Source organism: Desulfobacterales bacterium (assembly GCA_034003325.1).
Classification (GTDB): Bacteria; Desulfobacterota; Desulfobacteria; order Desulfobacterales; family JAFDDL01; genus JAVEYW01.
In genome coordinates, this window is sequence record JAVEYW010000004.1 from 173015 (window position 1) to 230685 (window position 57671).

General features: G+C 50.4%; 42 protein-coding genes (2 of these 42 running past the window's edge). 13 read left to right on the forward strand and 29 right to left on the reverse strand.

Annotated elements, in window-relative coordinates:
* The 3 genes from RBT11_05740 to RBT11_05750 form a co-directional block, all read left to right on the forward strand.
* A protein-coding gene (locus RBT11_05740) for a sigma 54-interacting transcriptional regulator (GenBank protein ID MDX9786252.1) crosses the window boundary here: on the forward strand, nt 1-1282 show its 3' portion. 128 nt of this gene lie to the left of the window's left edge; 1282 of the gene's 1410 nt are visible here — the last part of the coding sequence; its start codon lies off the left edge, out of view; it ends in the stop codon at nt 1280-1282.
* 23 nt (nt 1283-1305) lie between these two features.
* Nucleotides 1306-1521 (forward strand): hypothetical protein, encoded by a 216-nt coding sequence (locus RBT11_05745; protein MDX9786253.1) that lies wholly within the window; start codon nt 1306-1308, stop codon nt 1519-1521.
* A gap of 164 nt (nt 1522-1685) precedes the next feature.
* Entirely contained in the window at nt 1686-1844 is a 159-nt protein-coding gene (locus RBT11_05750) for a hypothetical protein (protein MDX9786254.1), read from the forward strand.
* 97 nt (nt 1845-1941) lie between these two features.
* Here the strand turns inward: RBT11_05750 and RBT11_05755 are convergent, their stop codons facing one another.
* The 7 genes from RBT11_05755 to RBT11_05785 all read right to left on the reverse strand — a co-directional run bounded on the left by RBT11_05755 (nt 1942) and on the right by RBT11_05785 (nt 10812).
* Nucleotides 1942-3024: a 4Fe-4S binding protein gene (locus RBT11_05755; protein MDX9786255.1), complete on the reverse strand. Its 1083-nt coding sequence runs from the start codon at nt 3022-3024 to the stop codon at nt 1942-1944.
* Between the two features lie 212 nt (nt 3025-3236).
* Nucleotides 3237-4643, reverse strand: a complete 1407-nt coding sequence (locus RBT11_05760) for an FAD-dependent oxidoreductase (GenBank protein MDX9786256.1) — start codon at nt 4641-4643, stop codon at nt 3237-3239.
* Between the two features lie 220 nt (nt 4644-4863).
* A complete protein-coding gene (locus RBT11_05765; GenBank protein MDX9786257.1) occupies nt 4864-5208 on the reverse strand; it encodes a benzylsuccinate synthase beta subunit family protein in 345 nt (114 codons plus the stop codon).
* Entirely contained in the window at nt 5177-7756 is a 2580-nt protein-coding gene (locus RBT11_05770) for a pyruvate formate lyase family protein (protein MDX9786258.1), read from the reverse strand. Before RBT11_05770 ends, RBT11_05765 begins: the two co-directional genes overlap by 32 nt.
* Before the next feature lie 35 nt (nt 7757-7791).
* Nucleotides 7792-7968, reverse strand: coding sequence for a benzylsuccinate synthase gamma subunit family protein (locus RBT11_05775; GenBank protein ID MDX9786259.1), 177 nt, complete (start codon nt 7966-7968; stop codon nt 7792-7794).
* A 529-nt stretch (nt 7969-8497) separates the two neighbouring features.
* Nucleotides 8498-9493 carry a glycyl-radical enzyme activating protein gene (locus tag RBT11_05780; GenBank protein ID MDX9786260.1) on the reverse strand — a complete coding sequence of 332 codons (996 nt, stop codon included), beginning with the start codon at nt 9491-9493 and terminating at the stop codon, nt 8498-8500.
* A gap of 398 nt (nt 9494-9891) precedes the next feature.
* Nucleotides 9892-10812 carry an SDR family NAD(P)-dependent oxidoreductase gene (locus tag RBT11_05785; protein ID MDX9786261.1) on the reverse strand — a complete coding sequence of 307 codons (921 nt, stop codon included), beginning with the start codon at nt 10810-10812 and terminating at the stop codon, nt 9892-9894.
* Nucleotides 10813-11505: 693 nt separating this feature from the next.
* Between RBT11_05785 and RBT11_05790 the strand changes: the two genes are divergently transcribed.
* The gene (locus tag RBT11_05790) at nt 11506-14649 is read left to right on the forward strand and encodes a sigma 54-interacting transcriptional regulator (protein MDX9786262.1); all 3144 of its coding nucleotides are present in this window, start codon (nt 11506-11508) and stop codon (nt 14647-14649) included.
* A gap of 151 nt (nt 14650-14800) precedes the next feature.
* Here the strand turns inward: RBT11_05790 and RBT11_05795 are convergent, their stop codons facing one another.
* Entirely contained in the window at nt 14801-15589 is a 789-nt protein-coding gene (locus RBT11_05795; protein ID MDX9786263.1) for an enoyl-CoA hydratase-related protein, read from the reverse strand.
* Between the two features lie 659 nt (nt 15590-16248).
* Between RBT11_05795 and RBT11_05800 the strand changes: the two genes are divergently transcribed.
* Both RBT11_05800 and RBT11_05805 read left to right on the forward strand, forming a co-directional pair.
* A complete protein-coding gene (locus RBT11_05800) occupies nt 16249-17091 on the forward strand; it encodes an amidohydrolase family protein (protein ID MDX9786264.1) in 843 nt (280 codons plus the stop codon).
* A gap of 29 nt (nt 17092-17120) precedes the next feature.
* A complete protein-coding gene (locus RBT11_05805) occupies nt 17121-20267 on the forward strand; it encodes a sigma 54-interacting transcriptional regulator (protein MDX9786265.1) in 3147 nt (1048 codons plus the stop codon).
* Between the two features lie 79 nt (nt 20268-20346).
* On the opposite strand, the gene RBT11_05810 is transcribed toward RBT11_05805, so the two are convergent.
* The 9 genes from RBT11_05810 to RBT11_05850 form a co-directional block, all read right to left on the reverse strand.
* A complete protein-coding gene (locus tag RBT11_05810) occupies nt 20347-20859 on the reverse strand; it encodes a YbhB/YbcL family Raf kinase inhibitor-like protein (GenBank protein MDX9786266.1) in 513 nt (170 codons plus the stop codon).
* Nucleotides 20860-20994: 135 nt separating this feature from the next.
* Complete coding sequence (locus tag RBT11_05815) at nt 20995-21525, reverse strand: hypothetical protein (GenBank protein MDX9786267.1); 531 nt, start codon at nt 21523-21525, stop codon at nt 20995-20997.
* 8 nt (nt 21526-21533) lie between these two features.
* A complete protein-coding gene (locus tag RBT11_05820) occupies nt 21534-21890 on the reverse strand; it encodes a MoaD/ThiS family protein (protein ID MDX9786268.1) in 357 nt (118 codons plus the stop codon).
* A gap of 161 nt (nt 21891-22051) precedes the next feature.
* Nucleotides 22052-23341 (reverse strand): MaoC family dehydratase N-terminal domain-containing protein, encoded by a 1290-nt coding sequence (locus tag RBT11_05825; protein ID MDX9786269.1) that lies wholly within the window; start codon nt 23339-23341, stop codon nt 22052-22054.
* A gap of 581 nt (nt 23342-23922) precedes the next feature.
* A complete protein-coding gene (locus RBT11_05830; protein ID MDX9786270.1) occupies nt 23923-25029 on the reverse strand; it encodes a 2Fe-2S iron-sulfur cluster-binding protein in 1107 nt (368 codons plus the stop codon).
* 17 nt (nt 25030-25046) lie between these two features.
* Complete coding sequence (gene bzdQ / locus RBT11_05835; protein ID MDX9786271.1) at nt 25047-25937, reverse strand: benzoyl-CoA reductase, bzd-type, subunit Q; 891 nt, start codon at nt 25935-25937, stop codon at nt 25047-25049.
* A 99-nt stretch (nt 25938-26036) separates the two neighbouring features.
* Nucleotides 26037-26816, reverse strand: coding sequence for an acyl-CoA dehydratase activase (locus RBT11_05840; GenBank protein ID MDX9786272.1), 780 nt, complete (start codon nt 26814-26816; stop codon nt 26037-26039).
* Between the two features lie 234 nt (nt 26817-27050).
* Entirely contained in the window at nt 27051-28394 is a 1344-nt protein-coding gene (gene bzdO, locus RBT11_05845) for a benzoyl-CoA reductase, bzd-type, subunit O (protein MDX9786273.1), read from the reverse strand.
* A 48-nt stretch (nt 28395-28442) separates the two neighbouring features.
* Entirely contained in the window at nt 28443-29570 is a 1128-nt protein-coding gene (locus RBT11_05850) for a 2-hydroxyacyl-CoA dehydratase (GenBank protein MDX9786274.1), read from the reverse strand.
* 519 nt (nt 29571-30089) lie between these two features.
* Between RBT11_05850 and RBT11_05855 the strand changes: the two genes are divergently transcribed.
* Nucleotides 30090-30611 carry an SDR family NAD(P)-dependent oxidoreductase gene (locus RBT11_05855; GenBank protein MDX9786275.1) on the forward strand — a complete coding sequence of 174 codons (522 nt, stop codon included), beginning with the start codon at nt 30090-30092 and terminating at the stop codon, nt 30609-30611.
* 979 nt (nt 30612-31590) lie between these two features.
* The gene (locus RBT11_05860) at nt 31591-32100 is read left to right on the forward strand and encodes a type 1 glutamine amidotransferase domain-containing protein (protein ID MDX9786276.1); all 510 of its coding nucleotides are present in this window, start codon (nt 31591-31593) and stop codon (nt 32098-32100) included.
* An 82-nt stretch (nt 32101-32182) separates the two neighbouring features.
* On the opposite strand, the gene RBT11_05865 is transcribed toward RBT11_05860, so the two are convergent.
* Entirely contained in the window at nt 32183-33901 is a 1719-nt protein-coding gene (locus RBT11_05865; GenBank protein MDX9786277.1) for a cytochrome c3 family protein, read from the reverse strand.
* 339 nt (nt 33902-34240) lie between these two features.
* Here RBT11_05865 and RBT11_05870 point away from each other — a divergent pair, with 339 nt between their 5' ends.
* Complete coding sequence (locus RBT11_05870) at nt 34241-34759, forward strand: MerR family transcriptional regulator (GenBank protein ID MDX9786278.1); 519 nt, start codon at nt 34241-34243, stop codon at nt 34757-34759.
* Nucleotides 34760-35033: 274 nt separating this feature from the next.
* Here the strand turns inward: RBT11_05870 and RBT11_05875 are convergent, their stop codons facing one another.
* The 3 genes from RBT11_05875 to RBT11_05885 form a co-directional block, all read right to left on the reverse strand.
* A complete protein-coding gene (locus tag RBT11_05875; GenBank protein ID MDX9786279.1) occupies nt 35034-36797 on the reverse strand; it encodes a PAS domain-containing protein in 1764 nt (587 codons plus the stop codon).
* A gap of 6 nt (nt 36798-36803) precedes the next feature.
* Nucleotides 36804-37808 carry an ABC transporter substrate-binding protein gene (locus tag RBT11_05880; GenBank protein MDX9786280.1) on the reverse strand — a complete coding sequence of 335 codons (1005 nt, stop codon included), beginning with the start codon at nt 37806-37808 and terminating at the stop codon, nt 36804-36806.
* 112 nt (nt 37809-37920) lie between these two features.
* Nucleotides 37921-40746 (reverse strand): MASE3 domain-containing protein, encoded by a 2826-nt coding sequence (locus RBT11_05885; protein MDX9786281.1) that lies wholly within the window; start codon nt 40744-40746, stop codon nt 37921-37923.
* Nucleotides 40747-41066: 320 nt separating this feature from the next.
* Between RBT11_05885 and RBT11_05890 the strand changes: the two genes are divergently transcribed.
* Entirely contained in the window at nt 41067-41438 is a 372-nt protein-coding gene (locus RBT11_05890; protein MDX9786282.1) for a response regulator, read from the forward strand.
* On the opposite strand, the gene RBT11_05895 is transcribed toward RBT11_05890, so the two are convergent.
* Nucleotides 41435-43078 (reverse strand): PAS domain S-box protein, encoded by a 1644-nt coding sequence (locus RBT11_05895; GenBank protein MDX9786283.1) that lies wholly within the window; start codon nt 43076-43078, stop codon nt 41435-41437. The genes RBT11_05890 and RBT11_05895 overlap by 4 nt on opposite strands.
* Nucleotides 43079-43180: 102 nt before the next feature.
* The gene (locus tag RBT11_05900) at nt 43181-43642 is read right to left on the reverse strand and encodes a superoxide dismutase [Ni] (protein ID MDX9786284.1); all 462 of its coding nucleotides are present in this window, start codon (nt 43640-43642) and stop codon (nt 43181-43183) included.
* Nucleotides 43643-43973: 331 nt separating this feature from the next.
* On the opposite strand from RBT11_05900, the gene RBT11_05905 reads away from it, so the two are divergent.
* A complete protein-coding gene (locus tag RBT11_05905) occupies nt 43974-44927 on the forward strand; it encodes an exopolyphosphatase (GenBank protein MDX9786285.1) in 954 nt (317 codons plus the stop codon).
* 60 nt (nt 44928-44987) lie between these two features.
* On the opposite strand, the gene RBT11_05910 is transcribed toward RBT11_05905, so the two are convergent.
* From RBT11_05910 to RBT11_05930, 5 genes are all read right to left on the reverse strand, one after another.
* Nucleotides 44988-46298, reverse strand: a complete 1311-nt coding sequence (locus RBT11_05910; GenBank protein MDX9786286.1) for a PAS domain S-box protein — start codon at nt 46296-46298, stop codon at nt 44988-44990.
* Nucleotides 46298-49261, reverse strand: a complete 2964-nt coding sequence (locus RBT11_05915; protein ID MDX9786287.1) for a chemotaxis protein CheB — start codon at nt 49259-49261, stop codon at nt 46298-46300. The genes RBT11_05910 and RBT11_05915 overlap by 1 nt, the downstream gene beginning before the upstream one ends.
* A gap of 136 nt (nt 49262-49397) precedes the next feature.
* On the reverse strand, nt 49398-50696 hold the full coding sequence (locus tag RBT11_05920) for a 2-oxo acid dehydrogenase subunit E2 (GenBank protein MDX9786288.1): 1299 nt from the start codon (nt 50694-50696) through the stop codon (nt 49398-49400).
* Nucleotides 50697-50711: 15 nt separating this feature from the next.
* The gene (aceE, locus tag RBT11_05925) at nt 50712-53390 is read right to left on the reverse strand and encodes a pyruvate dehydrogenase (acetyl-transferring), homodimeric type (GenBank protein MDX9786289.1); all 2679 of its coding nucleotides are present in this window, start codon (nt 53388-53390) and stop codon (nt 50712-50714) included.
* Between the two features lie 93 nt (nt 53391-53483).
* A complete protein-coding gene (locus tag RBT11_05930) occupies nt 53484-54062 on the reverse strand; it encodes an OsmC family protein (GenBank protein ID MDX9786290.1) in 579 nt (192 codons plus the stop codon).
* 503 nt (nt 54063-54565) lie between these two features.
* Here RBT11_05930 and RBT11_05935 point away from each other — a divergent pair.
* A complete protein-coding gene (locus RBT11_05935; protein MDX9786291.1) occupies nt 54566-55228 on the forward strand; it encodes a response regulator transcription factor in 663 nt (220 codons plus the stop codon).
* Between the two features lie 272 nt (nt 55229-55500).
* Nucleotides 55501-55944 carry a response regulator gene (locus tag RBT11_05940; protein ID MDX9786292.1) on the forward strand — a complete coding sequence of 148 codons (444 nt, stop codon included), beginning with the start codon at nt 55501-55503 and terminating at the stop codon, nt 55942-55944.
* Between the two features lie 679 nt (nt 55945-56623).
* On the opposite strand, the gene RBT11_05945 is transcribed toward RBT11_05940, so the two are convergent.
* Nucleotides 56624-57671, reverse strand: the 3' portion of a protein-coding gene (locus RBT11_05945) for a cytochrome c peroxidase (GenBank protein MDX9786293.1). Its footprint extends 410 nt past the window's final position; the window shows 1048 of its 1458 coding nt (coding positions 411-1458); its start codon lies beyond the right edge, outside the window; the stop codon is at nt 56624-56626.

The following is a 57671-nucleotide window of genomic DNA, read 5'->3' on the forward strand; positions in this document are numbered from 1 at the left end:
GGGGGAATATAATCTTCTTTTGCTGGACCTCGATATTTTCACAATAAATGAAATAGAAAATATTAAACGGGATCGCCCCGACCTTACCTATAGTTTCATACTTTCCACGTCAAACATAAAGAAATTGACTGAATATGAAGACACTTTTAATGAAAAAATATTGTATACATTCAAACCAATCAAGGCCGATCCTCTCGCCAAAAAAATAAAATGCGCCTTCCCTACGAACATTGCCACCGACCGGGACGGTAGTTATTTTTCCGATGTTTATATTGGAGAACATCCGTCAATCGTAGCGTTTAACCGTAGGATAGATTTTCTTGAGAAGACAACGCTGCCCATCGATTCTATACTTATCTTGGGAGAGACGGGCGTTGGAAAGGAAATCTATGCCAGATACATACACCAAAAATTACGGCCGGATAAGCGGTTTTTTGCTGTTAATTGCGGTGCTATCACGCCGAACTTATTAGAAGAAGAACTTTTTGGACATGAAAAAGGCGTGTTCACGAGTGCACACGAGGTGAGAAAAGGTATTCTTGAAGAGTACAGCGATGGGACTGTTTTTTTTGACGAATTTGCGGAACTCGATATGCAGCTTCAAAGCAAGTTCCTGCGAATTCTTGAAGATAGACTCATTCGGCGAATCGGAAGCAACAAATTTATCAAGTGTAATTCCTTATTCGTTTTTGCCACCAACAGGGACCTTGAAGAAGATATTTCCCAAAAAAAATTCCGGCTTGATTTGTTCCACAGAATAAATAGAATTACCTTCAGAATACCTGCGCTGCGAGAAAGGAAAATGGATATTGCGTCATTGGCAAACTTCTTAATCGCCAACGCAAATAAAAAATACAATCGCCATCTTCAACTGGATGATCATGTGATTGAATTTTTTGAGTCTTGCATCTGGAAGGGCAATATTCGAGAGATGAAAAATATTCTGGAAAATCTAGTTTGCTTTGCCGATTCGGACGCGACCATCATTCAAATGGACGATTTGCCAACCTCCTTCTTTCGACAGCAGGAAATAAAGAATAGCGATGATAATTCTGAATCTGAAAGAGTTTTTATGCTCGATAATATGGAAGGGCGGACCCTTGATGATCTAACCGTAGATTTTCAACGAATCGTTATTGAAAGAGTGATGCGGGGGGCAGAAAATCGAAAAGGTTTGGCTGCTAAAAAGTTGGGGCTTTCCAGGTTTCAGTTATACAGATATCTGAAACAACTTAACCTGGAGAGTGGCACCCAGGAGCTTATGGATACCGGTCATTCGTGAGCAATTGGCGTGATTCTCCCTGAATGGCGGATATTCCGAACGATACCGACATTCAACCCGTGATTCAAATCAGTGAAGCCAAAAAAAATAGAAAAATCACTGGAAATAACGGCAAAACAAACAGGCTCTTTTATCTTTTTTCCCACTATGGGAAGCTTTTGATAAAAGAGCCTGTTTTTATGTTACCGAAACAGCAATGCGGTATTAAAACTATTCCAGGTCGATCAACTTGGTTTTGAGGATCTTCTGGGTGCAAAGGATTGCCGACGATACTGCGGTATCCATGGCGATGCCCCAGCCGCGTACGGTATCGCCAACGTTGTAGAGGCCAGGCCACATTCAGCGCCCTGACGTCCAGCCGTTGCTTCCAGGCGTTGCCCGGAAAGGCGATAATACCATCGATTTGGAAGATGCAGCCAGCGGCTACAAAGTCTTGATGGTCATCGAGCGATGCTTCCGGTCTCTTAAACGGACCCAGATCAAGATGATGCCGATGTATCATCGGGCCTCGCGGCGCATTGAGGCGCATGTGAAAATTTGCGTGCTGGCAGCTGATGATTGAAAGGGTGGCCGAACTGGAATGCGGCACAAAATCAATCGCAGATTTTGGGTATGGTGTCCGCGGAATTCCTTTTTCGGTGATGCCGCCGGGATCAAGATTATGACTTTTTCACTTGCGCTTCGAGTTCCCGGGAAGATCGGACAAAAGCGGAGACTTCCGCTGGCACCTGAATCTTGTCATCTGCTTTTCGCACCAGACGCAATGCCTCAACCGGGCATTCCCTCACGCAAAGCCCGCAACCGATGCAGCGGTCAACGTGGATTTCTGCAACATCATCTCCTGACAGGGCAATGGCATCCATAGGGCATCGTTCAACGCAGTTTCCGCAGCCGCTGCAAAGCTCGGTATCAACCATTGAAAAATAATTGGAGGATACCACCAAACCGGGAGAGGGCATTTTTTTTAAAGCGATTAAGGCGTCGCAACAATTTGGGCAGCAGTTGCAGATAAATTCCGGGTCCTCAGTATTGGAAGCCTGGGGAACCAGACCCGCTTCCTCGACCATATCAAGCAAGCGCATTGCCTCTTCTTTGCTGATAAACCTTCCCATGCCTGTTTCCACATAATAATCGGCATAAAAGTCAAACATCAGACAGACCTCTTTCGGCTGGTCGCATTTGCCTCCGTTTGTTGTCCTTAATTTGTTGCATATACAATCGGCAACCGATATGCGATCCTTGCGTTGGATAACCTTCCGGATATCGTCATAAGGAGCCACTGCAACGGTGGATTTTAAGGCGGAGTGTATCGGTATGTTTCTTATGGGAAACGGAAGATCAACCTTGGTGATATACAAATTCGGACGGCTATGGTACTCTTCCACCAATTCCGCCCACTCCTTGTCTACACGCAGGAGTTGATTTTCCTCGATACCCAAACACCAGGGAGCCGCGAGATAATAAGGTGGCTCTCCTTCCTTTTTGGGGAATCTGGCATAAATTTGACCTTTTTTAAGCATGTGTTGTAAGGTTTCTTCAACTTCCGCCGAATCCCGGTTTATTTTTAAAGCGACCTCTTCCGCTGTTTGTAGGTCTCGGGAGAGATGAAGGAACATGGCTGCTTCTTCTTCGGTGAACAGCTTTTTGAGCAACTTGATCTCAACGCCGGATTCAGTACGGGCAAAACCATAGGAATACTCGTTCAGCTTGTCTGCCACTTTGTCATAAATAGTGCTTGTCATTTTTTTTATCTCCTTTAAAAGATTACTCTTGTCCAAAAACGGTATTAAACTGGAGTATTCCATTAAGATCTTGAAAAAAAGCCTCCTTGTAAAGCATGGTTTAGCTGCTAAGATAAACCGTAAAACAAACAGGCCCTTTTATCTTTTTTCCGTTACGGGAAGCTTTTGATAAAAGAGCCTGTTTTATGTGTTATCGAAACCGCAATGCGGTTTTAAAACTCTTCCAGGTCGATCAACTTGGTTTTGAGGATCTTCTGCGCGCAAAGGACTGCCGACGATACCGCGGTATCCATGGCGACGCCCCAGCCGCGTACGGTGTCGCCCACGTTGTAGAGTCCGGCCACATTCGGCGCCCTGACGTCCAGCCGTTGCTTCCAGGCGTTGCCCGGAAAGGCCATGCTCGTGTCCGTCGCCAGAATCACGCCGTCCCCTTTCCAGATGATGTCCTCATCCTTGAAATCGGGGAACATGGTCTTGATCTCCCGCCAGAAGCTTCGAATCTCCTTATCGTAGATGGATTTTCGCTCTCGAAGCAAATCCACGTACCAGCGCGGCCATACCGGGCCGTACTGAAAGAGGTGCTGCCCCTGGGGTGCAATGCTCGGCACCCAGTTGGTGGGTTCGCTGAGCCATCTCACGTAGCTGGCGCCCGTGCTGTTGACCTCTTCCATGCAGGGGACCAGCACCGCTGTCTTATAGGACATCAGCGGTTTCTTGCTGATGCAGGTGATGCCGGCGCTGGCGCGTGCCGCCAACTGGCTGTGCTCTTCCAGAAAACGCGCCTTGTCTACAAACCATCTGGGGAAAAAATCCCGTGGAATCAGCCGGAAAATATCCCACACCGGCATGTTGCTGATGACGATGGGCGCTTCAAGCTTCAAGACGCCGTCTTTGCTCTCTGCGATCACACCGGTCACGGCTTCGCTGCGCACCGTTATTTCACGGGCCACGGTGTTCAGCAACACCTCGCCGCCACCGGCGGTAACCGCCTTGGCAAAGGCCTCGTTGATCAGGTTCAAGGGACCGTCCTTCGGATACACGGACCATGCCTTTTCCTTCAGGGCCAGCTTTAAGCACCGGAGCACCTCGCCGGCGGAGAGGTTGGAGTTAAATTCTTCGGTGATATAAATATTGCCCATCTGCGCGATGAAGTCCTGCACATCCAGGCTGCTGGTATGATCTTTCAGCCAGTCGCCAAAACCGATATAATCCCACTCCTCCATCTCGTCAAAGCTCATCTTTTCCACCAGATGCAAGGTGTCGATCAGCTCCGGCCGATCCCCCGCCGGAATGTAGTCCCAGGTGGCAAAATCATCGATCTCTCCTGGCACTTCATGGAACTTCTTGTTCCGAAAGAGAACGAAATTGGGGTCGAGCGTCTGCAAGGGAATACTCTGTCCGACCAGGTCCAGCAATTTCACCGCATGGCCGCCCGCGGACAGGCCGTGAAATCCGTATTCGGTTAAAATCCCTTTCAGCGGAAAAGAAGTAGCCCTGCCGCCGACAATCGGCGCCTTTTCAAGAACCGTTACGTTTTTCCCCCTTGAAGCCAATGCCGCTGCCACTGCAAGCCCGCCGATACCAGCCCCGATAACGATCACATCACTTTTTTTCGCCATTTACTTACTCCTTAAAGATTGGGCCAAAGATAGTACAACCATCGTCTCTTCAGCGCGAAATAAAACATGAATACACCCATGAAAAAAGCCAACATTACAACCTGCAACCGTGTTTATTCTTCAGCAGGAGAATTGATTTTTCATAGCGTGGCTCAAAAGTTTTCACGGTATGTCAACGCAACCATCAAACTCAATGCCTGCGGTCACCAACGAAAACGGCTTATATGTTTTCCCTGAAACTCAGCGTGCCTTTTTCAAACCGGCTGCAAGAAGTATCATAAATATTGGGAATCAATCTCAACCAAATCGCGCCGGATGACGCTCTATTGGCGGTGCATCGGCCCTGAGTGGGATTGGTCACATCGCCGGTCATCCATCGGCAGGCCCTGCAAGGCTTGCTCGTGCCGACTTCGTTTATCATGGTGATGGGTGATTTGGGAAACTCCATATGCAAAAACCTCCATTCGAGTTGGGCCGCCACGCATGGCGACTTGGGGGAGCGCTTCGTCAGCACCCCCCCCTTTTTTTCAGTATTATTTTTCTTCCAGTTCAATATCCAGATCATCAAATTGCGCCGCGCCGAAACTCTGGTCGGTTCTGGCAATAATCGTATTCTGGCCGTAAGTCGATACATCCACGAACCGCGCGCTATAACCCGCTACTCTCACCAGAAGATCTTCATGCTTTTCCGGCTCCACCTGGGCGGCTCGCATCTCATCCGAACTGACGCAGTTAAACTGCACATGGTCGATCTTCATGTCATGCCAGGTCTTCATGTACGCATGCCAGATATCAAACCCGTGCTTGCTGCGCATCAGCGGCAGATTCAGCCGCTGGTTCAGCAAATTGAACTTGAATTTGGAGGAATCGATCTTGGCCAGGGATCTTAGCACCGCCGTCGGCCCCAGTTTGTCCGTGCCGGCCATAGGCGATACGCCGCCGTCATCGCAAGCCTCGCCGCCGAATCGCCCGTCCGGGGTCGGTCCTGAAATCGAACCGATCACCATGTACATGGCCACGGCCTGAGAACCTCCCAAGGGGTGTTTTCCGGAATAGGTGGTAATTTGATTCAGTTTCGCCGCCATAATATCTTCATAAAAGGCTTTTACGACCGCATCCGCATAATCATCATCATTGCCCCACTTGGGCGCATTGGCGAAATCCAGCCGCATCTCTTCATAGCCTTCCCAATTGGCATGAAGCGCCTGAATCAATTGATCCATCGTATACTTCTTGTCGTCATAAATCAGCTTCTTCATGGCAATCATGGAGTTACACGCCACAATGGCCGTATGCACCTGCACCCACGGGTTCGGCAATTCGGTTATGCTGCACGCATCAATCCCCAGCTCCACGCAGCCGTCATCAAGGCTTGAAAGAAAGGGAAGTTGCATGTATTGCGCCTGAAGCACTCTCGACACATCCTTGCTGCGCCAGAAAAGATCAAAGCAATAATCATTTTGAGCTTTAAAAGCATTCCACAACTCTTCAAAGGTTTTGAAATTTCGTGGATCACCGGTTTTAGGCCCCATCTGACGGTTGGAATAGGACCAGTCAAAACCGTCACTCAGGGTCAGCTCCAGAATCTTGGTCGGAAAGGTGCCACCGCCGCCTTCGGTCCTCACCTTGGGGGCTTTTCGCCGGCCGACATGCCCCGGACTCATGCACAATACCAGCGCCCAGTCTCTGGCTTCCTCCAGCGTGGCACCGAAATTATTAACCAACTGCTCCGTGTTCAGTTCATCGTTTTTGATGGACGGATAGCCCAGACCGTCCCGAATGCACTCGAATACCAGGCGCTTCGTTTTTTCCCGGCCGATGGCGTTCCACCTGAAACCGATCGACGGCTCGGTGGTTCGAATATTCTTGGCCGCCTGCAAAATGGCATCGGTCATGTCATTGCACCCATCCGTTCCGTCCGCATTCAGCCCGCCGATGGACAAGATGAACAAATCGTTTGATCCGGCAAATGCCGCGCGGTGCTGCCTGCCCTTGCCGCACCCGTGCTCGGAAATCTTCAGCCGCTCGCATTCCACCAGCTCCACGACATCGGCATGCGTCATGGGCTGAAAGGACTTTTCAATGACGCTCTTCTGATAATAAGGCCAGAGAACCTTGTCCTCCTTGTGGGCATACCCGCTGGCATACCCCTCAAGGGCATGGCACATCAGATAGGTAAACCATTTGGCCTGCATCGCATCCCGAAGCCCCTTGGCCGGCTCGGCCGGTATTCGATGGCAGATGTTGGCAATATCGAGCAACTCGGCCTTTCGCTTGGGGTCCGTCTCAAAATTTTCCGCAACGATTTTGCACAACCGGCCATGGCGCTGCGCCCAGTGAATCACCGCCTTGTCGACAAGAATCATTGCTTCCCAGTTGTTGATCTTTTCCATCAGCGGCAACCGCTCCGGACCGTTCCAGTTGGGGGCTTGCAACTCTTTCATGGCCCTTTTGATGTTCTCTTCGCACATCGCGATGCGCTTGAGCAGCCCATCCTCATTCACCGTCTCATAGGGCGGCACCGTGCTGTTATACGCATTGGCAAAGTTCGGCGACTCCATGGTCGAGAACTGATACATCTGGTCCAGCTCTTCCCGCGTAAAAAATTTCTCCCCCTGATGCACCAGGCTGTGCTTTTCCCAATAAGAGAGAATCTCCCGCGCTTCCTCCACTTCTTCAGGGCAATAGGGGCTGTTCACCAAATCCATGACCGTCAGATAGGATGACTCCGGATATAGTGGAATCTTTTCCGGATGCTCGGCATTAAAACCTACAATCAGCTCATCTTCCTGAAGCACAAGCGTGCATTTATTTAACAGCGCGGCCGTACTCATCGCCCTTCTGATCACCTGCGGTTGGCCCGATGATTCTTTGTACCCCTCCGTAAAATAGCGCATTCGTTCAATACCGCATTTCAGGTTCGGATTAACAAACTCTCCGGCGGCGGTATGTTTAAACCGGCATCTGGCTTTCAGCCGTTTGGTTCTCTCCGTACTCGGATGCGCGAGCGTTCCCGTTAACATCTCATCGGGAATATTTGCCTCTTCCGGGTTATCTAGTGGAAATTCAATTTTCCGTCCTTTGTACTCGACGGGATCGGCGACTCTTGTCATAACATACCTCCTGTTGGATCGCTATCAATCGGGGTTTAATTCTTGCTGAAGCGCTGACAGGCTTCGTCCCCCTCAAAAACCGGTTTGGACTGCCAAAATTTGCCTTTTTCATCCTTGTGCTCCGTGACACAGTCTCCCTTGCCTTCCTCATAATCCCCGGCATCCTTTGGAATCCTGTAAAAAAAAGCACACTCCGCACACGTTGCCATCATTGCCTCCTTATGCTGTTAAAAAGTTTGTTGCACCATCATTATGTTACTAAACGGCGATATCTATTGCCGGAAAACCAAAAATTAAGTCTAATAAATCAAACAACTGCATTTCTTATAACTCCAGACAAAGCAATCGTAAGCCACCCAAGGACTATCCGGCAACACCTTCTTTTTCTCTGACTTTACTCTTAAAAAAGGCTTCCGTTCACGACTGTGCACAACCGTCATGTGTTACACTTTTTTCAGGAAAGAGGCGTGGATAAAGCCGACATTTTGTTATTCTGTATCATGACGCTTTTTTCAATGTGCATTCAGTTCGACTTTATATTGACAGCATGAAAAATAGGGGCTATCTCTCACAAGCTTAACTTACAATTAATACATTGTTTTTTAATATAATTTATAGTGAATCAGCAGGAAATATTCTTCTCCAATCGTCTCCGATCGATACAGCTTCCATTCTGTTAACATTAATTACTTTTTTTCTTCTCCTTTTTCTTAAAACTCCTTCAGCGCATCGCGCCTTGATTTACCCGCAGCTTTCTTTTTGCGCCTCTGAACACGCCGGTTCTATTTCCCCGACGCCAACCATACCGCCGATGGTCAGACTTTTGATGCCGGCTTTTTTCAACTCTCGTGCAAGCGGCAACACTTTTTCCCGCGGAAGGTCTTCGCTATCCTTATAGCGATAACGATCGCTACGGCCTAACAGTGTGTATTTATTTTCGCCGTAAATATGAAAGGGCAGAATATCCACACCGTTCAGTTGATCCGCAAAACGGCCCAGATATTCTGCATATAACTGATAATCCTCATCAGAATCATTGAAATTCGGAATAATGGGAAGATGAATTCTAACCGTTGCCCCTCTCAAGAGGAGTTTTTCTATGTTTGAAAGCACCAGATGAAGCGACCCGCCGATTGCCTCCCGGTACTTATCCGCATTGAGCGTTTTTATATCCACGAGGAACAGATCAACGAATTCCAAAAGCGGTTCAATCTTATCGAATTTTTGCACGCAGCTGGTTTCGACAGCCACATGAACCGCTTCCTTTTTGATCCCTTTGGCCAATTCAAGCGTAAGTTCAGGAAAAAACAGGGGCTCCCCACCGCTGATGGTAACGCCACCCCCACTATTCTTAAAGAACAATTTGTCCGCAACAGCCATTTTGATCAGTTGATCAAGGCTGTATTTAGTCCCCACACCGGTTCTTGCCTTTGCCGGACAAGCCTCAACGCATTTCAGGCATCCAATACATTTTTCCCGGTCCATCTTGATGATAGGCTCATCACTGCCCGGCAAAATCTCCATGGTGGTGGCGCCCGTCGGACATACCTCGGCACATTTGCCGCAACGGGTGCATTTGTTTTCATAAACATATATTTCGGCCATGGGGTTTTGCGTTTCAGGATTATGGCACCAGGGGCAATGCAGCGGACACCCTTTGATAAAAAGGGTTGTCCGAATACCGGGCCCGTCCTGTAAACTATATCTCTGAATTTCGGTTATTAGACAATCAGACACATCAAATCCTCATATCAACCGAGGTGCTCACCACCTCTCTTAAGAGACGAATCAAAAAAACGCGAAACGAGCCGATCGATATTCAAAATCATACAATTTGCGCTCTTGAAGCGATCCGTTCTCTATACAAGTCTATATGCAAACCGCATGCCATCAACAAAATCAAAGGAAACCGCTTTCTTCAACACCGATTTAACGGCCTCTTGTTTCAAATCTGGCCTGCTCCCCGACGGAAACGCCGACAACCAAAGTTATCTTTAGCCCGCCATCTACTGCATATTATAGTAAGTCCATTATATTGGATGATTTTGAGTCCATTATATTGGACAGAGACCGGAACGCCAAACCCGAGTTCAATCTATTTCACGATCGACTCGATTCGCAACCACTGCCTGCCGCTATGCCTTGGGTGCGGGATTCGTATAAATTCCCGATAGCATCTGAGGAATGAATCTATCCAGTTCCGCCTGTGTATAATACCCGCCTTCCTTAATATCCTTATAAACGACTCTTGCCTGGACAGGTTCAGAGTAATAGCCGATTTTCCCCCCCTCCAAATGAAAAACCTGTCCATTGATATTCGCTGCTTTCTCAGAAGCCAGATATACCAACATGGGCGCAACGGCCTCAGGCGGCGGCATATTTACGGCATCCTCATATTGCTGTCGGGTGATCAGTCCGGAGTCAAACCTTTTTTTAAGACCCGCCTTCACCGCTTCGTTATCCGTCATTCGGGTTGCCGCCATCGGTGTAAACGCATTGCAGGTGACACCAAACCGGCCCATTTCGCGCGCAATCGCTCGGGTAAGCCCCACGATCCCTGCCTTGGCGGCGCCGTAATTCACATGTCCAACCGTACCGAGCCATGCCGTGGAGGTGTTCATGATAATCCTGCCCCAATTCTGCTCTTTCATGGCCGCGCATGCAAATCGGGAGCAATTAAACGCGCCTTTCAGCGTGGCGTTCAAACACTTGTCCCAATCCACCTCCTCCATCTTCCAGACCATCTTGGGAGAATCAACCCCGGCATTGTTCACCAGAATATCAATTCTGCCGAATTTATCGATAGCCGTCTGAATCAGTTTTCCCGCATCGCTGAAACTCGAAACATCCCCAAAAACCGCCTCGGCCTGTCCACCCGCACCCCGAATCTGTTCAGCCGTCGTGCCGGCATCGCCGCCCTCTGTGCCTGGCTTGCGGCTGTTGGTGATCACTTTCGCCCCAGCCTCGGCAAACGCTACGGCAAAGGCTCTTCCCAAACCCTGCCCCGACCCGGTGACCACTGCAACCTTATCCTTTAATTCTTTTCCATCCGACATGTATCTTGCCTCCTTCATTTTTTTCTTCTGTAATAATTGCGCGCCATCAATAACCTCGCAAAGGGGCCGTCAATAAACCTTCGACCGTAGGAGCCGGTTTTAAAACGTCCCTTTTGAATCAATCCCCCCGTTGGGCGAACGTTTCAACCCGCGAAATACGCCCATGCATTTCGACGGTTGATTCCGCCATAGCAGGACCGGCCAGATGGCCCCAAACCCAGTTGAAACGCTTCAAAATTGAAGCGTTTCTTTATACAAATTATATACGATACTGGCAAACAAAACTTTAACCACGCTATCATGTTTGAAATATTCATATTCATCCTGTCTTGAGTGGGAAGGAATTCACTATTTTCAATTATTTTTCATGTAGCGAGCGGTACAGCCCCGGCCGTTTCTTAATATTTTATATATTTTTTTCAAAGCGTTATCGCTTTTATGACGTTTCGGCGGCCATTATCATTCGCGTCATCCCCACTATTTTGGGTGACGCCTAATATTCTGGAGTTTTTTTTTCGGAAACTTTGTGTTAGATTTCGGGGTCTATTTGGTATCAAACGTTTTCAGTTCATTTTTGCAGACGGTGGTCACTGTGTATGTATTATCGTTCGGCTACCACATTGCGCCGCATGGGGCGATCAGCATCGTTTCCTCCGACACCGCCGGCCACTTAATAACCATTGAGCATGATTCATGGATGATAACAACCTTGACCTTTTTATAGAGGCCCTTCACGAGCAAGAGATGGATGCGCTGCAACTTGCCGTGCTTTTGGGCGATAATTTTTCGCTGGATATTATCCTGGACATGATTGACATCAGTCCGTCAAAGCTTTTGGACCTGATAGATAAATTATTCATCAACTTCTTGATTAAAAACAAACCCGACGGCATCAAAGGCTCCTACGTCTTCACGCCTTCCCAACTCCCCGCACGCGTCATCGCGTCGATGCCGAACGACAAAAAAAAGCTCTACATTTCCAACATCATCAATTACTTCGAGCGTCAATTCCCGCAAACCAACGAAAAAGCCAAGGTTTTAGTTGGCCTTATTCTGCGATTCAAACAAGAATTGGACAACTTACAATACTTAAAAAAAGCAGCCGATATCCTTGTTTCCGATCACCAAACCGAACAAGCCCTCAACCTCTACAGGGAAGTCATTGACAGCCTGCTGGGAAAAAACCGGGAACCCATGGAAGACGTTCTTTTTATTGACACTGTCATCGCCTATGCGCCCATTGCCACCAATATCTATCGGCCGGATGATATTTTCCCCGTTCTCGAAAAAGCCTTGAATCTTTCCACCAACCTTCAAAACAAACGGGCGGAGGCCATGGTGGAATTTTGTTTGGGGCGGCTTTTTCAGCGGCAGGGAAAAAGCGCCAAGGCCGCTATCCATTATGACAGGGGATGGTCTCTATCGCAAAACATGAACGATGAGGGACTTAAAAAACTCGCCGCAAAGCTTTATGCGCTCGCGCTATTTTGGCAGGGCCGCATCACCGAAGCAACCCGCGTTTACGAGGAAACACTGTCGAACATCGAGGATATCTCTTCGGATTTACGGGATGTTTGGTCCTACCTGCTCCTTGCCTTGTGCTACGGCATTGCCGGCAGAACCGGGCGAGGGATTGGTCTAGCCGAAGCCTTGATGAGCAGAGCCGTCTCCAAGGGATATAAAAAAACAATCGCCTTTTCACACACCATTATCGCCATGCTCCTTTTGGATATCCGCAAGTTTGAGGAAGCTGAACCCCATATTAATAAGGCCATTGAACTAGGCGAAAAAATCAAAAGCGATTTTGCGCTCTTCCTGGCAAAGCTTTGCAAAGGATTCATTGAATACAACAAAGGCAATATCCCAAAATGCAAAGAATTACTGGAAGCCGGGCTCGACCACCTTGCGGACAAATCAACCTTTCACTATTCCAGCCCGTGGCTGATAGAAGTTCTGTTGGGGTTCCATCAAGCCAATTTAGAGCCCCCCAAAGGGTATTCCTTTACTTCGGAATTAAATCGACTACTGGCATGGCCGGATATTTACATGAGAGGGGCTGCGTTGCGATACAGCGCGTTATCAAAGGATCTTAATAAAGGCCCCTTTCATAAAATCGAAAGCCTTCTGTTTGAAAGCGCAGAGCTCCTTCAAAAAGCAGGCGCTTCAATCGAGTTGGGAAAGACCTATGCCGAAATTGCAAAATTATATATTAAAAAGAATGACTTGACCAAAGCAACCGAATTCGCGGAAATCGCCTATCGCAACCTATCCGAAATCGACAATACCCTTTTTCCTCCGCAACTATCGTTTTTGATTACGAAAAAAACCATTGAACACCACAAGGAAGAGGGCATCAGAGCCCTTGAAAATGCGATTGACTGTCTACCGGATTTCGAAAAATACATCGGTCAGGTGGTAACCATTCTGACCGATATGTTCGGTGCGGAACGGACCGCCATTCTCCTGGCAAAAAGAGACATGCCGAAATCCCTAAGCGTTGTGGCAACCCGCAATTTCACGGCGGAAGAAGTCGAGCGGCTCGGAATGGACGAGTTGCAATCCCTCTTTTTATCACTGGTTCAAAACGGTCCCGTCGTCATCATCGACCAGCAAAAGACAACCAAATTTACTCAATTGGCGCAACACCATATCACCTCCAAATCCATCGCCTTAACCCCCATCACCTCGAATCGAACGGTAATCGGATTGATATACATCGACAACCGGCTGCTGAAAGGCATCTTTACCAAAAGAGACAAAATAACGCTCAAAGCCATTTCCGGTCAAATTTCATTGGCATTAAAAACCAGTGATCTTTATGATAAATTCGGGAATCTGCATTTCGACATTTCAGACGAGAATCAGAAAATCGCCCTTTTTGAAGAGACCGAATCCGCATTCCCCACCATAATCGGAAAAAGCAAAATACTTAAAGACTTGCTTTTAAAGGTTAAAAAGGTTGGCAGATCCGACACGACCGTTCTCATATATGGAGAAACCGGGGTTGGAAAGGAATTGATCGCCAAGGCCATTCACCAATACAGCGACCGATCCGACAAGCCGCTCATTTATTTTAATATATCCGCTCTTTCCGACAACTTGATCGCAGCCGAACTTTTCGGCTACGAAAAAGGTGCCTATACGGGCGCAGTTTCTTCCAAACCCGGGCGGTTCGAACTGGCCAATGGCGGCACTATCTTTCTGGATGAGATAGGGGAGCTTTCCATGGACTCCCAGGTCAAGCTGCTTCGCGTCTTGCAGGAGGGTAAATTTGAGCGGGTCGGCAGCAACCAACCCATCTATTCCGATTTCAGAATCATAGCCGCTACAAACAAAGATCTGAATCAAATGATACAAAAAGGGCTGTTCCGCTCCGACCTGTATTACCGCATCAGCAGCTTCCCTTTGGAAATCCCGCCGTTGCGAGAGAGAAAAGAAGATATTCCCTATCTCATCACTTATTTTATGAAAAAATACGCGCTCAAAAATAAAAAGAGCATCAAAAAAATATTTACGCATGACATGGAAAAACTTCAGGCTTATGCCTGGCCCGGCAATATTCGGGAATTGGAGCACCTGATTGAGCGGGCCGTCATCATCTCTACCGGCGAGTATCTGATCATACCGGATTTTCTGCCCGATTATGGCGGGGACAACTCGCTTCCAAATGAAAACCGGGAGGGTTTTCTGCCCCTGGAAGACATTCAGCGGCGGCATATTCTCAGAGTATTAGAACATACAAAAGGAAAAATCAGGGGTGAGGACGGCGCCGCCAAAATCCTCGGATTGAAACCAACGACGCTTGAATTCCGCATTAAACAGTTAAATATCAAATAATGATGAACTTGAAAACAATCTGAATCTCTCGCAAAGCCGCTAAAACCGCAAAGTGAAACACGAATACATTCATAGTGTTTCTCTTGGCGTTCTTGGCGGCTTCGCGTGAAAAATCAGGTGTTACAAACCGGTCGGCATTGAATCAACCCGTTTATTTTCCGGTGAAGTTGGGTTTTCGCCGCTCAACAAAGGCAGAGAGCCCTTCCCAGGCGTCATCCGTGGCCGCAACCCGCGTCAGCCCCAGCGACTCGTCTTCAAGCTGACTTTCGACCGAGTTTCGATACGCCGTCATCATCAGTTTTTTAAGTTGCCCATAAGCGCGAGTCGGCCCCTGGGCGAGCCGACGTGCCGTCTTTTCCGCCTCGGCAAGTACCTGATCATCAGCCACCACGAAGTCCACCAATCCTGCTTGTTCCGCCTCTTTCGCGCTCAACACCTCACTTAGCAGTAAAAACCGTCTTGCGCGCGCAATTCCCATTCGCAACGCCAGCCCGCCGGACACCCCGACATCCGTGGAAAAACCGAGCATGGAATAAGCCGCTCCCAATTTTGCCGATTCGGCGCAATAAACGATGTCCGATCCACCGATCAATCCCATCGACCCACCCATTGCCGTCGCGTGGACCGCCGTAACGATCGGCGCATCAAGCCGCCAGAGCCGAGCCATACCGGAATGCGCGTTTTTCGTCCATTCCAATATACCGGCCGGCAAAGCGGCCCGATCCCTGGTAAACATTTTAATGTCGCCACCCACGCTGAAAAACTTTCCCTTCGCTGAAACCAATATGGCCCGTACACTGTCATCAAGGGTCAATACTTCAGCCACCTCTCCAATCTCTTTGCAAAAAACGTCGTTGTAAGGGTTCCCCAACTCGGGTTGGTTTAGGGTTAACCGTGCCAAGCCGTCTTCTATTGTCAATTCAATCGTTTGATACCCCATTCGGTTCTCCTTTTTGTTTAATAAAAAATAGTTATGCGATGAACTGCCTTCCACCGGTTTCAAAAGCCAACCCTCAACGCCATAGGCTCAACGCCGAAAATTTTGATGATAGCCAGCCTAAAAAAAAATATCCAGAAAAAAAGCGCCTCTCCTTTACAATTTTGGCCCATTGCGCCCGGGCCAACCCCTATGAGTCCTATCGCGTCTTCCAGGTGAGTGAAATGGGTCCCCCCAACACAGTGGCCATGTCATTATCCAATATTTCGTAGATAGCACCGGCTTCTGTATCTTTTTTTGGGTAAATGAGCGACCGACAAATTCATGAATCCGTTCCGGTTAGCTCGCAAAATTTAACTTCAGGATTTCGTTCCGACAGCGACAGTAGAGGTTCCTTCCGACATCGCCCCTTTGTTTTTTCCCAGAAAGCGGTGAGTTAAACCAACACAGGTATATTTTTTGCATTCATTTGGGCGTTATGGTATTGGTAACCACTGAGTCGGCTGATCAAAGTGAGACTTTGAATTTCAACGGTTGATCGATCCATAAAATATCAACGAAAAAAACGAACAGATCTTCCATCACGCCCCAGATGCTAACTTTCATGTTATAACGAATGGGTCTAAATCGTTTTTAATTTTCGAAATGAGGTATTGCCCCCAATGAAATACTACGATGCGCATGTTCATATTCATACGCTTTCCATGAATATTCTCGACGGTCTTTATGAGATACAACGAAATGATATCATGGGATTTGTGGCACTTATTTACCCCGATTATCCCAACGATCTGTCCATCGTCCAGAAAATGTTTCCCTCTTTCTTTCATGACCACATTTCTCATGAAAACTTTGCCACCGAAAAAGAGTTTTTACCCCTCGCCGCCAAAGTAACCAATCTGGAAATCCTTCCATATATCGACACCCGATTCGTTGAAACGGATGCGGACGCAACGATTAAAAAATACCGGGAAGCCGGATGGAAAGGGTTGAAAATCATTTATGTGCCCGAGGAATGCCCTGTCCTCAATATCGGTGGAATGGCGCAAGCCTTTGGACGCAGCATGAAAGCCTCTGAAAAACATGTGTCCTCACAAATCGAGACCGCCTCAAAACTCGGCATGCCCGTGCTGCTTCACGCTGACCTTCGACGGTATGCCGATTTTGCCGCGGAACAGATTGAAACATATCCGGGAACCAATTTCAACATTGCTCACTTTGGTTTTTCTAGACGTGAGATCACCCGTTTTTTAGATAATTACCCCAATTGTTATAGCGACTCGTCTTCTCTGACGCCCTACTTCAAAAAGGAACCGAAAAATTATCGCGACTTCATATCCCATTACCAAGATAAAGTTTTATTCGGCAGCGATGCTTTATTTTGTTACCCGGGAACGCTTTTAACGGAAAAAAATGCGATGCTTGACCTTGTTGAGGAACCAGAAGTTCGAAAGAAGATATTCGTTGAAAACTATCGTCGTTTTCATCATCACGATAGCTGTTAACATTATTTTAGCCAATCGGAGACATGGTTATGACCAGTGGTAAATTGCAATCTTTTTTTCAAGGATTAGATGAACTGGAGAAAGACGTGTTGCATTTGGCCACTCTTTTCGGCGAAACTTTTTCCTTGGACAATATTCTTGAAAATATCGACATCAAACCATCTCGGTTACTGACGTTGATAGATGAAATGATCGATCTTGGCATCATCACAAACACCTCCACAAGCATCAAGGGGTCCTTTTCCTTTGTGCATATGGCGTTTTTATCCCTCATCATCAACGCCATACCGGATGATAAACGAAAATTACATATTGATAAAATCGCAGCTTTCCTGGAGCGCAACCTGCAAAGCAGCAAGGAAAGTGCCATCGCCCTGTCCAATCTTTATATCGAGTGCAACAGAAAATACAATAAACTTGATTACCTGCAAAAGGCCGCCGATTTGCTGGTATCGGTCCATATGGCAGAAAAAGCCATTCCGCTCTACGAAAAAATTATCGAATCGTTATTGGTGCCGACCCGTGATGAGCAGGAAACCCCTATACTGATTGAATCCTTGGTCAGTTATGCGATGCTGGTGGTTTATATTCAACCCAAGCATAACTTGCGTTCGATCATTACCGAGGTCCTTTCCATCGCCATTGAAACAGGAAACCAAAAGGCTGAGGCCATCCTTGAACTGTGCCTTGGTATTCTGTTTCAACGGAAGGGCAAAAGTGAAGAATCCATTCTTCATTGTGAAAAAGGATGGGGAATCGCACAAAAATCAAACGATATCGAGCTGAAAAAAACCGCCTCAAAACTTCTGGCGCTATCTCTTTTCTACCGCGGAAAAATGACCGATGTCATTCAGATCTACGAAGAAGAGATCGGAAACATTGAAATCATATCCAGCGACTTGAATGAAACATGGTGCTGTCTCAGGCTGGCCTGGTGCTATGGGATTGCCGGCCGAATCGGAAGGGGGCTGGGGCTGGCACATGCGGTTATGGAAAGGGCCAAATTAAAAGGATTCCCGCAAACGGAGTCCTTTGCCCATGGTGTCATCGCCCTCATCCTCCTGGAGGCCCGACGCCTCAAAGACGCGCAACCCCACATTGATGCCGCCATAGAAATCTGCGAGCGAATCAACGGCGATTTTATTCTGTTTATGATGAAACCGTGCAAGGCCTATATTAATTACGTCAATGGGGATTTAAAAGATATACGGGAGTTGGTCAGCTCCGGGCTATCTTACATCAAGGACAGATCCCTTCATTACCCCTGTCCGTGGTTTCTCGAAGTCTTGTTCGCCTTTGAAAAATTTAAATGGAAAGCGATCGAAGGATATGCATTTAAGTCCGTCATTAACAGACTGATCAAGTGGCCCGATATTTATATGCAAGGGGCCGCCTTCCGATACTTGGCGGAGTCTATCCCTTTTTCCGAAGAAACAGAAAAGGAAATCGAGCAACTTTTGCTGAAAAGCGATGCGCTTCTCCGTGAGGCCGGCGCTTGGGTCGAATCGGGAAGGGCACAGATTGAACTCGCGAAATTTTATGTCAACACCAAGAATATCTCAAAAGCCAGAAAATTCGCCAAGAGCGCCTATCGTGTCTTGACGGAAATTGACGACGCGCTTTTCCCCTCACACATGGGCAATTTAATCCCTCGAAAATTCAAAGACAGCATCAAGGATCATGGGTTATCAGAACTGCTGACGGCCATCGACCTTCTGCCCGACACGGATAAATATCTGGGTCGGGTGGTAACCATTTTGACCGATCTATTCGGCGCCGAGAGAGCCGCCGTTGTGCTGTTACCCGGGCAAACCCAAAACAGATCCTTTAATTTTATTGCAACCCGTAACTTTACACCCGAGGAAATAGAACAGTTCCAAGATCATGCCATACAGGACCTCGTGTTGACGGCGGTCGCCAAAAAAGATTTTATACTGCTTTCGGACCGCGACGATAATAACCTGATTACCGATTTAAGAAAAAACGGAATTTATATTCGATCGCTGGCCCTTGTCCCCTTGATATTTGATAACGATATCGCCGGCCTTGTTTATCTGGACAATCGGCTGTTATCAGGCATTCTTTCCAAAAATGATGTTCAAGTCCTTAAAAATATCGCGATTCAACTTAGTATCGTTTTAAAATCCTTAGATATTTATTCATCCGCACATGAATTCTCCAGGCCGGTTACCGATCATTTCAGCTCGGCGGAGTCATCGGAAAATTTTGAGCTTACCTCGCCACTGATTATCGGAAAAAGCAAAGTGATTCACGATGTGCTGGTTGATGTCAAAAAGGTGGCGGGCACGGACTCAACGGTTCTCATTTATGGGGAAACCGGTGTGGGAAAAGAATTGATCGCGCACGCCGTTTATCAATATAGCAGAAGAAATAAGAAGCCCTTTATCATCGTCAATGTCTCCGCACTGACAACCAGTATCATCGAAAGCGAGTTGTTCGGTTATGAAAAAGGTGCCTTTACCGGCGCCGTCGGATCCAAACCGGGCCGGTTTGAATTGGCCAATGGGGGAACCCTCTTTCTGGATGAAATCGGGGATCTTACGCTGGATGCGCAGGTAAAGCTGCTTCGCGTGCTGCAAGAAGGCGAATTTGAACGCGTTGGCGGCAATCGCACCATTGTCACTGAATTTCGACTGATTGCGGCTACCAATAAAAACCTGTACGACATGGTGACCAAGGGGGAATTTCGCTCCGATTTATATTATCGGATCAACAGCTTCCCCATCAAAGTGCCGCCATTACGGGAAAGAAAGGAAGATATACCGGCATTGGCGCTTCATTTTATGAATAAATTCGCGACAAAAAACAAGAAAGACATTAAGAGTATTCCGAATTCAGAAATGGAAAAGCTCATGCGCTATCCGTGGTATGGAAATGTGCGTGAACTGGAGCATGTTATTGAAAAAGCGGTGGTGTTATCAGACGATGAGAAGCTTAGCATCAGTGATTTATTGCCATCCCATTCCGGGATGCCGATGGCGTATGGCGCACCCAATAAGCTTGCGCCGTTAGAAGAAATCGAGCGGGAGCATATGATAAAAGTTCTAGATCACACAAAATGGCGAATCAGAGGGAAAAACGGCGCCGCAAAAATTCTCGGTTTAAAGCCAACCACGATGGAATTCAGAATGAAAAAACTCGGCATCAACAAATAACCGCGGCAACATGCTCGCCAAATCAGTTGCAACCATCGTTCTTGCGGCTATTGCCATTTTCCCTCTAATACATCCTATTTCAGCCGGCCGGCAGCGGCTCTTTGGCGGGGCCGTATGTTGCCATCAGCGTTGCGCTTGTGATCGTGACCGGCAACACCGTCTTAACAAACTCAACATAATCGGCGTTTTCAGGTATATCCAACGCCGTCTTCAGCGCATATAACGTAAACACATATCGATGCGAACGGTCCGGGGGCCAAGGGCCGGCATAATGATTTTTATGGTGTGGGCTGCCGAAGGTTACAAAATCACTGTTCAGTTCTTTGGCGCCCGAAGGCATCTTACCGCCGGGGCTTGCCCCTTCTGGTAACCCCGTTTCATTCGGAGAAATATTATAAACCATCCAATGAGCAAAAACGCGTGGAAATTGGAATTGTTCGGGCACGTCCGGATCCGTTACGGCAAGCGCCAAGCTTTTTGTCCCTTCGGGCACATCATTCCAATTAAGGGGGGGGGAAATCATACTTCTTTCCGCATATTTCTCGGGGAGTACACCCCCATCCTCAAAAGCGGTCGATTTCAGTGTAAACATATGCTTATCTTCCTCCTCTCTGTAGTTTGCAGGGCCAAAATACCTGTGGGACCGATTGCATCGCGACGGTTCACAATCTATTTTTAACCGCTGAGCCCATCGGCCGGGCCTTGTCCCTAAGGTATCCCTCTTGTTTTATTGATCGATCCCTTTGAAGATGGCGTTTTCATCTTCAAACATGCGCTTAAACTTTTCCTTGGCGTTTTCTCTCATCTTATCGGCCTGTTCCTGGCTTAACCCGTTTCCGGATATCCAGCTTTCAAGCAGACGCCCCCCGGGCTGCCACATCGCAACGGTTTCACGTTCAAAAATCCAGGCCCTGTTTTCATTCTCAACCCCCTGAGACAAGAGAATCTTCCAAACTGCCTCTTTTTTTTCGACGTGGCAAAAAATACACATCACGCATTTGCCGAGCCCGAATTCCGCAATCGGTTTCCGGTCATATTTAATCGCCGGAATCACCTTTTGTTCGACGAAAGGATCGAGATTTTCAACCAGGGCATCGAATTCTTCTCGTGTTCCAAAAAGAATCCATTTTCCCCAGCTATCTAGGTATTCCCTGTTGGTCAGCGGAGTGCCGTTAAAGTTGATATAATTGTATTCCATATGGACATGCGCCCACGGCAATACAAAAATGAAATGAGATTCCGGCCGGTCGATGATCATTGGGGTGATTATCCTCCCGCCAAAAGAGGGATAATATAAACCATATCGCCCGATTTTAATTCCGTATCAAGATAATTAAGATGCCGGACGTTGTCGCCGTTGATAAATATGATGACATCATCGGATATATTGGGGGGGGTATAGAGGCCGTGCGCTTTAAAGGCCGGATATTCATCCGATACCATTTTCAACAACTTTTCCAGAGAAGCGCCTTGTTCAATGCTCAAGAAAAGTTTCTCTTTATTCCCCACTAAATCCGATAGAGATGGCGCAAGCTTGAGGGTGATTTCCATGGTAACGGCCAATCTTCTTGCAGTGGCACCCATTTTCGTATCGACACGCGGTAATGGGTTCTCAGCGGCCAACGCCCTGTCCGGGGAAGAACGCTTCCCCGGACAGAACACTGTTTTTTTTTCTCTAATCCAATTAGGCCCTTTATCAGAAACATGCTCGAAAAAGCGTGTATCATTGAAAAAGGTTTTTAGCTGCCAAGCAGCCCAGCCGCCCAACTTCCGGCTTTGCCGGTTTAGATGGTACCTTCTTTGATCATCTGGTCGAGCGGCTTGGCTACCAGAATCTCCTTTTTCAGGGACTCGGCGGGCTCGGGATAAACCACCGGGCCGAATTCCTTGGAAGGCAAGATCACCGTTGACATATGCGGCGTTACGGACCATTGATCTCTCTGGTTTTTGGCCCAGGCTTCGATGTCCACACAGCAATGATCGCCGACTTTATATTTCTTGACGACTTTCCCCTCAAACCTGGTGATATCCCCTGCCAGGTTGAAGGTTCGCAAGTCCCCGCTCATTTTCCACAGGAAGCCGTCATCGCCCATCCAGTTGGTAAACAGATTACACAGCCAGCTCATGCGCTGATTGCCGTAATCATAAATGCGGTCGATACCGATGGTCTGTGCGAACGGATCGAGAATATGCACCAGTTCCGGAACATCCCCTGGGTTATCCGCCTCACCGGTATCCACATATTCCAGTGTGTGCGGATGACGTTTTTCATATTCATATTCAATTTTATGGCAACGAATGTAGGGCGATCCGCCACCCATCAACCAGCCGATAATATCCCGAACACTCAAGGGTCCTTTGATCATCGGGCCGACCTGATCACCGACCTGTACATCTTCCCAGTATCTGGGCTCTGCGCCGCGGACTTCTTCATTCTCGTAAAGGTCAAGTATTTCCACCCACTGTTCTTTGGTATATATGGGCTTGGGAATATTTCTGAATTTCTTGGCCGACCCGGCTCTGCCTCTTTCCACCAACACGATGTGCTGCTCTTCTTTTCCGACAATCTCCCCATTTTGATTGACATACATCACATCCCCATAGTCAATCCATGTTCTGCCGGCACCCATTTTGCCTTCTTTGGGAACCAGATCCCGGAAGACACCGACGACCCGGTACTCATCACCCGCTTTGATCGGCTTATACCATTCCCAGTTGCCACCACTGTAAAACCCATGAACGCCCGGTCCGCCATAGCCCATATTGATCCAGTTGATCGTATACAAATAAGCGCCCGGCGCAATCACCGTGCCGTGTTTCGTTTTTTTTGCATATTCTTCATCGTTGAAAAGCGGATTCGAGTCCCCTATACCTTCAGCAAAATGCCGAATACCGTCTTTTGTGGCCTGTCGGTTGTGAAATATCGATCGGGGAATATACGGTTTATTCGCGCGGTCTCTTCGTCGTTGCTGCGCTGCCTCAGTGTAATCTTCGTGTATTTCTTCTTCGCTTTTTCCCTGTTTGCTCAGTGCAATGAGCCTTGCATGGTTCGCCCATTTATTTTCGTCACCCATTTCATGCTCCTCTCTTACTTAAATATAGTTATATAGTTGCCGATTTCGGCATTGTCGTAAAAAGCCAAAAACCAAATGATTCAACCCATAGTATCGCGATCAAGGTATCGTGATCAAAACATATATTAGTTCCACACATATGATGCTGTATCAATATTTCAAGCTTTTACGAGATCACCCATGTCGCTAACCTCGTATCATTCACCACCGGGATTTGCAAGGCGACGGTACGTGATTCACCCCTCAACACCCTACCGGCTTTTTCACAATCCGACGCTCGCCACCGCATATTCGGCCAAAGCAGCGGACACAAGTGAATTTTATTTTTAAACAACCAAATCACAATCAGTCAACAAATAAATGATATAAAATTCAAAAACATTTTTTTAAGGCAGGGCAAGAAGGGGGCTGAACGAACTGCCGACCGGCATATTGAACTCATTCATAAAAAAAGAAATACCCTGAATCATGCCTTCCTGTCGGCGCCACCAAATAATCCGCCGACAAAAAGACCATTCAGGGTATTTTTTTAACATCCCTGACGCCAGCCTTGGGTCTTTTTCCAACTCGGTTGGCCGATATCAGAAAAGATCGTCCAATTCTTTGTTTTTTTCGGGCAGATCACCATGTTTTTCCATATGTTGTTGAATGAGCTGCCTTTCACGCATCATAAACATCGGATCGACCTCATAATTAAAGTACAAGGTCTCATCTGCGTTTTTCAGTTCCTTTCCTAAATCCTTCCTTAGGTCTTGGCTGCCGGAAATCTGAATAACCACCTTGTTTTCATTACACAATTTAAAAACACCTTCGACTTCGGGCACACTATCCAAATTGTCCCCGGATAATACCGTCCACGCATCTTTAGATGGCGGTAAAATGGAAGGCGTAAGACCCAATCGCTCTTTTGATTTCTTTTTGGTTGGCTGTTTTTCCCGAATGGCGCCGGTCGGGCATACATCCGCACAAACAAGGCAAAATTTGCATCCCGATTTCTTGAGGCTGGACTCGACCATCCCCACGATAGGCGACCCATGGTTGAAAACGAACCCGAGCGCCTCTCTTTTCGAAATCTCCCGACATGCCGCAACACAACGCATGCAGTTGATGCAAAGCGCGTAATTGATACTGAAAACAGGGTTGTCATCCACTACGGCTGCTGAAGCGGCCGCATAATTCATCCCCTCCGGAACGCCGATGAAAGATGCGACCTCTTTAAATTCACAATTGTGAAATTTCCAGCAACATCGGTTTGGCTCCGGGGTGTTCATGGAACAAATTTTCCGATCGCACCCGTCGGACAAATTACAGGTGATGCAAGTGACCGGATGTCGGCTCTTTTCCATGAGTTCGGCAAGGTTTTGCCGACGCTGTTTTTTCACGGCGTCCGTATCCGATCGAATAACCATGTTGTTCTCAACGGATACGCCGCATGCGCGGGAAAGGCCCTCCTTTCCCGCGATCTCCACCAGACATAGATTGCAGCACGTATTGCCCTTGGATGAATCATGATCGATTCTGATGTCTCCCCGGTAAACATGCGTGACAGGCTCTATGCCGTCCGCTGTGCCTGTCGATGGATGATAGCACAAATGAGGAATGTAGAACCCTGCTTCCAGAGCCGCCTCAAGCACCGTTTTTTCATCCGATACCATTATCTCAAGACCATCAATGGTGATACGACACATGGCTTCCACCTAACTTTTTATTTTTTATTTTTCTCGTACAGAACCTTGGCGAAAAGAGCGGCGCCCAGGGCACCGGCGATTTGATAATCGACCTTCGTCTTTAAGGCTTTCACGCCGATTTCCCGTTCGATTCTCTCCACAACGCCTCTGTTTTTCCCGATGCCGCCCGTGATGACAAAGTCCTCTTCAACACCCATCTCTTTAATCTGCGCGCTTACGCGACTGGCCATGGCGCCCGTGTATGCCGCCAAAATCTCATTGATGGGAATTTTATTATACAGCATGCCCATCACTTCCGTTTTGGCAAACAGCACGCAAATATTGGAAATTGGCGGCGGCTCTTTATCCACCTGCAAAGACAGCTCACCAATATCCTGAATGGGAACACGCAACAGGTCCGCGATTACCTCCATCCCCCTTCCGGTTCCCGCGGCGCACTTTTCGTTCATCGAAAAATTGAGCACCTTGCCCCGGTCATCACACTTGATGACTTTCAAGTCCTGTCCGCCCATGTCCAGCACCGTGCGCACCGTCGGCCCATACATAAAATTGGCACCGCGCGCATGGCAAGCGATCTCGGTCACGGCCTTGTCGGCAAAGGGAACCTTGGCCCGGCCGTAGCCCGTGCCGACCGTAAAATGAATTTTCTCAAGCGTGAGTCCGGTCCCTTCCATGGCCCAATTGATCGCATTGATCGCACTTTGGGGGCTGTTGTGGCCGGTGCGCATACTAGCGGTCGCATAAAGCTCTCCATCCAATAAAATCACCGCTTGCGAGCTCACCGAGCCGACATCAACGCCGGCACTGATGACCTTGGCATCTCTCCAGTCTTTATCCTCAGCCTTCCAGTTGTATTCGTCCCATCTCCAAAATTCTTTTTTTTCTTCTTTTTTTGCCGCATTTTCCATGTGTTTTATCTCCCTTAACCCGGCTTTGCCGGAAGCTGTTAGCTGTGAGTTCATCGCTTCAGCCATGCTGATCCAATCTGTTAGAGTGACCGCCTTCTATTATGCTTTTTGAAGCGTATCCACGGCCAACAGCGCGGCCCCATAGGCGGCTATATATTCCGGATTTTCCATGCGGACAAAGTCCATTCCCAATTCTTTTTTCAAGGAATCCAGCATCCCTTCGTTGTACGCCACCCCGCCCGTAACGGTCACGGGCGCCTCGACTCTCACGCGCCTTGCCATCGATGAAATCCGGCCGGCCATGGCATCATGAACCGCTCGGCAAATATCATTTCGGGCCGTCTCCTCATGAATCAGCGATACCACTTCCGATTCCGCGAAAATAACGCATTGCGCATTGATGGGAATCGATTTGGTGGACTGCAAGGAGGCCGTCACGAAGTCTTCCAATGAAACCTCCATCGCCCGGGCCATGGCCTCCACAAAAGACCCGGCGCCGGCCGCGCATTTTTCGTTTACCGCAAAATCAACGACCTTGCCGGTGCCATCGCATTTGATGGCCATCGCGTCATTGGCGCCGATATCGATAATCGTGATAATCGAAGGGTCAATTGCATGCACACCGCGGGCGATGCTGGTCACCAGCGTCGTATCCTTGGCGGCGAAAACCGCACTTTTGGCGCCGGCGCCGGTCGCCAGAATATAATCGATTTCCTTTTCCTTGAAACCGTTCGTTTTCAACGTATCCTCAAAGGCATCCCGGATGGATTTTTCCCGGTCCATTTCCATCAGGCCGCTGCCCTTGGCGACAATCTGATTATCTTTCAAGACGACGACTTTGACTTTTTTGGCCCCGACATCTACTCCGACTGTTATCATTTTTTTTATCCCTTTCGTTATGATCTCGTAAGTTATTCTCCGGGCGCGGGAGAACCCGCCGCACGTTCTGTCTTAAATCTTCGGGATTCATTCGTTACAAGACCACCCCTTTAGACCCTTTATCAGAAACCTACACGCTTTTGCGCGTATATTCGCCAAAGGTGAAAGATGGCTTTTATGCATCCCAGCATCCCAGCATCCGGCTTTGCCGGATTAGATTTAGATGATGTGATATTACTTTAAGCCCAAGGTCTCCATGAAGGTGTCGATCCGTTTTATGGTTTCGGCTTCATCAAATTCGCGCGCATCCCCCATGTTTCCTTCAAAACTCATCACCGGAATGCCATGTTCCGCAAGATACAGCCGTTGTTCGGCAACGCCCATCGAAAGCCCTTCGCAACCACGGTTATAATGGATCATAATGCCGTCACAATGCCATTGCTCGTACATTTTCTTCATTCCCCATGCTTTCAAGCCATTGTCCTGCATATTGTTGAACCACAGATTGGAAAGCAGAAAATCCGCCAAATGCCACAGGCACGTATCTCTGTCCTTGATCTCGATGCCCCGTTGTTTGGGGGTTTTTTTTGGAACCAGCATGCCGTCTTCCGTGATATCCCATGCGAACATCAGACTCGCGCTGTAATAGGAGCCGATACAGACACATCCATAATTTTCAAGATGCCTGAATATTTTGAGAAAGCCCCACGGCGGCTGAATATCATCCATCACGCGCGCTCTTTCCGTCGGCACGGCGGCAATGCCGCGATTGACCCGATCTTGCACCTCGTCTTTGAGTTCGTTGTAAAACGCCCTGAAATCCGCTGAGGCTTTATTCAATGCGCCGAGCACATACAGTGAAAACATGCTTTTCTGATCCAGCGGCGCGGGAATGGCCTTATTCAGCATAAAGATCTCCGGCCAAATGGTCATGTTGGCAAATTGATTGTCAGCCGCTTCAAACAAAAGCTCATCCTGATAGGGACGCCCCAGGTATTTTTCAATTTTCTCTATATGGGAATGAAGCTGGTTAACCACGTATCGAATACCATTTTCATTGGGAGCAGCATAATAGTTGCCCGTTTTTTCATTAAATTTGAAATATGGGCCGATGGCGCAATCCGTCACAAAAACCGGGCGTCCCTTTCCCTCGATTCTGGCCGCCTCCTGGTACCATTTGCCGTGGCTGCAGCAGGAATGAAACTGCCAGTAAAGGTCGGGCTCCGGGAAAGCACCGCCAAAGGCGAAACTATTCAACAACTTCGACCCCCAGTAGTTGCGCATATAAGCACATACATCCCTGGGATAACCGGCCTCCTCGGCGGCCGCTTGGCATTTTGCCGCAAAGGGCCGGTCAAACGCAATACTGGCCCCATAGGGTTCACCGGTCAGGGGATAAACATCCCGGCCAAAACCGGCCATTACCGATTCCAATCCGGCGGCCCCGCCGCTCCAACGAATGCCGCCGCTGTCATGCGCACTCGCATAATCTTGATAATATTTATCGCGAAGCTCTTTTCCTTTTGCCCAGCATTTTAGCGGCTCTGATGGGTATTTTATTTCCAGATCAAATTGCATATCTTTGCCCTCCGTTTGATAATATCCCTTTGCGAATATAGTAAAAATCTAAAAAAGTTCGTCCCCGGACAAGGTTTCCAAAAAGGCGTCCACCCGAATTCGCATCGGTCCAAGGGGCACCGTTACATCAAACTCAAGACAAAGCGTTGGAATATTGTTTTGTTCCAACATATCCAGCAATGCCACCTTATCGATCTCGTGCGGATCACAAAATTTCTGTTGCACAATAATGGCACCGTCCACCCTGTATTCCTTTGCGAACTTCAATATCCGATCAAACCGCCTTCTTTCCGGCCAGTCCTTGCTGGGGCAGGGGGTTCTTTCAACATACCGTTTGGCGAGCGACAGGATGGGATCATCGCCCAATTCTACCTCATCCCAGAAATACCGGGATCCCGTGCAATGATCGTCGCAAACGATGGTAGATCCGCGCTCTTCCACCATATCAAGGAACTGCATATCGTCATCCTCACTGCCGATAATCATTAATCTCGACTTGGGGTCTCGCTCCTGCAATCTGTTTTTAACGCCGTTCCGTAAAAATTGATCCAGAATCGCGTTATGCTCGTTCTTGTCGATCACTTGGCTGGATACGACCATGCTCATCGCCTCAAGACCGGTTACGGGCGGATGATCTGCCTTTCGCAGTTCATAAACATCCTTCAGCAAGCGCCGGCTTCTGTTCACCACCTCGATCCCGCGTACCAGATCTTCCTTGGAAAGTTCATGCCCGATCCATGTTTCCACGGATTTTTTAAACTTGACGTATTCCTCGGCAAGGTAGGGGACGGATTCCGGATTTTGAACACCCTGGGGCATGGGCAGAACATAATGGAAATCCCGGGGTCGATGTTTCTGCCAACTGTAAAAGCTCTGGCGAATATGCAGACAGGATTGCGCGATAACAATTCCATCCAAAAAATCATAATGACCCTTGAGCCCCTGCGCCAGAACGTCCCGGCAAAACGGGCAATACATGGCGAACAAATGCGGCTCGGTAACGCTTTGCGGTTTATGATCCCCTAAAATTCTGACGGGAAGGATGTTCGCTGCATAGAAAATTTCCTCCGGCACATAGGTGCACAGGTATCCCACGACCTTTCCACCGGTATCCTCTTTCCACTTTTTGGCATATGCCAACCTGTCATCATACCATTCTCGAAATTTTTCTATCATCGCCTTCTTCCTTATTTGAGTTTTTTGTTATAAAAGTCCAAATAATTGGATCAAGATACCTGTTATTTTGTTATGCAACATGCGTACCAATTTCTTTTAACGTTGTTTTTATTATATATAATTATTTTTTAAGCACAGTTTGATTTAATTTTAGCTCCATTATTTTGGATTTTTTACTAAAAAGCTAATTTATTACGGCCAACCGCCCTTTTTCTTTGATGTGCCGGCTCCGCAAACCGCCCTTAACAAAACCCGTCGGCCGCCTAATGGTTAATGTTGCAACATTTATACCATGCATATATCTAATTGTATTCTTTTGGTATTGCGAATAAGCCGGCACCAAAAAGCAGCTTACCCCCTCCATTATTTTGGACCAACTATTAAAAATCCAAAATTTGAGGGGTTAAAAATCGCATTTTTGCCTTTTTTAGACATAAGGGTTGTCTAAGAAGGGTGAACATACTGCGGGAATAAAAATGACGATATTTTTCAGACGGGATTAACTCAGGAAAAACTTTTATGAAAAAAAACCGATATGGCAGAATCGTTAATATCTCCAGCTTGATGGGGTCTTTTTCAGAAACAACCGACCCTAACTCGGTGTACTCGGAGCTGCTTTCGCCGGCCTATCGGTATTTCAAGATGCTGCTAAACGCCATGACGGTATTACTGGCCAAAGAATTGCGGGACACCAATATCCTGGTGAACACCACCTGCCCCGGCTGGGTGGGTACCCGATTAGGCCCTTTCGGCCCTTTACCAGAAACATGCACGCTTTTGCGTGTTTATTCGCCGAAGGTGAAAGATGGCTTTTATGCATCCCGGCATCCCAGCATTCCAGCATCCGGCTTTGCCGGATTAGGGAGAGAGCGAGCACCTGTCATGCCGGAGCAGGCAGCCGTCACACCGGTGTGGCTGGCCACATTGCCGGATAACGGACCTACCGGAGGCTTTTCCGGGAACGGCAACCGATTCCCAGGTAACAACACACCAAAGGAAGCTGCTCTTACCCCCATTCATCCGTCACTCGGGAAACCGTAGCCTCTTGAGCCAGTTTCAAAACGCCCCATTTCGGCCGATCTCTGCGTTGCGCTCAAATTTCAATCCTCAAAATACTACATGTATTCCTACGGTTGAAATTTTCGCGCGCCTTGACCTCGACCGAACTGAAACGTTTTGAAAATAGCTCTCTTATTTTCTTTTCGTCATATTTTCCTGCCTTCGTTCCATTACGCCTCTTCTGTCACCCGCTGACCTTCTTTCGGGGAGATGGAACGTGTAGGAAAACTGACGACGATCAATCCCGAGCCTCAGACCACAATATTTATTTTTGTTATCAATCATAATCACCTCGGTATTGCAGGTGGATCGCGATCATCCTATCGTCACGAAAATCAGTGCCTATGGTCGTGCGGGATATTAATACTATCAGGATGATGCGGTTCTGCATGGTGATGGGGGTGATCATGGGCCGTGGTATCATGTCGATGCGTATGCGAATGGATGATAATCTGCCCGGTAGCGTCGCAACTGCTGCAGTTTTGCGCGCTGATCTTCCCGGTCCCCATGCATTCGGGACATTCTTCCATTCTCTGGTTGTTGATTTGCTCCTTCATTATTCTCTCCTTTCAAGGTGTTGCGCCGAAACGACCGGTTACGGTCATTGACTATTTAAAGATAAATCGCAGCCACTGATCAAACCATAGCGTATAGACAGTATATGGCTTATTAATGGCAGGTATTTTAAATCGCTTCATTTTTTGTTATTTTTTTAACATTAGATAAAACGACCACGGGAAAACTTTTTTTAAAAAACCATTTTTCAGTCGCTTGATGAGGCGCGTTTGGCAGGTCTTCGACCCGTTAGATCAACGGGTTGAACGCAACGGCACCTTAACTTTCGGCAACCGCTTATAATAAGGTGGATACCGTATCGTCAGCGCCGCTTATTTGCGCTACCCTCAATTCATTCCTGAAAACCGTTGGTTTCAATAAAACCGAACCGAAAGGAGGATGTCCCATGAGTAAAATAGCCGTCATCATAACAGACTTGTTTGAAGACTCGGAATATACGGAGCCCGCCAAGGCATTCAAAGCAGCCGGGCATCAATTGATCCATGTGGGGTTGACCCAAGGGGTAACGGTAAAAGGCAAGAAGTCGGAAACGCCGGTGAAGATCGACAAAGCCGTTAAAGACGTAACCGTTGAAGATTTCGATGCCCTTTTGATTCCCGGAGGGTACTCGCCGGACAAGCTAAGGGTGGACAAGGATGCGGTGCAATTTTCCAAATCCTTTGTTCAAAGCGGCAAACCGGTTTTTCTTATCTGCCACGCCGCCCAACTGCTCATAACGGCGGACGTGATAAGAGGACGGAAGGTGACCGGATGGCAATCGATTGTTCAGGATATCAAGAATGCCGGCGCGCAATATTCCGACCAGGCAGTGGTTGAGGATGACAACTTGGTTTCGAGCCGCCATCCGGGCGATTTACCCGTATTCATAGAAACTTCGCTGAAAAAATTGCAGTGACCAGGCAGAAAGAAATCCACGCCGGAATCATCACCATGGCGTTCCGGCGTGGACAGGGGGCGCTTATCAATCCATATTGCCTCTATCGAGCCAGCGTGAGCCCTCTTTCCGGCCTGCTGAAGTCGTGGCAATTGCTGCAGTCATATTTCTTATCTTTAACGTGCTTATCATGAATGACCGCAAAACTTTTGTCTTCCTTTCTTCCGTGGCACTGTAGGCATACGGTGGACTTGTCCGCCTTTAGCTGGTACCCCAAATCCCCCTTCATATCCATGCGGGTTGTATTGCCGTGACAGGCTGTGCACTGAAGGGCAGCGAATGCCGGATTAATCCCATGGTTGAGGAGCTGATAGGTGTCTGTGACCACCCAGTCATAGGCCTCATCGGCAGGGTATCCCATGGCGGTGAGCCCTTGCTGAATGGCGGTGTTCACATTTCCCGTGGTCTTGAGATACTCAAGCGTATTCAGGGCAATTAATCGATTGTCGGCTGTGGTTTTGGGTTGAACGGCCGTTTTGTATTTGAACGGGTAAAGCTTTCCATCGGTAACATCCCCCAAGGGGATGGATGTCGGCCAGGTATCGGTGCTCTCATTATACGTCCGGCCGGCATCATCACCGAGCAGCGCATTGTCGCTTTTTCGGTTCCAGAACTTGTAGGTCGGGGACAGGTCCGTCATCTTTTCTGTATACGGATGGCCGGGAAGGGCCGAGGCATCGGCCGGGCTTCCGTCATGGTGGAATTGCCAATCCCGATAGATTTCCGTGGCTACCTTCCCATAGACCGGAATATGACAGGTCTGGCAGGCCACTCTCGCCACATGGTCGTTAATTTTTTGGGTGTCGTGTCCTTCGCGGGTATTCTTATCGGTGTGGCAGGTCAGACAGCTTATTTCCGCCCCCCGTGACAAATCATCGGTAGCCCGCAAGTCCGAGCCTTTGCCGATGACTTTGTGGTTGTTAAACACATGGCAGGACTGGCAAGCCAGGTCGGCTCCGGCGCCGTTCATGTGTACATCAAAATTGCGGTCGACATTGGTTATTGTGGCAAGGGACAGATCACCTCGCTTGACAGCGTCACCACCGCCGGCCTTGGCATGGCATGCCAGGCAATTTGCCCGGGTGGGCCGGTGCACATTTTGAACAAGACTGTTGCTCGGGTTGACAACCCCCATGGTGCCGTCAGACAATCGGACTCTTTGCGCGGCGTAAGTGTCGTTATGACACATCAGGCAATCAACGTTCTCCGGATTGTCGGCTGCTTTATCGGGCCGCAGGCCACGGCCCGCGTGACAGGCACCGCACATCGGCCAGTTGCCTTCAATGTTGATACAGTAGCTGTTGACCGCGTTGGTAAGTTTGCCCTGGCGAATTCCGGCACCGTTCACCATGTCCGGCGCATCCCCCAACCACTGATAATGGGTGGTCTGCAGCATCTCTCCGGCCTGCTTCGCATGGCAGGAAAGACAATTGGCAGGGTAATCCGCGTATGTCAATCCTGCATGGGGACCGGTACCGCTGTTATCGTCATCGGATATCAGGTCTGCACCGTTACAATCTTGATCAATCCCGTCATCAGCAATTTCCGGTGCCCCCGGGTATACTGATGCATCGCTGTCGTTGCAGTCTTTATTGGCTGAAAAACCGTCTTTATCGGCGTCAATATTTTTACTTGCCCTTTGTACAGGAGGTTTGTTGTCGCCCTGATCGGATTTGCCATAGGCAGTGGTCCCCAACAGCATCAGGCTAGCAAGGATCAGAATGTAGACGAAGACTTTTGGCCCGCTTTCCCAGTTTTTCATTTTAAATTCCTCCATAAAAATAAGCATGTTGACCGATCGCGCCCCCCCCGAAGCCGTCATGGACGGCATGCTTGGTGTTGCGGATCGGTCCGACGATTTCTTGGCCTTATAGAGTATGTGAAATATTTTGTCTATACAAAATTTTGAATAGATTCGGCAAAGGGCGTCATGCCCATACCCCCATCCATTCTCTTACTTCAATTAACTTGCTGAAAATAAATATAATATCGGTTAGTCAAGGTATTTCATGGGGGAGGTCAGTATAGGCGGGCATGGCGTTTAGTTGGACTGCCTATGCACAATAGTTGACACCTTTTATGCAAAACAGGCAATCATTTGATGATCAATTCCATTTGTGGTACAAAGGAATCCGTTAGATTCGCCGGGTACCACTATTATTCCAATCTAAAATTATACTGGGCAATGAAGCTGATGGATTCAGGCAACAAACGGGAAGATACATTCCTTATCAACGAAGTGTCCCGACGAGTCGGATTATCTCAGAAACGAATTCGGGAATACGAAAAGGGCGGCCTCGTAAAGCCCGAACGTGAATTACGGTCCAATAACCGCCGATATTCCGAATCGGAGATCAACCAGATCCTTAGAATTAAAGAATTAATCCATGAGCACGGTTTCACGATAGCATGCCTGAAATATTTTCTATCATCCGCCCCGTGCTGGATCATTTTTAACTGTCCGGAGAAAGAAACCTGCCCGACTTACAGCAACCCCCGAACGCCTTGCTACGAAATGGTCAAAAAAGCTGCTGTTCAAAACGAACTGAAGAACTGCCAAAGCTGCCCCATATATCTTAACCGTAATGAGCAAAAAATGCCGCTTCTGGCAAAACCATAATTCCGGCTCTGATCAATTGTAGATCAGGGTATCTGGTGATCCGGTCTGCAAGGTGAATTTCTGCAGATTTCCACCTCGATGAGGGCGAATTCCGTATTCGATCTGCAGATACCGCCTATTCGCCGTTTTCAAGCAAACTACTTTCGATGGTCAGGACAATCGCATGTAGAAATGAACAGCCGGGAGCGAAAGCCTTGAGGTGGATCGGATGGAAGCTGCGGCACTGTTTGAACGCGTTCCGCGTGAGTTTGCCGCAGTTGGAATCCGATTTTTCTCAAGGCTGAAGCGGCCTATGGGTTACATACGATTGCCTTGTTTCGATGGTCGGTATCGATGCCGAAAGGATCGTCCCCTTGCCGGGCGCGGAAAACACATCAAAGGTGCCCTTGCAGATTTCAACCCGTTCTTTCATGCTGCGCAGCCCGAAGCCGGATACCATCTGATCCATCTCAAGCGTTTGACGGACATCGAACCCGCAGCCATTGTCATCCACCTTTAGCAACAGCCGGTCCCACCCCATGGCCAACTCGATACGAACCTTGTCGGCACCACTGTGTTTGCCGATGTTGGTCAGCGCCTCCTGAACGACACGATAGACGATCGTTCTGATTTCATCTGCTATTTCATCCTGCGGAATCGCGGCGTTAAAGTCCACTTCAATTTTCGGAAAATATTCTTTGAATTTTTTTATATTTTCAGCCACAGCCGCTGTCAAACCGAATTCATCGAGTGCCGGCGATCGCATTTGATAGGATATACGCTTGCTCTCTTTGATGGTGTCGGCCAGATAACCGATAATTTGCTCAAGAGAGAAGATGCCTTCAGGCGGCAATGCCTTTGTTTCGGCCACCCTGGATTCCAGCAACAGTTTGATTGCGGACAAGCTGCCGCCGATGCCATCGTGAATTTCCTTGGCCAATGCCTTTCGATCGTTTTCCATGACGGAGATATTTTGCCGGGTCAGTTCCTGAAGCTCCCTGTTGCGCAGCCGCAACTGAGCGGTACGCTCCGATACTATATTTTCCAATGATTGCATCATGTTTTTGATCTCACGAATGTCGCGCCAGGTGACAATACCGCCTGTGACCCGACCGGCGGCGTCCCGTATCGGTGCGGCCGTACACAACACGGGCAGCTTTTCACCCCGATCGGTCACTTGAACGAGCTCCACATCCTTGACGATTTCACCGCTGCGAACGGCTCGCACAAGCGGCAGGTCATCCACCACCAATGGGCTGTCACCATCGGCGGAATAGATTTGCAATTGCGCGACCGCTTCCGCCACGGACTTACCCTCATTAGCAACACCATACACCTCTTCGGCGTGGCGGCTTACCCGCTTCAGGGTCAGCTTCTCATCGGCCATCACAATGCCCTCCGGCACATACGCCATCATCGCCGAGAGCATCCGGTCGCCTTCTTCCGCCCTGGTCAACGCCCGGCGCAACTCCTCCTGCAATCGCGCCAGATGCGCACCTGAAAAAAAAGAAATGGCGGCATTTATAAGGATAAGGGCAACTATCAGGGCAAAGGTCAGAAGGCCGGCATGTTGACGCGAGGCAAGAATTCGGGCGTGGCTGATATCAATCAGCCGTTGGGCGTCATCCGAGATAACCTGCGTTTCCATCCAGAGATGAGAGACAAGAAGATTATATCGCTCAATCGCATTGGATCCTTTCGGTTGGAAAGAATCTGGAATCAGCTTTTCAAGCGTTTGTCCCGCATCGCGCAAGTTCGTTTTCATCTGTCGAAGAAGGGCTTCTTCACGGGCATTGATGCCGGTGATGCCACCTAAATGATCGGCAAGGGACTGTTGCGTCTTTTTAATCTGGTGAATACGGCTCGGGTCCTGCGAGCTTGGAAACCTCGCCGACAATAATGACAGGGCTTGGGCCTTGTCTTTCATCATATCGAAGACCCGGATGCGCTCGACTTCCTTGTCGATGCCTCGAATGGCGGTAAAGAAAGCGACCCCGAACATAAGAGAAATGACAAGGGATACCCCGACGCTCAACAGGATTTTTCGCCGTATTTCCATATCAGCCTACCTGTATAGTGTGACCAATTCAGGCGCTACCGCGTCCATTACGTCGGTATGCAGGTATTGCAAGACATCGGGTGGCACTTCGGTTCTTCCCGCCTTTTTCAGTTTCCACTGAACATAATTTTGCAGGGCATTGACCATGGACTGGTTAAATAAAACTTCCAATCGGGTTTGCCGCCAGGACGCTTCAACAAATGCCGGATCAAACCCCCATTTGCGGGCAACGAGGCGTTTTGCCTCAGCCTCATCGGATCGCACAAACGACTCTGCCTTCAGTAAGGCGGAAAGAAGCCTTTTCAACGGTTCGGCCGATCGGACAGCGCCGTCCTTCATAGCCAGGATCCAATGGTAGTCGAGGTTATTCTGGCTGGACCAGGAGACACCGTTCGCGTCCAGACGCACGGTCGCCTCGTAAGCGAAAATTTCGAAAGCCGAGACTGCATCCACCTCCCCGTTCAACAGGACCTCGACCTGGCGAGCCGGGGCAATGTTCACGGCCGTAACCTCATTTGGCGAAATGTTTTCAATCAAGAGAAAAGTGTAAAGGAAATAGTCGCTTACCGTATCCGCGCTGAAACCGATGCGCTTTCCTCTCAGATCGGAGGGCGTTCGAATGCCCCTATCCTTTCTGGCCACGATTTTACTTCCCTCGGTTGTACCGATGGATGCCAGAACACGAAGGGCGGGATCTTTCAGCACTTCAACGGAAAATGCGACATCTGCCGCAGTAGCCACCCGGGCATCCCCCCGGCACATCGCTCTCAATGCCTCCAATCCCGACGGATAAGGTTGAATCGAGATATCGAGACCCGCCTCTTTGAAATAGTTCTTTTCATCCGCCACGGCAATCAGGCCGGAGTAAATCGCTGGAGCAACCGCTATGGACAACTTGAGCGGGGGCCCCCAGGGCGACCTGTCGACACTGGCCACGCCCGCCCACAAAAGAAGAATAACGATCACCGACAGCGCGATCGCCCCTATGACTTTATGCGGCGCAATTCTCATCCGTGCTCCCTTTAAAACAAAATGGCGTTAATGAGCAGCCTCTCATTCACGTGCCGGACATCCCCCGCTACCTGAATATCGGGGGTTGCATCGCCGCGAACTGCATCGTCAATCAGTTGCAACCGGCGGTGTTCGCCGGTCCATAGATTGCCTTCAGTAATTCAGCCGAGGATGCGGTTTTGTTCACCACTTCGTCCGCACCCGCCTCACGCATTCTCAGCGTAATTTGCTCATCCTCATGCATCGACAGGCCGATGATGCGCACGGCGGGCCACCCGGCCTTGATCTGCCGGGTCGCCTCGATACCGTCCATTATCGGCATCGAGATGTCCATCACGACCACATCCGGCAGAAGCTGACGGACCTGTTCGATGGCTTCCCGGCCATTGGCGGCCTCACCCACCACCCGGATCTCCGGTTGCCCGGAGAACAGCCCGATCAACCCCTTGCGCATCACCTTATGATCGTCGACAAACAGCACCCGGGTGCCACCGATTTCGTCGTCAACGGGTTGTTCGGTCGTCGTGCGACGTTTTCGAACGCCGGCCGGTGCTTCCGGTGCTGTCGCTTTTGTCATTCCGAGAGGAACACTCAGGGTGAAACGGCTGCCCCGTTCCGGTGCACTTTCGATCGTAAGACATCCGCCGAGCGCGTGCGCGCGCTCCCGCAAACTGATCAGCCCCAAGCCGGACTTCACCGAGGCGGACTGCAGGATTTCGGGGTTGAATCCCCGGCCCTCATCACTGACGGTGATAACCAGTTTCTCGTCTTCCTCCGAAAGAAGAATGTGCGCCGCTTTCACCCCGGCATGCTTGACCACGTTGAACAGCAACTCCTGCGAGGCACGGAAGAAGAAACGCTTCAGGGGTTCAAATTCAAAGCGTTTTTGTGTATGGATTTCCAATTGAACCTGTACCCCGAATTGCTCGTTCATTCGGCGGACCAACCACTGAAGGGCGGTAAACAGGTCGGAATGGTGCAGCACCGGTGGACTCAACTCGTGAGACAGACGACGCGATTTGCGAATGGATTCCACCAGCATTGCTTCCACCTTTTGTAGCATCGGTTCAGGTGGCAGGTTCTCATAAGCGCACTGCAAGTGGAGCTTGGCAGCGGCAAGGATTTGCTGAAGATCGTCGTGCAGCACCTGAGCGATGCGCTGCCGCTCCAGCTCCTCGGCCTCAGTCAGTTCCACGGCCAGGGCCTGAAGCTGCCCGGCGCGGGCCTCGGCCAGTTTGCTGCGTTCAGCCACCTGCTGCAACAGCGTGTCATTCAACTCGATCAGCTGTTTTTCCGTCTGTAACCGTTGCATGGCCACAGCCACCTGGTCCGCGACCGATTTCATCAACGTGGTTTCATCAGGGGCAAACTGAGGCCGTGTGCTGGTTCCGAAGGACAAGGTGCCGATCAGTCGGCCCTGCGCCAGCAGCGGATGACAGCAATAGGCCTGAACGCCAAAGGATTTTACCAGCTCGGTCCGCGGATCATCACTGCACTGAATGTTTTCGACAATAATACGTTCCCCTTCGCGTGCGACACACCCGCAGACCGCTACGCCAAATTGAAGTTCCCGGATCGCGGCAGCAGCCTCCTCCGGAATGCCGGCACTCGCATTGAGATGCAATAATTCGCCCGGTGATTCGACGATATAATTGAAGAAAAACTGGCAATCCAGGTGCGTCATAACAAGCCGGCAGATCTTATCGACGATCACCAACGGGTCTTCGGCGCGCAGCAAATTTTCAGCCACTTTGGCCAAAAGCTCCAGGCGCTCATGACTTCTTTTGAGCAGGTTCGCAGCCTGCATGCGCCCGGTGATATCCCGGAATACGAGCACCACCCCCAGCATCCGTCCTTTGGCATCCTGAATGGGTGCGCCGCTATCGTCAATGGGGATGTCACCGCCGCCCCTTCGAAGCAGCACCGTGTGGTTGGCAAGTGCTTCAATCCTGGCGCTTTTCAGCACCTTGCTCACCGGGTCTTCCACAACCGCCCGGGATTGTGCATTGACAATGCGGAATATGTCTTTTACCGGTTTTCCAACGGATTCGTCCATGGGCCAGCCGGTCAGGTCCTCGGCCACCTTGTTCATAAAGGTGACCCCGCCGTAGGTATCGGCAGCGATAACCCCATCCGCGATGCTTCTGAGCGTCGTTTGCAGCCACTCTTTGTTTTGGTGCAACTCCCGGAAAAGCAGTTCAAAGGGTTTCGCCAAGCCGGTTTGTATAATCGCCCGATATATCAGATAAAAGGAAACGATCTTGAAAAAATGCCCGAGCATGTTTGAAAAACCGTATACACCGGCATAGGCGGTAAATAAAAGCTCTGAAAGCGCCTTTATGCCGATGGAGGCCAGCAGCAGGAAAAGGATGTTGGGGTGGAATCGGTGGCGGTGTTTCAGAAGGAATCCGCCGGAGGCCGACAAGATCAGAATGATGATATATTCACTGACCCTTTTGAAAGGGGTCAATCCGCCGGCGCCTTCAAGAAAACAATCGGGGAAAATGCGCCAGTATAAAATCGTAACCAGCAGAAAAAGGACGATCAGTGCGTAACCAAGAAGATAAAAAGCCGCATTGATCCGCCGGCGCAACATCAGGGGGGCCGCCAGCCACGTCAAACTCTCAAGATAGCGCGCGGCGATCCACAACTGAGTCGGCGCGTTGGCATCAAAACCGTGCAGGAGAGGCATCCCTTTATATGCAAAGGTATGCGCCAGATCCAGCATGCCGATAAACAAATAAGCCACACCGATAAACAGCAGATATTGATTATCCAGATACCGCCGGCAGTTCCAGGCCACCATGAAAATGCCGCAGGCGATGATAATCGAAAAAATTTCGGCGATGCTGTGAAAAAGCAGGTAATTGTAACGGCCACAGACATAAAGCCCGGCCAATAACAAAAGCCCTAAAAAACCTGTGATCACATGACGCATTATGCCCTTTATCAAAAACATGCACGAAAAAGCGTGTATCAGTGGAGAAGGTTGTTAGCTGCCAAGCATCCCAGCCGCCCAGCTTCCGGCTTTGCCGGGTTAGGGTCTGTTTCCGAATTGGTTCGGCAGGTCGACCTTTCCCTGCCATTTCATAATGACTGATATGATCAAATAGCCTCTAAAAAGGCAAGAATAAAGAACGTTCGAAGGCCATAACGCCGTGCTAAAGCAGTTTGAAACCCGGTATACTGTCCAGACCCCATTGGCTTTCAGTGTCGCAAACGCTATGGAATAGACATTCAGGAGAGGAGTCTCACTTCATGTCAAAAGCGGTCCTGATTGCCGAATCCAATGAGATGTTATCAAGGGCGCTGTCGGACACCTTATCCTTTATGGGATTTTCGATTATCGGCAAAACCCCCCTGAGAAGCCGTGTCGTGGCATTGGCAGAAAAAACCAAGCCGGATCTTTTGTTGTTTGATTTAGCGCTTTCAGGCGAGGGCATGGCCGGGCTTTCGGATATTCAGCGCCTTAAACAACAGCTTCCGGAATTAAAAATTCTGCTTCTGGGCTTCCATGAATCGACCGATCAGATCGAAACGAAAATCGCTGATGCCGGCTTTAACGGATTATGGAACAAATGCGAGGGCCGGGCTTGTTTAATTGAAAAATTGAAACTGCTTTTTCCTTAAGTTTTTGCTCCCTGAACCCTCCCGGCAGCACTGAATGCTGATCGTCCACTGTTCAGGGGACCATTCGGTATCGATGCAAACAGAATCGTTCCCTTTCCCGGTTCAGAAGTTACCCGAAATTCCCCGTTGCAGATTTCAACCCGCTCTTTCATGCTGCGCAGCCCAAAACCGCTCATCGTTTGATCCAGGTCAAGCGCCTGAAGAACATCAAACCCGCATCCATCGTCCTCAACCTTGAGAGAAAGCCTATTGTCCGACTCAGCAAGCTCGATACGCACCTTGCCCGCGCTGCTGTGTTTCCCGACATTGTTCAGCGCTTCTTGAACTATTCGGTAGATAACCGTCGTGATCTCATCGGGGATATCCTCCCGGGACACATTAATCTGAAAATCCACCGCTATGTCCGTATAAAATTGTTTGAAATTTTTTATGTTTTCAGAGATCGCGGCCGTCAGTCCGAAATCGTCGAGCGCCAGTGAGCGCATCTGATGGGATATGCGTTTGCTTTCCTTGATGGTGTCGGCCAGGTAACCGATGATTTGTTCCAACGACGTGATTTCCTCATCGGGCAACAGCAGTTTAAAGTGCTCATGCAACCTGGTTTCCAGCATCATTTTAATTGCGGACAGGCTGCCGCCGATACTGTCGTGAATTTCCTTCGACAGCGCTTTTCGATCGTTTTCCATGGCTGAAATGGTATGCCGCGAAAGCTCGTGCAGTTGTCTGTTGCGCAATTCCAATTCAGCGGTTCGCTCGGCAACGGTCTTTTCAAGTTCCCTTTTTGACACTTCGAGTGCCGCTTGAATATTTTTGGATTCGGTGATGTCCCGGCTGACGCCGATCAATGCAACCGCCTTGCCGTTTTCATCAAATACGGCGCGGCGGCTGTCGCTGAACCAACGGTAAGCGCCGCTTTTAACCTGCCATCGATATTCAATTGTTTTTTCAATTACCTCACCGGCTATGATCCCTGCCAGATAGGTGCCAAAAGCGATGCGGTCTTCGGGATGAAGGCGCCTTTCAAATTCCGTCATCGATCTTATCTGTTCTTCGGATCTGAACCCCGACAGCCTTTCCCGGGAAGGGCTCATGAATATATAACGACCAGTTCGCAGATCCAGTTGGTGAATACCGTCCCATGAGTTTTCCACCACCATGCGAAACCGTGTTTCGCTTTCCCGCAAGGCTATTTCCACGTGTTCCGACCGTACCGTCCCCGTGATATCGCGCATCACATACAGCGCACTGCCGGGTTTGCTCTCGACCGGATGAATGCGGATGGACAGCACCCGTTGATGACCGGATTTTTCGGAGATCACCCATTCCCTGTGGACGACGTCTCCTTTTCCTTTCAGCGCCGGAATGTCCCGGACATCGGCATTCAACAGACAATAAATGGTCCCCGACGCACTCACCTGCTCACAGGAAAGGCCTATCACCGTCGTGGTATTGGGGCTGGCATACGTGATGTTTCCCCCGGCATCGGTAAGCACCACCGCGTCCGATATGCTTTCCAGGATGAGGCGATACATCCTTTCAGATGCCTTCAAATCATTATAGGCGTTCAAAACCGTATCTTTCTCCGCTCTGAGCGCCTCGATCCGCCGCGCTATTTTTTCATCGCTGAATTGATCATTCATGGCAGTCACGGGACGGAAACGGGCCGGTTGCGCACCGTAGATTCCGGCCCACCGGTCCCACGAAGGATATATCCGTTCGATGAGTTATGGAGGCGCTGAGCGCTACGGATGGGCGGGTCCAAAGTACAGGGTCTCAAACGACTTCAACAGGGTACGCAACGTCTCCACGTGAGACAAGTCAACGGTTTGCTTGCACTGCATGGCCGTGACCAGCAGTTTATGCAAGAGTTTGAGTTTCTCCTCGTATTTGTCGGCGTCCGGCTTGATTCGCTGGGCCAAAAAGTACTGATAAACAACCTCCTGGATTTTATCGGCGTGCGCTTCCTTGTTGACGACCCATCGCACCAGTTGGTTATAATTGACGGGTTTTTGTTCGCTCAACTCTTTTATCTGCTTCATGGCTTTTTCGATCGTGGTCGCATCCTCTGCGATCATCGCGATACGCAGATGGTCATCATAGATCCCGCAGGGGATTTCACAATGCGCGCCCGCTTGAGACGCCGGCAGCAGGCCGATGAGAAAAAGCAGCATCGCCACGCCCGTCACGCTGATCATCCGTTTCATATTATTCTCCCGTACCGGTTGAAACACCTGTTAATTCGCAAAATTCAGCAATTACCCGAATTCTATCCCCAACCGCGCCGTCGGGGGAATAGGGTTCAGCCTGTAATCGTTTCCCGATCGGACGGTATATGCAACCTGTGCCCCATACCGGCCCAGCCCGATGGATCATTCTTTATGTCAGCCCGAGCGCCACCCCGACGGGTTGCTTCCCCCTTCTCCAAAAAATGGGGGAAATCATGTATTTCCCTGCGGGAGAAAATAACGGATAATAAAATACTGATCAGGCTTTGCCGGTCTATGCCGAACCATTCAGAACAAGCGGGTATTTCTTATGAATCAGTTAAGAATCGTCACGCGTCCGGATTTTGACGGGGTTGTTTGCGCGGTTCTGTTGTTGGAAGCCATGGCCATCGAGCGGCCGGTGAAATGGGTTCAGCCGGACGAAGTTCAACAAACCGGGATTGACATCGACGAACGGGATATTCTGGCCAATCTGCCGTTTGATCCTCGCTGCGGTTTGTGGTTTGATCATCATTACAGCAACATTCCGACACACCAGTTCCAGGGGGCTTTCCAACTCGCCCCATCGGCGGCAAGAGTGATTTACAATTATTACCGGAACCGGTTCAACGGCCGGTTTTGCCGGCTGGTCAAAAAGGCGGATAAAATTGATAGCGCGGATTTTACCGTTGAAGACGTCCTTCACCCCGAAAATGACCCCTACTTTCTCCTGTCACTGACCCTGCCGCACACCACTCCCGGCCTATCCGAAACGGCCTATGTCGAGAAGGTGGTTTCCCTGCTGAGAAATACGGACATTCACGGCGTGCTCACGGACGACGATGTCCGGAAGCGATGCAGCAACACCATTGAACAGGACCGGCAATTCAAAGTGTTGCTGAAATCACGAACCCGGTTAAAGGACCGGGTGTCGCTTACCGATTACCGCCCGATCCATCCGCTTCAAAAAGGCAATCGCTTTCTGATCTATACCCTCTTTCCCGATATGCTCGCCGCTATCGAGATTTGCTACCGGGATGAGCGCAAGGAGAGGGTCCGGATCAGCGTGGGGCACAATATATTCAATCGGGTCTGCCGGGTGAATATCGGCCGAATGCTTTCCGAATACGGCGGCGGCGGTCACCGGGAAGCCGGCGGGTGCACACTCCGGGCAAATGAAGTCGACCGCTATCTTCCCCGAATCATCCAAACGCTCATCGAGAACGAACCAAACGAGGATACGGACCCCATGACCGATGATCCGTTATCGGTGCAATCCGCGTGAAGGCCCGGGAAAGCCGGCGTTGACCCCCACGGGTGGCAACGGTTGGATCAGGGGTTCGAATCAGATCGGCATTTTTCGGGTAAGGGTGGTGGGAACGCTGAGGGTGATTCGGTTCCCCTGCCCCGGTGCGCTGTCGATTACCAAACTGCCCCCGACATAGTCGGCGCGCTCCCAAAGGCTCAGAAGTCCCAAACCGGGGGCCGCCGCGGATGATCTCAAGATGGCGGGATCGAACCCTCTCCCCTCGTCACTGACGGTGATCGAAAGGGTGTGCCCGGAGCCGGCGGAGAGGTGCACCTGAGCTCGTTGCACCCCGGCATGCTTGACCACATTGAACAATAGCTCCTGCGCAACCCGGAAGATGAAAGTCTTCAAGGGTGTGCTGTCAATTTCCCGGAACTCCTCCGCTGTGATATGAACCTCGAGCCCGAACCGCTCACGCATCTGCCGGGCCAACCACCGCAGCGTGTCCACCAGCCCCGAATAGTGTATGATCGAAGGGCTCAGCTCGTAAGACAGATGTCGCGATTTGTCAATCGCCCTTGAGAGCATCTGCGCCACATCCGCGAGCTTGGTTACCCGGGGCATGCTCTCATGAACCGCTTGCACCTGGAACCGGGCGGCGGCCAGAATCTGCTGCAGATCCTCGTGCAACAGGGTTGCGATCCGCTGCCTTTCGCGCTCTTCGGCCTCGATCAGGTTCACGGCCAGGGTCTGAAGCTGCCCGGCGCGGCTTTCGGCCAGTTCGGTACGCTCGGCCACCTGCTGTTCCAGGGTTTCATTCAGTTGCCTCAGCGCGTCCTCGGCCCGTTTGAGGCCCGTGATATCGGTGACCGCAATTCGAATATGCTTGTTCTCACTGCTACCGTCTTGAACCCGCAGGCATTCCAGATGGACGTAAAATACACTGCCGTCGTTTTTGACCAACCTGAGTTGGAAGGACTGGAAATCTCCGGTTTCCAGAAGGCGCTTGCGATGAAGATACCAGATATCCCGGTCTTCACCGGAAATAAAATGACTGAAAGTCCGGCCGACAAGGGTCGCCCGCGGCCGGTCCAGGATGCAGGCGGCGGTCAGGTTCGCTGCCGCGACAGCGCCCGTTTCATCGACGGTAAAATAGGCCGTGGGCGCAAAATCGTACAAATGGACATAGCGATTCCGGGTTTTTTCTAGTTCGGCCTGAATGCGACGCAGCTCATCGTTTTGCATCTTGAGCTCCATCTGGTGAACGCGAAGTTCATGGACCAGCTTGGCGATCTCTTTAGGTGGCATGCCGGTCAGCTCTTCGTCGGCGTCCGCCTGATCCAGCAACCGTTCAGCCTTTTGCCTGAGTTTCCGGCCGCCTTCCGTATCGAAAGAATCGTTTTTCACTACTGCGGTTTCCCTTCAGATAACCATGCCAGGTTCCGTTCGGTGGTCGCTATTTCAACGGGCCGCCCGCTTCCATCCGTCAGCGGCGTCACGGTCATCCAGACATCCAGGATCGAACCGGATTTGGTTTTGCGCCGGGTTTTAAAGGATCGCACGGTTTCACCCTGTTGAATCTTATCGATCATCGCCTGAACCTCCCGTTGCCTCTCTTCGGGGAGAAGGGCCGCGACATTCATTTGCAGCGCCTCTGCTTCCGTCCAACCGTACATTTTTTGGGCGCCCTTGTTCCAGGCCAAAATCCGGCCTTTAAAATCCTGTACCATAATCGCATCATTGGAGTCTTCCAGAACTGTGGCAAAACGCTTTAATTGACCGACCTGCGGCTGAATATTAATAAATGTCATCACCACGCCGTCAATGACATTGTCCGTCGTGCGGTACGGCATGACTTTGACCTGATACGAAATATGGTCTTCCGATTCGATCTGCATTTCCAGGGTATTGAGATCATCGAGCACGCGTTGGGCCCGTTGCGCCAGATCGACCTGCGGAAAGCTGGTCTTAAGGTCGTTTAAGGGTCTGTTAATGTCGGTCGGAATCAGCTTGATGATCCGTGCCGCGGCCGGTGTGTAGCGTTTGATGCAAAGGCGGGTGTCCAAAAAGAGGGAGGCGATGTCGGTGGCGCTGAGCAAGTTGTTCAGGTCGTCGCTGGTCCTGGACAGTTCCTGAACCTTGTTTTGAAGCTCCGTATTGACCGTGTTGAGCTCTTCATTGGTCGATTGCAATTCCTCCTTGGAGGTTTCCAGTTCTTCGTTTGTGCTTTGCAGTTCCTCGTTGACCGATTGCAACTCCTCGTTGGTCGATTGCAGCTCCTCGTTGGCGGTTTCCAGTTTTTCGATGGTGGTCTGAAGATAGTCACGGGTCGATTGCAGTTCCTGTTCCAGCTGCCGGGTGTTTGAACTTTTGATGGTTCCCCGGGCTGTTTTCGGCGACGCATCCGGTGTGGTGTGATCGGTTGTGTACTCCCGGGTCTTTTCCTCAAAGACAACCAGTAAAAGCCCGGTGGGCAGTCGCTTATCGGTGAACGGGCTCACGGAGAGGTTCACCATGCAATAAGCGTTGTCGTATTGAACCCGAATGCCGTTGCGGGTGGTGCGTTTTTTTTCAATTTTCGCCTGGTGCAGCGTGGCGGTCAGGTCGAGCTTGAGGTCCGGCCGCACCATGTTCAAAAGGTTGAAGCTGGGCTTGCCGGTCGGCGGCACAAGGTACTTTTCGCTCCGGCCCACAAAATGCAAAATCTCGTACTTCTCATCGATCAACACGGCCGAGGCTGCGTATTGGTCCAAAACCGTTTTCTCAGCTAGGGCTTGCAGATCGACCGGTCTCCGCGGGGGAGGGGCCGCCTCGGATGCGCTTCGGGCCACACCGTCAAGCGCTCTGTTGGTCGGATAATCGATGGGTTTGCGGGAATGCCCCTCCTTGTATTGATAGATCTTCCACCGGCTGTCCAGGGGTTCAAACAAATCATCAAACTCGCCGATCGACTCCGCACTCCCCAGAAACAAGATGCCTTCCGGATTCATGGCATAGTGCAGCAACGGGATGATTTTTTTCTGCAGCGGCGCATTCAGATAGATCAGCAGATTTCTGCAGCACACCAGGTCCAGCTTTGAAAAAGGAGGGTCTTTGATGATACTTTGAAGTGAGAATATGACCATGTCGCGGATCTGCTGCTTAACCTTGCACATGCCCTGTTCGGTCGTAAAAAACCGCTTTAAGCGCTCCTTGGAAACATCCACGGCAATGCTTTCGGGATAAACCCCTTTGCGGGCGGTTTCGATGGCCGCCTCATCGATGTCGGAGGCGAAAATATTTAAATTCAAGCGTTTGTCTATTTTTTCCATGGCTTCTGCAAACAGGATGGCCAACGAATAGGCCTCCTCGCCGGTGGCGCAGCCCACCACCCAGCAGCGCACCGTCTCATTTCCATCTTTTCGTTGCAGTATTTTTTGGACCCCCTTTTGCGCCAATGCGGTAAAGGCATCTGGATCCCTGAAAAAATTCGTCACGCCGATCAACAGGTCCTTGAACAGGATGGCGGCTTCCCCGGGGGTCTTTTGCAGGTAAAGAACGTAGTCGGAAAGCTTGTCGAGCTGATGAACCGCCAGGCGGCGCTCGATACGGCGCTGGATGGTGTTGGGTTTGTAATTTGAAAAATCGTGCCCGGTGGCGCTGCGGATAAGGGCGTAAATTTTTTCAAGCTGTTGTTGGGTGCCGGCTTCGGACAGCTTAATCTTGCCCGGCGAACTTAAAAATGGATGCCGGATATACTCCAGCAGGGTTTGCGGCATTCTATCTATCGGAACGATGAAATCGACCACGCCCGTTCCGATGGCGCTTATGGGCATGCCGTCGTATTTGGCCGTTTCCGGATCCTGAACCATGGCCATGCCGCCTTCGCCCTTGATGGCCTTGATCCCCAGGGTTCCGTCCGTGGCCGTACCCGAAAGGATTATACCGATGGCCATTTCCTTTTGATCCTCGGAGAGCGACCGGAAGAAAAAATCGATGGGCATGTTGACGCCGCCTGCTTTGACCGGTTCCATCAGATGCAGGGAGCTGTTGAAAATGGCCACATTCTTATTAGGCGGGTTCAGATAGACGAAGCCCGGCGATAGGGGCATGCCGTCTTCGATTTCCCGGACGGTAAGGGGGGTGTGTTTTGCCAGAAGCTCCGCCATAATGCTTTTATGATGCGGACTGAGGTGCTGAATGATCACAAAGGCGATGGGGGCATCAGCCGGCATTTTTGAAAAAAAGGCTTCCAGGGTTTCCAAACCGCCTGCCGAAGCACCAATGCCCACAATCGGAAAATCGGAACCGGCTTTTTTACGCTTCTGCCCCTTATTCGTTATATCAGGCTGTTGGCGGAGAGGCGCTGCGATTTTCTTTTGGGTCGGCATCAGCTTGCTCCTGTAATTTCAATAGCTGAATAGCGAATAAAACAAGAAATTATGATAGAAGATAGAAAAGGTTCCACAAGAATGCAAATCAATTTCAGCATGAAAAACCCATCATTGTCTGAAATATGGGCCATTTTCACGGCAAGTCGAGATGCAGGATCAGGGGCTGCTCGATGCACTCACGAATATAATTAAGAAACCGTGCCGCATCGGCACCGTCCATGATTCGGTGGTCGTAGGAAAGTGCCAGCGGCAGCATGGTCCGCGGCCGAACCTCGCCGTCGAAGTATTCGGGTTCGGTAGATGCCCGGCTTATGCCCAGAATGGCGGCCTGGGGCCAAAAGACCACCGGGGTAAAATTCGTGCCGCCGATGCCGCCCTGGTTTGAAATCGTAAAAGAGCCCCCTTCCATTTCATCGGGCTTGATCTTTTTGTCACGCGCTCGCCGGGCCAGGTCCACAATTTCAATGGATAGGGCCGTCATTGTTTTACGGTCGACATTCCGCACGACCGGTACCAACAGACCGCGCGGCGTATCGACCGCCAGTCCGATATGGACGTATTTTTTCAAAATCAACCGGTTATTTTCCAGATCAATGCTGGCATTGAATTGGGGAAATCGTAGGAGCGCCGCGGCGCAAATCTTCATCAGAACGGTCGTAAGGGTCAACTTCCCGCCCTGATCAGCCACTTTGTCGGCTTGCTGACGAATAAATGCCGTTACACCCGTAATATCCGCCCGCTCGAACTGCGTTACGTGCACCACCGACCGCCATGCGACGGACGTACTTTCCGCGGTCAGGCGGCGGACCATACCCAGCTCACGGGTTTCGATCTCCCCCCAGCGGCTGAAATCGGGAAGCCCCGCCCGCGCCTCCTCACGAGCGGCCGAACCACTGCGTTTACCCCCGGCCGCGAGCACCTGCTTTACATACCTCTTGACGTCGGTCTCCGTAATCCGGTCACCGGGTCCGGCGGGCGGCACCGCATGAATATCTACGCCCATTTCCCGCGCAAAACGGCGGACCGAGGGAGATGATGCCGGCGTCGGGACCCATTCTTCTTTTTCTTCTTCTTCCCTATTTTCTTCCACGACTTTGGCATCTGCCGGTTTTTTTTCCGTTTCCGCCGCTGCTATTTCAGCATCGGCTTTTGGCGCTTTTTCCCGGCCGGCTTCCTTTCCGACATCCGCTGTTGGTTCGGTATCGATTTTAGCAATGACATCGCCCACCTTCTTCTCGTCGCCTTCTTTGACGACAATCTCCGTAATCCGACCTTTGTACGGCGAGGGGATTTCAACCACCGCTTTGTCGGTCTCAAGCTCGATGATGGGATCATCTACATCGACCTCGTCTCCCGGCGAGACGAGTATGCCGACAACCGTTCCGAAGGTGACATTTTCACTGATGTCTGGGATTTTGATTTCTTTTATCATAATGCGTATTTCATCCTATGAAAAGAGAGGGTCTGCTTTTTTTGAATCAATGTCGAGTTTTTTCGCGGCGCTTTCCATCTTTGAGAGACTTATCCGCTTCTCTCGCAGAAGGGCTCCGAGCGCCGCATAGGCGATATGCCGCGCATCGACTTCAAAGAAATCCCGCAACGCCGATCGGCTGTCACTGCGGCCGTAGCCATCGGTACCGAGCAGCATCATGTCACCCGGCACCCATTTGGCAATCATCGCGGGCAGCGCCTTGAGATAATCGCTAACGGCCACGAATACGCCTGTTTCATTCGCGAGCTGCCGGCCGATGTGGGAAAGTTGTGCTTCCCGCCGCGGATGGCGAAGGTTATCCCGTTCGACGCCAATGGCATCCCAATAAAGGTTTTTATAACTGGTGACACTCCACACATCGGCGGCCACACCGAAATCATTCTCCAGCAGCACCTGTGCGCCGAGCGCTTCATTCATGATGGCGCCGCCGGCCAACAGATGCGCCTTTAGCTTTGTCTTCCGGTTTCCGGAAGTCCGAAACTTGTACAATCCTTTCAGAATGCCTTCTTCGGCGCCCTCCGGCATAGCGGGCATCGGGTAAAATTCGTTCGTTACGGTCAGATAATAGATGAGGTCTTCTTCCTCGACCAATATTCGGCGAAGGCCTTCCCGGACAATGACCGCGATCTCATAGGCAAAGGCCGGATCATAGGCGCGCACTGAGGGATGGCCCAGCGCCAGCACATGGCTGTGCCCGTCCTGATGCTGCAACCCTTCACCGGCCAGGGTCGTTCGGCCGGAGGTTGCCCCCACCAGAAATCCGCGCGCACGGGCATCTCCAGCCGCCCAGAGCAGATCTCCGATGCGCTGGAATCCGAACATCGAGTAGAAAAAGAAAAAAGGAACCGTCCGAATGCCATAGGTCGAATAGGCCGTGCCGGCGGCGATAAACGAAGACACCGAACCGGCCTCGGTGATGCCCTCCTCGAGGATCTGGCCGTCTTGAGCCTCCTTGTAATAAAGCAGCGTGTCTTTGTCGACCGGTTCGTAATGTTGTCCCAGGTGCGAATAGATTCCGTATTTGCGAAAGAGTGACTCCATGCCGAACGTTCGGGCTTCATCGGGAATGATGGGCACGATGTACTTGCCACAGGCTTTGTCCGCCAGCAGTTTCCCCAACAGTTGAACCATCGCCATGGTGGTGGCCACCTGGCGATCACCGGTGCCTTTCATGAGGTCGTCGAAAACCGCCTGCCCGGCAGGGGTTACTGCGGCCGCGGAAGTACGCCGTTTCGGCACATATCCGCCCAGGTCGGACCGGCGGTTTTCAAGATACCTCATTTCTTCACTCTCGGCCGCCGGCCGGTAAAAGGGTGTTTCCCCGATCTTATCATCTGGAATCGGAATACCGAAGCGACTCCGGAAATGCCGCAGTTCTTCTTCGTTCAGCTTTTTTTGCTGATGGGTCACGTTGCGTCCTTCACCGGCCTCGCCCAGCCCGTACCCCTTGATCGTTTTTGCCAGAATCACGGTCGGCGATCCGTTGTGGTTCACTGCGGCATGATAGGCAGCATAGACTTTTTCAGGGTCGTGACCACCCCGGCGAAGTTTCCACAATTGCTCGTCCGTATAATGGCGAACCATCTCCAGGAGTTCCGGATATTTTCCGAAAAAATCCTTTCGAATAAACGCCCCGTCGGTTGCAGAATATAATTGGTACTGGCCGTCGGGCACCTCTTCCATGCGCCGCACGAGCAGACCTTTCTCATCCCCGGCCAGCAACGGATCCCAATCGCCGCCCCAGATCACCTTGATGACGTTCCACCCAGCGCCGAGAAAGACGGTTTCCAGTTCCTGAATGATCTTGCCATTGCCGCGCACCGGCCCATCGAGACGTTGCAGGTTGCAGTTGATCACAAAAATAAGGTTGTCCAGGTTTTCCCGGGCCGCCAGGGTAACTGCCCCGAGCGATTCGGGTTCGTCCATTTCACCGTCACCGAGAAACGCCCAAACTCTCTGGTCGTCCGGCGGTTTGAGGCCGCGATCTGCGAGGTACCTGGCAAATCGTGCCTGGTAGATGGACATAATCGGCGAAAGCCCCATGGAGACAGTCGGAACCTGCCAGAACCCGGGCAACAGATAGGGGTGGGGATAAGAAGACAGGCCACCGGCCGGTTGGCACTCCCGCCTGAAATTTTCCAGTTGGGTTTCGCTGATTCGCCCCTCCAGAAAGGCGCGAGCGTAAACACCGGGAGCGGCATGGCCCTGGAAATAGATGATATCCCCGGGATGGTTCCCGCTTTTGGCCCGGAAAAAATGGTTAAATCCCACCTCAAAGAGGGTGGCGCAGGAAGCATAGGTGGAAATGTGCCCCCCGATGCCACTTTCCCGGCGGTTGGCCCGGACCACCATGGCCATGGCGTTCCAACGAATGATGCTTTTGATCCGTCGCTCAATCTCACGACTGCCTGGAAACACCGCCTGCCGCGCCACCGGTATGGTGTTGACGTATGGCGTGGTAAATGAACACTCGGCGCCGACGCCGTATGCGCCCGCTCTGAATTGCAGACGACGCAGCAGTTGCCGGACGCGCTCCCGGCCCTGACCGCGATACACATCTTCCAGGGATTCCAGCCACTCCCGATTTTCCAGCTCTATTTCCTCAGCGTCGGGTTTGCTTTTCTTGGCAGTCATGACGTCTCGTTTCTTTTCGGCTGTTATATCGATCCGGACCCGTGCCACGGTGGTCGATAATGGCAAAGGCGATTATGTCCGGCCGGTTCGAATTTATTTCGCCAGTTGGACCTTTACCGGCACAGCCCGGGTGATCGTATCGAAAACCGGGGAGTAGGAAGGGCCCAACTGCACGATTTCTTCCAGTTTTTCGGGAGGGGCATCCGCATCGATATTCACGAACATCCGGATTTCCTTATAGCCTCGGGGGACATCATCCCGAAGTCCGAGAAACCCCTGTAAATCGATATCGCCCTCCAGTCTCGATTCCATTGATCGAATGACGATGCCTCTGGCTGCGGCGTGGTACACGATGGACGTGGTCACGCATGCCGCCAAGGCGGTCAGGGCATACTCCACGGGATTGGGGCCAAGGTCCCGTCCCAACAGAAGCGGCGGTTCGTCGGCATCCAGCACAAAGGGCGCCTGGTGTTCGTGATCCTGCTGGACGCCATGGAAGTTTTTAAGGGTGGTCCGGTTATGACCGCCTTTGATCCACATATTATCCGCTCTGAATTTAAAGGTGGCAATGACAGGCGATTTTTTGACGGCCTCGATGGTATTAAAGAGTTCATCGACAGCCACACCGTTGACACTGTTTCCGGTTTTAATTTTTTCGGCTGATGGTTCCATTTTTAAATTCTCCTTTTTTTATCGGTTCATGTCGCATTCGCAATGCGGCACTTAGTTCTGATCTGGCTATGCCGGAACTAATTATTTTTAGCCGCAGTTATCATCGTGCGGAATGGGGTAAAACCAGTAGACGTGGCAATTTTGTTCTATATTTCGAACCGGGGTTGACCTGACGGCACGGGCTACTCCGGCCGGCAACGACACGCGGGTTTTACAGTCGGGACTGATTTCGGCCACCAAAGGAACGCTGCGTTATCTGATTGGACGAGAATACTGCCCATTACAGCCTGTTATACCGAATATGCCCCATTGGGTCGCGGTCGCATCCCAGGTAAGGTACCGGTAGGGTTGTTGATTACCAATCGGTCAAGCGACATGCTATTATGCCGCCTTTCTATTTGAATTGATTATTTATTAAAGCAAAACCCGCTTATTATGGCACACAGTTATCGTCCATACGCGCCGAATAAAATCGATGAACATTCGAATAAGGAGAGGCAGCGATGGGAGCCCCGATAAAGGTATTAATCGTAGAAGACCATCAACTGCTCAGAGAGGCGTTGAAAGCCATCCTTGAAGCCCGGCCGGATTTAGAAATCGTTGGGGAGGCGGCCGATGGTCTGGCCGCCATTCGCAACGTCAAACGACTACGGCCGGACCTGCTCCTGCTGGATTTGTCAATGCCCCGAATGAATGGACTTTCCGTATTGCTGGAAGCCAAGGCCTATCTGCCCGAGCTCAAGATTCTGGTCCTGACAATGCATGAATCCGATGAACATGTGCTAAGAACATTCGAAGCCGGGGCAAACGGTTATTGCTGTAAAAACGACGGCCGCCAAGAGCTTCTCATGGCCATCGACACTGTGTTGGCGGGCAATACCTACATCAGCCCCACCATTTCCAGGAATGTCCTGAAGGGGTTTTTGGAGTTGCGAAACCGGGTGACGCCCGCAAGCCCGTGGGAAACTGTCACCCAGCGGGAAAAAGAGATCCTGAAACTGCTCGCCGAGGGATATTCCAACAAGGAAATTGCCGAGATGCTGCATATCAGCGTCAAAACCGTGGATAAGCACCGCTCAAACCTCATGTCCAAGCTCGATCTGCACAATGTACCGAATCTCACCACGCTCGCCATTGAAAAAGGCCTGGTTGAGAAAAAAACCTGATGCCGCCCCCTCGCTGATAACAAAATGTCGTCATTCAGCCAGCACAACCAAAATCCATGTCCCATAGTCCGAAGCAAATTAACAGAAGAGAGTCTCGATGCGCCAAATTCCCCGAAGCATTCACCGCACCGATCCGCACTCGTAAATAGGGTGTAGAACCCATTTTCATCCGGGCCAGATAATCGTAATGAATATAAACAGCAAAAGGTCCGATTGACGATGCACGCCCCCAGTATGGCTGCCATTACACACTTTCTGGACGAGGTGCAAGAATGACGGTTAACACGATAAGAGAAACAGTGACGCCACCGGAGGTCCCGGGTGGCCCGGTAATTGCCGGACAACGGAGAAAACGGGCGCTGGTTGTGGATGACAACCTGGACTCACGAGTACTTGTTTCCCTTTTTCTCCGTAAATTTGAATTCGATATCGCCGAGGCCGGAAACGGACAGGAGGCGTTCAACCTGTTTCGGCAGCAGCGTTTCGACGTGGTGGTCACCGATCTGCAAATGCCGGTGATGGACGGGCTGACCCTTATGGGAAAAATCAAGGCCGTGTCGCGAAAGACACCGGTGGTGGTAATGACGGGCTGTGGCGCGGAAAATGTCCAGCAATTGGTGGGAATGACCGCGGCGGCGGATGTCTTGCATAAACCCTTCGGCTTCGGTCGGTTCAAAGACGCCATAGAGACGCTGTTCAATTCTCGTTTGTTCTGAATCTCATAAACACCCATCCCAACAGGCAAATGGATCGCTTCCCGGGTCAGGGTTTCAGGCGGCGAAATCCGATTTTCCCGGACCATCCTCCGGATACGGACCGACCTCCATAGCGCACGGTTTCAGGTCAAAGTCACCAAAATATAAAAACTTTCGTAACCACTCAGGAATACAGAATTCAGGAGCCAGAATTCAGAATAATGCACTAACCTCCTGAGTCTTCATTCAACTAGATTAATCCGGCTGCTTTCATTTGTTTTTATTCTGAATTCTGTATTCTGTCCCCTGGCTACTGAGCAGTTACAATTTTTGTTTTCATTTGATACCCTCCTCTTCAATGATAAAGTGGTTGTTGGTTCGAAAAAACGATCATGTCGCCGCCCTCCGTCCTGGACGCGCAGGCACCTTAGCGGATATGGGGGCCGCGGCTTTCAGCAAGTGCCGGGCCTCCGGGGGTGGCCTTGGCTCTCATCGCCCACACCCGCCGCGCAAGCGCATGACGATGAGAGCCGACCGCTGCCAATCGACATCGATAATCGGCAACGGTGCTTTGTGGAGCAAAAGACCCCGTTAGACCCTATCAGAAACATACACGTTTTTGCGTGTATGTTCACTGAAGGTGAAAGATGGCTTTTATGCCTCCCAGCATCCCAGCCTTCCAGCATCCGGCTTTGCCGGATCAGGGGGTTTCAATATAACCGTCTGAAAGGGTCTTCAAAAAGGTTATAATTTTGACCCCGTCCGTCGGGAACATGAATGGCTGCATCATGATTCGGTTCTCATCGAGTTCTGGCTCGGGGAACATATTGGGGTTTGGCGTCTGACCGTCACCCATGCCACCGCCGCCCATACCACCGCCGCCCATGCCACCACCACCCATACCACCGCCTCCGCCCATGCCGCTATCCATTGTGGCGCGCCAGGCGTAGAAGTGAACAATGCCGTCCATGCCGTCCAGCGACTTGAAAAAGCCATTGTGCCCGTAGGATTTTACAAATCCTGGATCGGGGCGAAAATCGACATTGCGTACTGTGGGGGTCTTGAATTTACCCATTTCAACCGAATAAATTTCTGCCGAATAACCGGCTGCCTTGAGAAAACCTCCCAGACCCGGGTCCACCCAGTTGATGCCGTCCGGGTTCCATTTTTGGGGCATAAAGTAAAACGGGTTTTCCGGATTTCTGGGGATGCCGAGATTGTGATAGCTGAAATCGGTGAACAGGGGATAACCCGCGGAACCTTCCGTAAGGGTGTGACAGGAAGCACAATTGCCCCGGTTCGGATCATTAAACACCGCAAGGCCCTTGAGTTCGTCATCGGTCAGCCCGAGATTTCTGTAATGCTCCCAGCGAATCGGGTTGTTCTGGGCATTGCCACCGCCACCGCCGCCGCCCGGTCCCATGCCCATAGGGATGCCGTTCGCCCGGATGTTGCTCGGATTTTTACCCGCGGCCTTTGCATTCGCCCAGAACAGATCGAACTTGGAGGTGTATGGGCTGGATTCGGCGCTTCTTTCGTATGCGGCCACGGACCGGACGATACGCTCGTAAGTACCCTCGACATCTTTCACAAAGTCAAGTGACCCGGGTCCCCACACCGCTTCAAAAAGCCCGGCATAATCGGAATGCGCAACCCGAAGGCATACTAGCTTGGCATTCGGCATGGCCTGCTCCAGCGGGTTTAAAAAAGGCCCCATGGCCTGTTCCGCCAACGGATCGCCGAGCGAC

What these genes read in the sequence shown, in the direction of transcription:
- RBT11_05800 (MDX9786264.1), top strand. Translation starts at nt 16,249, where the DNA reads ATGAAATACTACGATGCGCATGTTCATATTCATACGCTTTCCATGAAT.
- RBT11_05855 (MDX9786275.1), top strand. Translation starts at nt 30,090, where the DNA reads ATGAAAAAAAACCGATATGGCAGAATCGTTAATATCTCCAGCTTGATG.
- RBT11_05805 (MDX9786265.1), top strand. Translation starts at nt 17,121, where the DNA reads ATGACCAGTGGTAAATTGCAATCTTTTTTTCAAGGATTAGATGAACTG.
- RBT11_05770 (MDX9786258.1), bottom strand. Translation starts at nt 7,756, where the DNA reads ATGACAAGAGTCGCCGATCCCGTCGAGTACAAAGGACGGAAAATTGAA.
- RBT11_05765 (MDX9786257.1), bottom strand. Translation starts at nt 5,208, where the DNA reads ATGATCTGGATATTGAACTGGAAGAAAAATAATACTGAAAAAAAGGGG.
- RBT11_05810 (MDX9786266.1), bottom strand. Translation starts at nt 20,859, where the DNA reads ATGTTTACACTGAAATCGACCGCTTTTGAGGATGGGGGTGTACTCCCC.
- RBT11_05920 (MDX9786288.1), bottom strand. Translation starts at nt 50,696, where the DNA reads ATGATAAAAGAAATCAAAATCCCAGACATCAGTGAAAATGTCACCTTC.
- RBT11_05795 (MDX9786263.1), bottom strand. Translation starts at nt 15,589, where the DNA reads ATGGGGTATCAAACGATTGAATTGACAATAGAAGACGGCTTGGCACGG.
- RBT11_05755 (MDX9786255.1), bottom strand. Translation starts at nt 3,024, where the DNA reads ATGACAAGCACTATTTATGACAAAGTGGCAGACAAGCTGAACGAGTAT.
- RBT11_05840 (MDX9786272.1), bottom strand. Translation starts at nt 26,816, where the DNA reads ATGATAACAGTCGGAGTAGATGTCGGGGCCAAAAAAGTCAAAGTCGTC.
- bzdQ (MDX9786271.1), bottom strand. Translation starts at nt 25,937, where the DNA reads ATGGAAAATGCGGCAAAAAAAGAAGAAAAAAAAGAATTTTGGAGATGG.
- RBT11_05745 (MDX9786253.1), top strand. Translation starts at nt 1,306, where the DNA reads ATGGCGGATATTCCGAACGATACCGACATTCAACCCGTGATTCAAATC.
- RBT11_05880 (MDX9786280.1), bottom strand. Translation starts at nt 37,808, where the DNA reads ATGAGAATTGCGCCGCATAAAGTCATAGGGGCGATCGCGCTGTCGGTG.
- bzdO (MDX9786273.1), bottom strand. Translation starts at nt 28,394, where the DNA reads ATGCAATTTGATCTGGAAATAAAATACCCATCAGAGCCGCTAAAATGC.
- RBT11_05830 (MDX9786270.1), bottom strand. Translation starts at nt 25,029, where the DNA reads ATGTGTCGTATCACCATTGATGGTCTTGAGATAATGGTATCGGATGAA.
- RBT11_05760 (MDX9786256.1), bottom strand. Translation starts at nt 4,643, where the DNA reads ATGGCGAAAAAAAGTGATGTGATCGTTATCGGGGCTGGTATCGGCGGG.
- RBT11_05865 (MDX9786277.1), bottom strand. Translation starts at nt 33,901, where the DNA reads ATGAAAAACTGGGAAAGCGGGCCAAAAGTCTTCGTCTACATTCTGATC.
- RBT11_05825 (MDX9786269.1), bottom strand. Translation starts at nt 23,341, where the DNA reads ATGGGTGACGAAAATAAATGGGCGAACCATGCAAGGCTCATTGCACTG.
- RBT11_05900 (MDX9786284.1), bottom strand. Translation starts at nt 43,642, where the DNA reads ATGAAACGGATGATCAGCGTGACGGGCGTGGCGATGCTGCTTTTTCTC.
- RBT11_05895 (MDX9786283.1), bottom strand. Translation starts at nt 43,078, where the DNA reads ATGAATGATCAATTCAGCGATGAAAAAATAGCGCGGCGGATCGAGGCG.
- RBT11_05935 (MDX9786291.1), top strand. Translation starts at nt 54,566, where the DNA reads ATGGGAGCCCCGATAAAGGTATTAATCGTAGAAGACCATCAACTGCTC.
- RBT11_05785 (MDX9786261.1), bottom strand. Translation starts at nt 10,812, where the DNA reads ATGTCGGATGGAAAAGAATTAAAGGATAAGGTTGCAGTGGTCACCGGG.
- RBT11_05885 (MDX9786281.1), bottom strand. Translation starts at nt 40,746, where the DNA reads ATGCGTCATGTGATCACAGGTTTTTTAGGGCTTTTGTTATTGGCCGGG.
- RBT11_05890 (MDX9786282.1), top strand. Translation starts at nt 41,067, where the DNA reads ATGTCAAAAGCGGTCCTGATTGCCGAATCCAATGAGATGTTATCAAGG.
- aceE (MDX9786289.1), bottom strand. Translation starts at nt 53,390, where the DNA reads ATGACTGCCAAGAAAAGCAAACCCGACGCTGAGGAAATAGAGCTGGAA.
- RBT11_05870 (MDX9786278.1), top strand. Translation starts at nt 34,241, where the DNA reads ATGATCAATTCCATTTGTGGTACAAAGGAATCCGTTAGATTCGCCGGG.
- RBT11_05875 (MDX9786279.1), bottom strand. Translation starts at nt 36,797, where the DNA reads ATGGAAATACGGCGAAAAATCCTGTTGAGCGTCGGGGTATCCCTTGTC.
- RBT11_05940 (MDX9786292.1), top strand. Translation starts at nt 55,501, where the DNA reads ATGACGGTTAACACGATAAGAGAAACAGTGACGCCACCGGAGGTCCCG.
- RBT11_05815 (MDX9786267.1), bottom strand. Translation starts at nt 21,525, where the DNA reads ATGATCATCGACCGGCCGGAATCTCATTTCATTTTTGTATTGCCGTGG.
- RBT11_05860 (MDX9786276.1), top strand. Translation starts at nt 31,591, where the DNA reads ATGAGTAAAATAGCCGTCATCATAACAGACTTGTTTGAAGACTCGGAA.
- RBT11_05850 (MDX9786274.1), bottom strand. Translation starts at nt 29,570, where the DNA reads ATGATAGAAAAATTTCGAGAATGGTATGATGACAGGTTGGCATATGCC.
- RBT11_05930 (MDX9786290.1), bottom strand. Translation starts at nt 54,062, where the DNA reads ATGGAACCATCAGCCGAAAAAATTAAAACCGGAAACAGTGTCAACGGT.
- RBT11_05790 (MDX9786262.1), top strand. Translation starts at nt 11,506, where the DNA reads ATGGATGATAACAACCTTGACCTTTTTATAGAGGCCCTTCACGAGCAA.
- RBT11_05775 (MDX9786259.1), bottom strand. Translation starts at nt 7,968, where the DNA reads ATGATGGCAACGTGTGCGGAGTGTGCTTTTTTTTACAGGATTCCAAAG.
- RBT11_05915 (MDX9786287.1), bottom strand. Translation starts at nt 49,261, where the DNA reads ATGCCGACCCAAAAGAAAATCGCAGCGCCTCTCCGCCAACAGCCTGAT.
- RBT11_05905 (MDX9786285.1), top strand. Translation starts at nt 43,974, where the DNA reads ATGAATCAGTTAAGAATCGTCACGCGTCCGGATTTTGACGGGGTTGTT.